Source organism: Treponema bryantii, from assembly GCF_900111035.1.
Lineage (GTDB): Bacteria > Spirochaetota > Spirochaetia > Treponematales > Treponemataceae > Treponema_D > Treponema_D bryantii_C.
The window spans coordinates 57,672-115,342 of sequence record NZ_FOFU01000008.1 but is presented as its reverse complement, the minus strand read 5'-3'; the positions used below and the strand labels follow the sequence as shown (position 1 = coordinate 115,342).

The window sequence follows — 57,671 nt, the reverse complement described above, 5'->3', positions numbered from 1 at the left end:
GCAGATAAGATATGCAATTTCCGGCCGTAGTTCTCCTTTGTTCAGATTCTTTTCAGTGAACTCGCGTTTAGAAATAAGCTCTCCACAGAAAGCAAAACCTTCACGGCGGATAGAAAACCAGACTTCATTAGTTGGAGAAAGACGGTCGAGTTTTAGTTTTGAATTCTGAAGCACATAATCTTCGGCGCGGCGGGTAAGATTTTTATCAACCTTAGCAAACTGATTTTCATTTTGAAAACGAACACGGAAGCTTCCTTTATTAACCAGAAAATAATTCTTAGCAGAACAGACAGAACCAACCAGAGAAGGAAAACTAAGTCCCTTCCCTTTCATTGTTTTAAGGACAAAGAATGTATTATTGAAGTAAATGATTTTTTCCAGTTCTCTTGAATCCCCGTCAAAACGATAATGCACAAGTCCATCATAAAGATTAAGTATTTTAAGATTCTTAAAGCGTTTTCCGAGATCCTGTTCCACAACACTTTGAAAACCGGTTATAAAAGAAGATATAAATTCCGCCATGAGAATAAATATATATTTTTTTATTATTTTGTAATAGTATACATTAAATTGTGATTCAAAAATACATACAGAAATCGTGGGACGCAGGCAAGAAAAAATGAGGGAGGACCCATCAGCGCAGGAGCTGGCAAGGCTCAGCTACAAGCGAATGATGGGGGGAGACCCTCATTTTTTTTGCCGTCGCTGGGACCCGCGATTTCTGTATGTATTTTTGTAGATTTCTATGCAGTTTTAGTTTTTATGAAGAACTGTGTTACTTACTAGACACACTATAAGAAAATAAATATAATATAAAGATACACGCTATATGTTTAAAAATGTGTTTTACAAACAAACACTAGGAGGATAATTGGCATACGTGAATAATAACAACAACAAAAGTAATGGGCAGAGAATCAACGAAATGATTCGCGTCCGCGAGGTTCGTCTTATCGATGACGAGGGAAATCAGTTAGGCATCGTTGCAACTTCAGAAGCCCTCAACATGGCTAAAGACAGAGACTTGGATCTTGTTGAAGTTTCACCTAATGCTAACCCACCTGTATGTAAAATACTTGATTATGGCAAATACAAGTTCGAACAGGAAAAAAAGCTCCGTGATTCCAAGAAGAACCAGAAAGTATTAAAGTTGAAGGAAATCCGCATGCAGCCAAAAATCGGCTCAGGAGATCTCGATACAAAAGCCAAACATATACAGGAATTTCTTGACGAGGGTGACAAGGTTAAGGTTACAATCCGTTTCCGTGGTCGTGAACTTGCCCACACTGAACTCGGCTATGATGTTCTGAATGAGGTGTTAAAGCGACTTACCTCGGCGTACAACATTGATAAGCCTGCCGCAATGGATGGTAGAAACATGTCAATGACAATCTCAGCAAAAGCCGCAAAATAAGGGGTTTAGAAATGCCTAAGATGAAGACAAAGAAGTCAGCAGCAAAGAGATACTCTCTTACTGGATCTGGCAAAGTTAAGCACAAGAAGCAGAACCTTCGTCATATTTTGACAAAACGTTCTCCTAAGAGAAAGAGAAATCTTCGCGCTGCAGGTTATGTAGCAGAAGCAGATGCAAAGAAAATCAGAAAGCAGATGCTTCCTTACGGTTAATAGGAGTTTAAGATGTCAAGAGCAATAGACGGAACAAAGAGAAAGAATCGCCGTGTAAAGATCCTCAAGCTTGCTAAGGGTTTCCGTGGCGACAGAAAATCAAACTACAAACCAGCTAAAGACGCTGTAACAAAAGCACTCGGTCACGCATATGTTGACCGCCGCGACAGAAAACATGAATTCCGCACTCTCTGGATTGCACGTATTAACGCTGCTGTTCGTGAAGAAGGAATGACATACTCACAGTTCATCAACGGAGTTAACAAGGCCGGAATTAAATTGAACCGCAAGGCTCTCTCTAACATGGCTATTGAAGACCCAGTTGCATTCAAGGCTGTTGTTGAAGCAGCTAAGAAAGCTGTACAGGCTTAAGGAAGTTTGTAAATGATTTCACTCGATCAGGTTTATCTTCTTGAACAAAAGGTTGAAAGTGCTGTTGCAAAAATCCAACAGCTACAGGCAGAAAACGATGCTCTGCGCAATAAATGTACCGAGCTCACAAATGCGCTTTCTGCGAAGTCGGAGCAGCTTTCTTCTTTTGAATCAGATCAGAGCCAGATCGAGAATGGAATCAAAAAGGCGCTTGACCGTCTTAATTCAATTGAGAACACAGTTTTAAAAACTGCAACTCAGATGAATCAGGGTGGTCAGGCTGCTAAACCTGCTGTACAGACTCTGGTTGAACCAAAACCAGTTGTACAGACGACCCCAGTCCCACAGGCAGAAACTCAAAAACCGGCAGTTGCTCCTGTTCAGAGCACACCAAGCTTCAGTACAATGGAAACTGTACCACAGTCTAATGAAGTACCAGTTATGCCGGAATCAACCCCAGAACAAGCACTTACTCAGAATTTTGTAGAAGAAACTTTCGAGAGTGAAGAAGAAATCGAAACTCCGGAAGATGACAATCACGACGGCTTAGGCTTTGATATTTTCTAAATGGGAAAATTAAAGATTGAAATGCTTGGAACTTCTTTTACAATCCAGGCAAATGAAGATAACGAATATCTCGAAAAGCTTTTAGGCTACTACAAAAGAATCACAGACGACGTAAATAAAATCGATTCAATCAAAAATCCTCTTCAAACTGCAATTCTTTCGGGCATTATGATTTGCGATGAGCTTTACAAAGAAAAGCAGGCAAAAGTTGCAATGGAAAACGGTGAATATGTTCCTGTTGAAAACGACATGGACACTCTTGAAATTGAACGCCGTACACAGAATATGATTGATAAAATCGACAAGGTACTCTAGCATTGGATAATCCTGAAAATAAAATCACTATCTGGGTAGATGCAGATTCCTGCCCTTCTCTCGTTAGAAATCACACTGTAAAAATGGGAAACAAACTCGGTCTACGTGTTGTTTTTGCAGCAAATAAAAAAATTGGCTGTGATGCTGCGGCCGGTACTTATGAAATGGCAGTTTGTAACAGCGGGAAAGACGCCGCTGATAATTATATTTTTGAAAACTGTAAATCTGGCGATCTCGTAATTACCAGAGATATTGTTTTTGCAGACCGTTTAGTTGAATGCGGAATTTGTACAATAAATGACAGAGGTACAGAGTTTACCCGTGAAATGATAAAAGAGCGCCTTTCAGTTAGTGATTTTGATAAGCAGCTTGCAGAAATCGGGCTTGTAAAACATTACCATGAAGGTTATGACAAAAAAAAGTTCGCGGCATTCGCGAACTCTTTTGATAAGGTTATACACAAACTGATTAGTCTTCAGGCTCGTCAGGGAAAGCCATCTGAATAGAACAGATTCGGTCTTTTACCTGCATAAAGGCAAGAACAACTTCAGGATCGAACTGAGTTCCAGAGTTATTCATAATCTCTGTGAACGCATCTTCAATTGTCCATGCTTCCTTATAACACCTTTTGTGACTCAAAGCATCAAATACATCTGCAACTGCAACAATTCGAGCAGAAAGCGGAATATCTTTTCCACTCAAAGGCTCTGTAATTGGAACAATTCCATCCTTAACAGAAAAATCACTTAACGAAATTCTTCCCGGATAACCAGAAGCACCACCATCCCAGCGGTCATGATGATGAAGCGCAACTTCCTGTGACATTATATCGAGAAGTGACTCTGGTGGTTCAAAAAGTTGAGCTCCAATACAGGTATGTCCCTTCATAATATTTCGCTCTTCATCTGTAAAACGAGGGAAAGCTTTTTTAAGGATTACATCAGAAATACCAACCTTTCCGACATCATGGAACTTGGCTGCAATTTTTAGATTATCGCGGTATCGGTGAATTTCTGCTTCAGGAATATTATGATTGAATGCCCAGCGGTCATAGATTTCAAGAGAATAAGAAGAAACACGTTCAATATGAGGATATGTTTCTTTTGGATCACGGAACTCTGCCATCTTAAGCATTCGCTTTACCATGTTTGCAGTAAGATAAGCATGCTGTAAAGCCTGAACTGCACTTGATGCAAAGTGTGCAATAAGCATTTCTGCATCCTGATCAAAAGTAATTATTTTTCCGTTTTCATCTTTGGCATTGATAATCTGAAGAATACCAAGAAGATTACCGTTAGCCATCTTTAACGGAATGGTATACATTGATTTTGTACGGTAATCAGTTGTAATATCTGTATTTTTATTGAATTTATATGGCTTAGATTCTGAAATTCTATAACAGTCTTTAATGTTTAATGGCTTACCAGAAAGAGCTACATAACCACAAATCTGTTTTTCGTTGATTGGAAATGAAAAACTTGTATAAGGAAGTTTTTCTCCAGGAGCAAGCTCCTTTAAGAAAGTATCATTATGTCCACATTTAATTTTAAGTTTGTCGCCTTCAACAACATAAATTGATCCGGCATCAGCATTTACAATTTTTCTTGTCTCAGTAAGTATACGTTCAAGAAGAACATCAACGTCCTGAATTTCTCCGAGTTCGCGCTCAATTTCTATAATGCGCTGCAATCTGTCTTCATGTTTCTTCTCAGCCATACAATCTATTATGAAGGATATTACAAAAAAATCAAGGCTTTATATTGTAGAATTAATAAGATTTTTCACAGACTTTTAGCACAGGATTTATTTTTTTTGATGATTGAAAAATATATCGGACCTGCACCATTCTGTTTATCAGGCATAATCATATAGCCATATTTAGTCTGTTCAAAACCAGGAAGAGTTATTTGAGCAAAATCTGAAATCTCAGAAAGATCGGGTGCAGGTGACATAAGAGCAAAAGCATCACCTTCCTTATTAAACTTTTTATAAAGCCGTTCTATCATACCGTCATTTTCTTCAGGACACAGTGCACAGGTTGAATATAAAAGAATTCCTTCCGGACTTAGCAGACGATAGGCAGAAGAAAGTAAAGACCATTGTTCTGTTGTAACAGTTTTTATTCGGGATGGTGACCATGAATTAAGATATTTTGGATCAGCAATTACATGACGTTCAGAAGAACACGGAGCATCAAGAAGAATTCGATCAAAACATTCGCTCTGTCTTGTACACCAGGTAGCTCCATCACTACAGGAAGTTTTTACACGTTCAGAAATAGAAGTCGGAAGACAGGTTTCTACAACAACAGAGAGACGATGCTTACGTTCAGGAGAACGTTCATTTGAAGAAAGGTTTGCATCCACTGGCATTCTTGAAGCAAGTACTAAAGTTTTTCCACCAGGAGCTGCACATAAATCAAGAATATCAGTTGCACCTTCCAGTGGAAGACACAAGGCAGCAAGTACAGAAGCACTGTCAAGAAAATATGACTTTTCAGCCCCAGTTACATGATACTCTACAGCACTTCCCTCTCCTGCGAAAGATTCCTTTATTGACTGCCAGCGTTCACCATAAAGGCCGGCATAATATTCTTCGAATCCGGCTTCACCAGAAAGCTTATTTTTAGCGGATTTCTGCTTCATCTATTAAACCTGCCTCAAGTTTATATTTAATGATTCGTAAAACTGCAGCATCAATTTTCTTTTCAAAATCATAATCTTCTTTTGCTTTTTTATAAAGTACAGCACCTGCACGTCCAAAACGCTTTTCCGAAGTCATAATACAATCGACACCAGCTTCTACGGCACGAACAGCAGCAACCTCAGGCGGATAACCATTGTCTGCCAAAGCACCCATAAAAATATCATCAGAAAAAATTAAACCATTATATCCAAACTCATTACGCAGAATATCTGTTACCCACACTTTAGAAAGACAGGCTGGAACACCAGGATCGATAGCTGAGGTTCGGGCATGTGACATAAGAACAACTGCAGGATTAAGTTTTACAAGCTCGCGGAAGGATTCAATGCTTTTCATTAACTCATCTTTTGAAAGAGTAATTTCCGGAAGTCCTGTATGAGGGTCTGTATTCGTATTTCCCGGGAAATGCTTTATTACAGTTGCAATTCCATTATTTTCGTAGGCATTAATACACGCAGTTCCATAACGGATAACTTTATTAAGGTCACCGAAGCTGCGGCCGTCCAGAAACTCCGCATTATCGTCAGTACACACTTCTACCACAGGCGCAAGATTCATATCAAAACCGAGATCTTTCATACCGGCCGCCTGCTCCGAATACAAACTATAAGTTCCGGCAACATCATAAGCAGCAGCTACCTGTTCATTAGATGGAAGTTTTGGATTCAGTTTCTTAAGACGAGTAACCCATCCACCTTCCTGATCAACACTCAGATAAGGCTGAATAATTGCGTAAGAATCACAATATTCACGAATTGATTTTATATAATCCTGCATCTGCTTACGATCTGGAGCAATATTATATGAAAAGAAAAGATAACCACCCGCAACCAGAGGAGTCTTATCACCATTTCCGGTCATTGCATCAACAGTTTCATACGAACGGAAACTTGTACAACCTTCAAGATTTTCAATGAACATCTGGGCAATTTTCTGTTCCAATGGCAGCTGTTTAACATATCGCTCAATTGCAGCAGCCCGTTCGTTTTTCTTCTGATTGATATAAGTCTGAGTAAGCGCCGCAGCCTGATGAGTTCGAAGCTCCTTTTTTGTCTGTTTATCTGTACAGGATGTAAGAAGAGTTAATAATATAACAACCCACCAAGTATGTTTCATATATTCTATTATATCAATTACTGTGTATTTATGGAATTCAGGGATTACAGAAAAAAAGTAGAGCATTTGTAAAATCTATTGTTATTTTATATAATAGAAATATATGAAACGTATTGCAGTAATTACAGGCGCCAGTTCCGGTTTAGGCGAAGAATTCACCCGTCAGGTTTGTGCAAATTATGATTATGACGAAATCTGGATTATCGCACGCCGTGAAGACAAACTCCGAACGCTTGCTGACAATCTGAATGCTACAAAGAATTTTACTACAGTCCATCCAGTAGTTCTGGACGTTGCAGGCAAAGAAGGTGTTGAACGTTTCAAAAAACTTCTTGAAAGTGAAGATGAAAAACTTCGCAAAGTTGAAAGTGGAATTGAAATTGGGCTTCTTATCAACAATGCTGGTTTTGGAACTTACGGACCTTTTGCAGAAACTTCAATCAATCGCCAGATGGATATGATTGAACTGAACTGTACAACTGTAACAGGTATCTGTGGTGTAGCACTTCCCTATCTGAAGAAAGATTCTGTAATTATAAATACAGCTTCCCTTGCAGCCTTTTTACCTCTTGGTAATTTTGCTGTTTACGGAGCAACAAAAGCATACGTTTTGAACTTTTCTGTTGCACTTGCTGCAGAATTGCATGACAAAGGAATTAAGGTTTGTGCTTTATGCCCTGGTTCTGTAAGTACTGAATTTGCAAACGTAGCCTCTAATGGAGCTCGTCCGGAAGTAAAAGGCGGCATTCCACCAAAGAAGGTAGTTGCACAGTGTCTTAAAAGAGCATTTAAGAATAAACGAATTTCTATGTTGCTTTTTAAGTGGCGCATAACAGCTTTTATGAGCAGATTTGTCAGCGGATATATTGGAGCCCGTTATACTTATCTTTATAACAAGCGGCCGCATAATCCGGATGCAGAGATGATAAAAAAAGATGAAGAGATTTCTGTCTCTGATTTTATTTAAGTAAATAACATGATGAACTTGTTTCGGAATGAAAAATATAATAAGGAATGATTATGAATAATATTACCAGCGCACTTTTTACAGATTTTTATGAACTGACAATGGCTCAGGGCTATTGGAAGGAGAACATGAATCAAAAAGTTGTTTTTGACATGTTCTTCCGTAGAAATCCTTTTAACGGCGGTTTCTCAATTCTTGCCGGAAACGAAACCCTTATGGATATTATCACAAACTTCCGCTTCAGCGAAGATGATATTAAGTATCTTGCAGAACAGAAGATTTTTGAACAGGGCTTCCTTGATTATCTTAAGGATTTCAAGTTCACAGGTGACCTTTATACAATGGATGAAGGAACTGTAATTTTCCCTCAGGAACCACTTGTTCGCATTCATGCAAATCTTATTGAAGCACAGATTCTCGAAGCTCTTGTTTTGAATCACGTAAACTTCCAGAGTCTTATTGCTACAAAAACAGCCCGCATCTGGCTTGCTTCTAAGAAAGCACCGATTATGGAATTCGGTCTTCGCCGTGCACAGGGACCTGATGGTGGCATGAGTGCTACCCGTGCTTCTTACATTGGTGGTGCCGCAGGAACTTCTAACACACTTGCCGGAAAAGAATACGGTATTCCTGTAATGGGAACTATGGCTCACTCATGGATTATGTCACACGGTTCGGAGCTTGAAGCATTCCGCGAATATGCTAAAATCTATCCGACTAATTCTGTATTCCTTATTGATACTTATGATACTTTGAAATCTGGTATTAAGAACGCTATCATCGCTGGTGGTGAACTTGTAGAAAAAGGCTATAACTTTGGTGTTCGCCTTGATTCAGGTGATATTTCATACCTCACACGTGAAGTTCGTAAAGAACTCGACCGTGCAGGTTACCCACAGGCAAAAATCAGCGTTTCAAATGAACTTACAGAAGAAATAATTACTACACTCGTTGCTGGTGGTGCTCCAATCAACAGCTGGGGTGTTGGAACTCATATGGTTACTGGTGGAAATGAATCTTCTTTCACTGGTGTTTATAAACTTGCTGCACGTAACGACAAGGCAACAGGAGAAATGGTTCCAGCAATGAAGTTCTCTGATAATCCTGCAAAAACTACAAACCCTGGTATTAAGAATGTTTACCGTCTTTATGATGAAAATGGTATGGCACTTGCAGATATTCTTTCTCTTGAAGATGAAACAATCGAAGCAGGAAAAGAGTACCGCTACTACCACCCTATGGTAGATTATCGCCAGTTCACATGTAAGGCGGCAAAGGTTGAACCACTTTTGAAAAAGCGTCTCGAAAATGGACAGCGCGTAACTCCACGTCTTCCAGACAGCGAACAGCTTAAGATCAGCCGCACAACAATGCAGAGCCAGCTCGAAGCTTTCGACGAGTCATACAAGAGAATACTGAATCCTCATATTTACAAGGTTTCTCTCACAGAGAAATTGATGGAATTGAAAAAGGATTTTATTGAACGCAACATACGATAAAAATGGTAGAGCTAAAAATTGCTTTCGCAATTTTCTTAACGCTCTGCTATTTAACACCAGCCGCCTACCGGGCGGCCTTACACAGGTAAATACAGCGGCTGGATATTGCGCAACGACGCAAACAGCCGCTCTTTTTTTGCCTGAGAGCCTTCGGTTAGTTCTTCGAGTTTGCGGCGTGCTTCCTTACGGTCAGAGTTATCCTGATAATTACAGGTACAAGTATAGCCTGCGTAGCCCTCCTCTTTTGCTTGTTCAATCAACCGTTCTTCACTTACATAACAAAGAGGCCGCACAACACTAACCGGAAACTTATCATACTTAAGCCGCGGCGGCATGGCAGCAAGCTCACCTTTATTAAGCATATTCATCAGCAGCGTTTCAAGAATATCATCCATGTGGTGCCCGAGTGCAATCTTGTTATACCCATTGTCCAGTGCATAACTCAAAAGCTCCGAACGTCGCTGAGTAGAACACCACCAGCAGCTCATCTTCTGCCCGGGTTTTACACGCTCAAGCACATTCACATTAAGCTTTTCAAAAGGAACGCCCCACTCTCGGAACTTCGCCATAATACCCTCAGGAAACTCCGGAGCAAAATCACTTTTTATAAACAACGCCTTATACTCAAACCCACACTCCGGTCTCTTAGCCCTGTTCGCAAAATATTTAATGAGTGCAGTAGAATCCTTCCCACCGCTGGCACCAATAAGAATGCGGTCGCCCTTTTCAATGAGATTATAATCGAAACATGCTTTGTCTATGAGACTTGAAAGTTTGGGGTGTTTTTTCATGATTAAATTATACATTAAAATAAATAATAAAAAAACGTAGATTTCAAACTTTCATTATTCAATTTTATCTAATATAATTATAAAAAAGGAGCGAAATAATGAAAAAAATTATTAGTTTAATTTTCGTTGGTTTTCTTGCTGCAGTTACCTGTTTTGCTGCATCGGTAAAAATTACTGCTGAGCCTGTTGTAATTTCTGATACAGTTTCGGTAAAAATTTCTTCACTTAAATACCCTGTAAACAAAGTTACTGTTGGGCAAAGTGTTTTTTCACCTCGTGATTCAAATAACTACACAATGGCTGAAGTGAATTTTGAAATTATTAACAGCAGTGAAGAAAAATTAGAAAATTATAATCTCAGTAAACTTAAGGGAATTGAACTTGGAACTGCAGATGAAAATAACGACATAGTTTTCAGTTCATTCGATATTCCTAAGAAGAATATGTATGAACCAAATGAAGTAACAATTGATGCAGGAAAATCCGTTAAAAAGACTGTTTACTTCATTTATCCTAAAAAAGGAAAACCAATCGCTTTCTTTAAGGATCGTAAATGCTTCCATAATTTTGTTACAGACAAAACTCCAGATAAAGATATCATTCTTCAGAATATTGCAAAGCATGAAGCTATTCCTCTTTTAATGACAATGGTTAATGCAAAGGCTCCAAAAGATGAAATCCTTAAATATATGGATGAAAATCACATTTCCTTTAATGACCAGGATTCAAAAGGTATTACAATCTTCACCTATTCAATCACTTCACATAACAATGAAATGTTTGATGCTTCATTAGATACTGCCGATTTAAATTCGAAAATCGTTTATGGCTGGGCAAATGTAAATCCGATCCAGCTTGCAATTATGTGCAATAACGAATATGCAATTTCAAAGCTGCTTGAAAAAGGAATTGAAATTGATAATGATAAGTCTGAATTTGGAGCAAATGTAATCAAACAGAATAATCTTCCTGCAGCCAAAATCCTTGCAAAATTTAATTATGATTTCAGCAAAATTTCAATCAGTGGCGGAGGTCCAAAGAGAACTGCAGTAGAATGGTGTCAATTGAAAGGATATTCCGAACTCGAAAAATTCCTTACTTCTTTAGGATACTAATAATTGATATACAATAAAAAAGAGCTCCGTTTATTCACGGAGCTCTTTTTTATTTAGTGTAGAACTAGAAACTTCCAGCTACGGCTACTGCACAAGCAACTGTACAACCGACCATAGGGTTGTTACCCATTCCCATGAATCCCATCATTTCAACGTGAGCTGGAACTGATGATGATCCTGCGAACTGAGCGTCTGAGTGCATACGACCGAGTGTATCTGTGAAGCCATATGATGCTGGACCTGCAGCCATGTTATCTGGGTGAAGTGTACGACCTGTACCACCACCAGAAGCTACAGAGAAGTATTTCTTACCAGCAAGGAGGCGCTCCTTCTTGTAAGTACCAGCAACAGGGTGCTGGAAACGAGTTGGGTTTGTAGAGTTTCCAGTAATAGAAACATCAACATCCTCGTGCCACATGATTGCAACACCTTCGCGTACATCGTCAGCACCGTAGCACTTTACGATAAGGCGGTCTGGGTTGTTTCCATATGGAACTTCTTTTACAACAGTAAGAGCCTTGTCAGTTCCTTCACCGTTGAAGTAGTCGAACTTTGTCTGAACGTATGTAAAGCCGTTGATACGAGAAATGATCTGTGCAGCGTCTTTTCCAAGACCGTTCAAGATAACGCGGAGCTTGTTCTTGCGAACCTTGTTAGCGTTAGCAGCGATCTTAATAGCACCTTCAGCAGCAGCGAAAGATTCGTGACCTGCGAGGAATGCGAAACACTGTGTCTCTTCACTCAAAAGACGAGCACCGAGGTTTCCGTGTCCAAGACCAACCTTGCGGTCATCAGCTACAGAACCTGGAAGACAGAATGCCTGGAGTCCCTTACCGATGTTAGCAGCAGCTGTAGAACCAGTTTTGTCACCAGTTTTTTCTGCTTCTTTGATTGCGATTGCAGATCCGAGTACATATGCCCATTTAGCATCCTCGAAACAAATCTGCTGTGTAGACTGACAGATTTCGTATGGATCGAAACCACGAGCCTTACAAAGGTCGCGAGCCTCGTTCAAACCAGCCTCACCTTCTTTAAAACCATATTCTTTAAGAGCCTTATTCACCTGAGGAATGCGGCCTTCAAAATCTTCAAATAATGCCATAATTCAATTTCCTCCTGTGACTATTCTTTACGTGGGTCGATAAGTTTTACCATACCCTGATCTGCAGTTACACGACCATAGTGTGTGCGTGCACCAGCGATAGCTTCTTCAGCTGGTTTTCCAGCCTTGAGAGCGTCCATAAGTTTACCAAAGTTGATACAGTTGTAACCAATAATCTGGTTGTCCTTGTCGATAGCACAAGTTTCAACGTATCCTTCTGTCATTTCGAGGTAGCGAGGACCTGTCTTGCGAGTAGCGAACATTGTACCTACCTGAGAGCGGAGGTTCTTTCCGAGGTCTTCAAGAGAAGCACCAACTTTAAGTCCGTCCTTAGAGTAAGCTGACTGTGAACGACCGTAAACGATCTGCATAAAGAGTTCGCGCATTGCTGTGTTGATAGCATCACAAACAAGGTCAGTATTCAAAGCTTCGAGAACTGTCTTACCAATGAGGATTTCAGAAGCCATAGCAGCTGAGTGAGTCATACCAGAACAACCGATAGTCTCAACCAATGCTTCTTCGATGATTCCGTTCTTTACGTTCAAAGAAAGTTTGCAGGCACCCTGCTGTGGTGCACACCAACCGATACCGTGTGTGAATCCGGAAATATCTTCAATTTTCTTTACCTGTACCCACTCGCCCTCTTCAGGGATTGGTGCAGGACCATGATATGCGCCTTTTGCCAAAGGACACATATGCTCCACTTCTGCAGTGTATGTCATAAAATGCTCCTGAGAAATAAAATAAATATATAGAATAAAATAACACTTTAGCACGGATTTTTCAATATAGCTTTTGTTTGCTTTATTCAAATAGTCATAATATAATAGAAGTAATTAATAATGTTGTCCAAAATATTATATTGAGGATAACACTTTGAAGACGAAGAAAAACATACGAAAATCCTTTCGGGAAAGATTTCTTATGCCTAAAGATCTTAAGAAAGGAATCATAGCAAAAAATCTTCACAGACTGGCTCAGCTGGAACAAATTTTATTCACTTTTGGTATAATAATGTGTATTGTTACGACAATACGCTATCACTCAAATCCGAAAGAGCATATTTTTGATTTCATTTATTATACCGGATATATTTTAAGCAGTATTCTTGTTCTGCTTGTAGCCATACAATCTACACATCACCCGGAATGGCCTATCTGGCGTCGTAATCAGCCTACATATCTTGCAATTTTTTTCCTTCTGCTGCTTAGTGTCTCACTGCTTTTCTACTCAACTACACCATTGAGTTCTTATACGGTTTATGTAAATGTCTGTATCATTGCAATTGTAATGCTTGCAGTTGAACCGCTTTTCTTTATCATATTATTGTCTACTTTTACAATAGTAATCTGTTTTGCTCTTTATTCTGTTGGCTCAGTTACTATGATACTAAACACGTGTCTTACAACAGTCATAATGAGTATTCTCAGCCTTTTTAAGTGGAATTCTCTAATCAAGGAATTTACTCTTGAAAAAGTACGTAATTCACATATTGAAACAATCGAAAAGGAAATTGAACTTGCAGCTTTTGTTCAGGAAAGTTTTTCAAAAAGAAAAATGCCAGACTTAATAAATTATGATATCTCTTATTACAGTAAAGCAATGGCTGGTGTTTCAGGAGATATGTATGATTTTTATACACAGGGTACTCTTCTTAAGGGAGTTGGTATTTTCGATGTTTCAGGTCACGGAATTTCTTCCGGACTTGTAACAATGCTTGTCCGAAATATTTTTCAGCAGGAATTTCATCAGAATTATAATAAACCACTCTCGGAAGTAATGGAAATAATTGATAAACGAATAAAAAATGAAAAGAGTAACATCGAAAACTACCTTACAGGTATTCTTCTGCGTATAAATGAAAATCAGATTGAAATAGTTAATGCCGGACACCCCTCTCCTATTCTGTACAGAAAAGCAAATAATGAATGCTTATTTTTTGATTCAGAACGAAAGTATTCCAGCAGTGTTGTCGGGCTGAATTCGATTGAACCTTTCTTTCAGGAAGCCAAGTTTGAAATGGAGTTTGGAGATGAAATTATTCTTTTTACTGATGGTGTTAAGGAAGCAATGAATTCAGAACATGATGAATATGGGAACACACGTTTACTTACATCCGTAAAAAACGCAGTTCAAAAACCTTTTGAAAATCAGATTCATTTAATGCTTTCTGATATGGGTATGTTCACAGAAAACGCATCGCAATCTGATGATATTACAATTGTAATAATCAGGAAAGTTTAAGAAAGTGTCAAGAAAGTTGATAAATCAGAAATTTCATTGTAAAATAGAAAGATAACCGGTGTATTATGAAGGATCGTTCTCCGACTTTATTCAGCAGATTAATCCGAAAACTCGAAGACAAATACAGAGCTCCAGAAGAGTGTAAGCTTGTAATGGCTGATAAGAATCTTATCACAATGTGGAAAGCCCAGACAATGCTTATTATCATGGGAGTTATTGGAATAATCTGTATTCTGATACTTCATAAGGGCGAATATCTTAATTATCTGCCACGATTTATTTATTTTCTAACATATATTGTTTTTGGAATTATATGCATCGTTTCTGCAGCAAGACTTAGAAAATTGAACTTTACACGTTCTACTGTAAAAATGATACCGACTTATTTTCTTTTCGTTTATTTAATGGCATTTCCAATGTACATCTTATATTTTGAGAATAATCTCTTCAATGCGATGATTGTTTTTGCCTGCGTTACAGTAAATTTCCCGGTCTTTTTTGATATCTCACCAGTAATTTTCTGTACAGCTGCTACTGCAGGCTCATTTGTCTTAATGCCACATATAATCAATAACTACAATATGTTTATTGTAATGGATTCAGTTATCTTTATTCTTATCCTTTACTTTCTTTCTTTCAAAAGATGGGGAACTGAAAAAGATAACTTCCTTCATCATAGAAGTGAACATGAATATAAGGAAAATATTGAAAACGAATTAAGACTTGCTCAGGTTGTACAGCAGAGCTTCTTTAAACATAATGAAACAATTTATGATGAATGGGCAATTTCCTATTATAACAAACCAATGGCTGGTGTTTCCGGAGACTTCCTCGATATATACAGTACTGGAAACAATCTTGATGGAATTGGAATTTTTGATGTATCAGGTCATGGTATTGCATCTGGGCTTGTAACAATGCTCGTAAAGAATATTATCTTCCAGGAATTTTATAATGGTAAAACTGATAAACTGAAATCAATCATTGACCGTATTAATATCCGTTATATAAAAGAAAAAGGAAATATTGAAAATTATCTTACAGGTATTCTTACCCGCTTTAACGGAGACAAAGTAGAATTCATAAATGCCGGACATTCAATGCCAATTTATTACAGCGCAAAAGATGATTCTGCTAATTATGTAGAAGATGATAATACAGCCTTTGGTGCAATTGGCCTTCCTGACATTCCGACAAACTTTATATCACACACTGTTGAAATGTCACGTGGTGATGAACTGATTTTCTTTACTGATGGAGCGACAGAAGCAACTAATGCACAGGGTGAAGATTTTGGTAAGGATAGACTCTTAAAATCGATTTTCAGAAATGCGGATAGACCGCTGACAACACAGGTAAACTGCATTGTCAGCGATATCCTTACTTTTATAGGCGATGAGCCTAGTAAAGATGATATTACGATTATTATTTTGAAGAAGAAATAATAATCAATTTCTTTTAGAACTTAAACGAAGCTCCAACTTTTATCAAACTTGTTGAAGGAATTGCACAGTCAATAAAAATATTGAAACGGTCAAAATCAAACTTCAAACCAAGATATGTAAGATCAAAGATAAAAAATGGATTATCAGCTTCTGGGACAAACATCAAACCTGCACTGGCAGAATGATAAATCTTAAAATAAGTCCATCCATACTGAGCAGTAAGTTTTGCCTGTAAAGAAAACAGATTCATACTTAAAAATTTTTCATAAGTCGTCATACCACCAACAGCGAAATGTTTATTAAAGAAATAATTATATCCTGCTGTTAAGCCAAATGCAGGTGCCTTAGCATATGATTCTGTAGGATTTTCTTCTTTGTTTTTAGCCACTGCATCTGCAAATCCCTGACCTAAAACTACAAAAAATCCTGAGAAAGCACCTATTAATGAAGTTGTTCCTCCAGACAGATATACTTCATTATGTCTAAAATCAACCTCATTTGAAACATTTGTATCAACTACATCATCAACATCCTGTGCAAAAACATTTACACAAAGAGATCCTAAAACTAAAAGAGCAATAATTAATTTTTTCATATTTATACCTCCTTATTATTCTGTTGGACGCTTCTTAAGGTTCTTGCTTTCTGCAATTGCCTGTCCTTCACCAACCTTCTGTTCCATCATAGCACGAACCTTCACTGGAAGTCCAAACAAAGTTATAAAGCCCTGAGCATCTTTATGGTTATAAAGTTCACCAGTTGTAAATGAAGCAATCTCTTCATTGTAGAGGCTGTACTTAGATCCAGAACCAGCTCCACGGATAGCACCCTTAATAAGTTTAACTTTTGCCCAACCAGTTACAGTTTCTTCTGTTTTATCAACAAATGCCATACATGCATCCATCAAAGTTGTGAACCACTTTCCGTCATAAATAAGCTCACCCATGCGGAGAGATACCTGCTGTTTGTAATGGTAAGTTTCGCGGTCAAGACAGATGTGATCCATCATTCTGTGTGCGAAGTAAAGGATTGCTCCACCCGGTGTTTCGTAAACACCACGGCTCTTCATACCTACACAGCGGTTTTCACAGATGTCAACAAGACCAACACCATTGCGTCCACCAATTACGTTGAGCTCGTTCAAAAGGTCGAGGGCGTTCATCTTTTTACCGTTAAGACCAACTGGAATACCCTTTTCGAAGTCGATTGTTACATACTCGCCTTCTTCCGGAGCTTCCTCTGGAACGCATGTATTCTTAAGCATGTGCTTGTAATTTGGCTCGTTTTCTGTCTTCTCGAGTTCAAGACCTTCGTGACTCAAGTGCCAGATGTTCTCATCGCGTGAGTAAGACTGATCCTTCTTCATAGGAACTTCGAGACCACGATCCTCGAGAAATTTGATTTCAGCTTCACGGCTATCCATATTCCATTTGTCATCGCGCCATGCAGCAATTACTTTAATATCTGGAGCAAAAGCTTTTATAGCAAGTTCGAAGCGAACCTGATCGTTTCCTTTACCAGTTGCACCGTGACAGATTGCTACAGCCTTTTCCTGACGTGCATATTCAACAAGAATCTTTCCAATAAGAGGACGTGCAGTTGAAGTTCCGAGTAGATATTCATCTTCGTAAACTGCATTTGCCTTGAGTGCTGGCCAGATGTATTCTTCAATATATTCCTGACGTGCATCTACAACATAACATGCAGCAGCTCCTGTTTTGAGAGCACGTGATTTAATTGCTTCCCAGTCATCGCCCTGTCCAACGTCAATACATACAGCGATTACGTCATAATCATAATTTTCTTTGAGCCATGGGATGATAACGGTTGTATCAAGACCACCGGAATAAGCAAGTATTACTTTATCTTTTGCCATAAAAAGCCTCCAAATTGCATAAATATACAGAAAATATACATCTTTATGCAAAATTATGCAAGAGATTTTACATAATTTACCGTACACTTAGCTCCCAGTCGTGATTCATAGGTCAAAAACGCGCAATATTGCGCTAGACGTTTTTTGGGGTATGGAAACCATAATAATGCCGCTCTCGCGGCATCCCCAAAAAAAGTCTTTTTGACCTATGCCTCACTCCTTCGCGCTAAAAATCACGTGATTTTTACAACTCAGAGATTTTTTGTTTAAAATTCTCTTCAGTAATTTGTATATTTATGCTATTTGCAGGCAGTTTCAAGGTGAAGGTGCCGTCGGGGTTTGATAAAATTTTGAGTTGGACTTTTAAGTGTTTTTCAGCATACGCTTTTATGAACTCTAGCGCAAGTTTCTGGCGGCGTTCTGAGCGGGATTTATTTTCTAGTGATTGCTGGAGTTCGGTCAGGTAGTCCGGAAGTTTTGACAGGAACTCTGAGATTTCTGGAAGCGGATTATAGGGGAATTTAGCATCGCAGATTTTTATGTACTCTGGGCCGCATTTTTGCATAATACTGGCTTTTATGTTGTTCTGGATGAAGAGACGGAGTTTTATTGTTGAAGTTAATGTAACTTCGAATGTGCAGTAGGAAGGAAAATATTCGTAGGAGATTTTTGCATCTGGATGAGAGGCAGTAAATGCTTCGAACTCGCTGCGGCAATCTGCCATGCGAAGAGGCTCGGCATTTGTGCGGACCATATTTTTATGCTGAAGATGTACAAAATGTTCTTTCCAGAAATCTGCTTCATTATCAATATATTTTTGTGATGACATAGAGTTTTTATTCTCCTGAACTATAGTTTATGGCAAAAAAGTACCAAAGTTTCCCGACAGACTTTCTATCCACCAGCGGGATTTTTCCCAGGCAAGCCGTGAATCTAAAATCCAAAGGATAGAAGCATTACCCAATCCTCGGCTACCGGCGGCTCCTCCAATTTTCGGAAATTCTCCTTCTCCGTCTGTAAAAATTATCATACCGGAATATCGGCTTTTATTTTCCATAAAATAATCAACAGGTGGCTGAAAATTTGTTCCACCTCGACCTGTAATTTCTGCCAGTTTTAGATTTTTTGAAAACTTTACTGGCGTAGTATTTTTTAGATTCACATCAAAAAATATTAAATCAATATTTTCTATAATCCTCAAAAAAAAGAAATTTTTGATTGCATGATAAAAACGTGCAAAACTTTCATCTGTAATTGACCCACTCACATCTACGGCTATTAAAATATCAGCTTTACGTTCATAACGACTTCCCATAGCAGAAAAACCATAACGCCGGCTCGGCTTCATACGGGTAAGGCGGCGGTTTGCACTTACAATATTTGCACGAAACTTTGTCAGAGCACGACGGTAATCAAAAGAAAAATCTACTTCGGATTGAAGTGTTCTCTGCAAATTGCCGCCAGTTTCACCCCAGCCTTGGTCTATTTCTGCTTTTTTGATTTTATCATTTATCTGATTCTGTGCGTTTTCATCTTCCTGCCATAACTCTGCACTTTGTGTAATTGCAGAAAGATCATAATCACTTAGTGCACCTTCACCACTCGCTTCTCCACCACCAGCAGAAGTCTCTCGAATTAAAAACAAAAGGCGCTTATACCATTGCTCAAAAGTAAGGTCGTCTAGAGTTTTCAAAAGTCCTGTAGCGCGGTCAATCTGAAGGTTTCTCTGGAAAAACCTTAATTCTTCTGTATCTGCCCAGCGTTTTTCAAGCGGAAAATCCAATGTAGAAAATCTCCATGCCTGGCTTTTCAAATAAATGACACCAGCAGTTTCAATTCCGCTTTGAGGTGTAAAATATTTTGAAATTATCACGTCACTTGCAAGCTGCATTGCTGTAGGATTTGACTTGTACGGCTGCCTTGCATAAGGATGCTTTAACAGGATTCTGTAAGCTTCAATTTTCAGAAAATCTGAAAGCTCAGCATCATTAAGGTCTTTGGTAAGAAGTTCTGAAAACTCAATGCAAAAATGTCCTGACCTCATAGGTACACTCAAAGAATCATTCAGAACAAAATGATGTGTTGTAACTACAGAGAATAATAGAGGCTCAGAAATAAACCATTGTTTAATTATCGAGTTCAGACGCTTTTCACAAGTCATTTTATATGTATCCGCAATAATCTATAATTCAGAACTTAAATCCAGAAGCTTGTGATAAAGAGAAGGTGTTTTCTCTAAAATATAATTTAAGGTTTCCGGATATCTATCTGCAGAAACAAGACTTGCAAAATGAGCCTGCAGTTCTTTTTTATCATTCAGGGATAACCAGTCAAAATATGCTGTCAGATTTTTTGCAACTTCATCATTAGTTTTATCACAAGTCTTTTCAAGCCATCGGAAAACTGCTTCATTCAATTGGGTAAAATCCGTAAAAGTCAACTCATTCAGTAACTTCTTATTTTCTTCAAAATCTCCTTCAAGGATTTTTGCAGCAGAAGGGATTTTTTTTGAATTTACAAAATTGAAAAAACTTGCCGCTGCTCTGTCTCCTATAATACCGGAAACAAGAGACAACTGGAGTTCTCCAAGTTCATTAAATTCCTCAATAATTTTTGAAGTTCTTTCCCAGCTGCGGCGATCTGGAGTACGCTCCAAATTGTCTTCAGAAAAAGCTTCATCACCATCAAGGAACTCCGGATTTTCATCAATAAAGGAAATTACTCTTGAATCGAGCTTTACTTCACGTGCCCAGTTAATCCAGTCTTCTACACTCGGAGCAAACTCATAAATATTAAAACGACTTACTAAAGCCGGATCCAGATCCGTCAACTGATATTCACTGCCACCATTTACTGCACTGATAATTCTACTACCATCCGGTAAACTCTTACCAGCAAGCTTACGGTTTAAAGTTAAATCCATAACAGTCTGCAAGACTTCAGGGCGGGCTCTGTTTAATTCATCCAGAAAAAGAACAACCGGCTGTCCGTCTGTCGGAAACCAGTATGGCAGCATAAACTCTGTACGACCGGTTGCCTCATCAAGATGAGGAAGTCCAATTAAATCGCCGGGATCACTCATTTGTCCCAAAAATAAAGTAACGACTTTTTCACGGCGAGCCGCAAAAAAGTCTTCTAAAATGCGAGATTTACCAATTCCGTGCCGCCCCACAAGCATAATATTTTGTGAGGCAGGCGTATTTTCCAAAATGAACTTAAGCTGAGTAGAGTCAATTTTCATAATGAAAAAAGTCTACTTTATTAAGCGGATATTATCAACAAAAAAGTGTGCATCTTTAGGATATGCTCCAGCAGTATTATTGTAGATTAAAACTCTTTTTACATCATAAAGTCGTTCTGTAAATTTTTCCATACTCAGAACAACATAATGTTCTCCTTTTGGTAATGCAAAAGAACCTAAATCACACCAGTTCCATCCACTAGTTGCCTGTATTGCAATATCTATATAGTAGGTAATATCTTCAGGATTATAAAAATCCATAACCATATACTTCGAACCTGACATATCATTTGTTCCATCATAGAACCAGATTCCAGCTTTTTTAGCATCTGGAGGCATTTCATCAATTGTCATTTCAAGAGAATGAGAACCTTCAGAAGCCCATTCTCTAGAGATATTAGCTCCGGATGCATAACAGAAATCACCATACTGATGCCAGTCAAAACCAGCCCAAATCCAGTAATTTCCTTTTTCAAATCCATCAAAAACGAAAGAAGCACCATCTGGAATATCGCCATCCACCTCCTGTGCAAAAATTCCAGTACAACTAAGCATTAATATTGTAAGAAATGTAATTATCTTTTTCATAAGAATCACCTCCAGACCTATTCTACCTTGAACTTATTCATTGCATCACGAAGTTTTGCAATACTTTCAACGTTCTTTTCTACGCATTCATGAGCTTTCTGTGAATAACTGCCGATTGCATCTGTTTTGTCGGTCATATTCTTTACATTATTATTTACAGAAGTTGTCATGCGGGCAATACGATCCATTTCAAAGGAAACCTGTTTACTACCTTCCATCATTTCGTCAGAGTCGTTCTTAACGTTATTTGTAATATCATTAATAGTTCTAATAAGATTAAGAATCTGAGCTCCACCTTCGTTCTGCTGTCTCATAGCTTCATCAATAATCAATTCCTGCTCACTTACAGTTTTTGTCAGAGAAAAGATGCTATTGAATTGATTCTGTACCTGATTTGTAGATTCAGTAACAGTCTTGATAAGATCCTGAACATCTTTCAGTTCATTCTGGATTCTAGATCCCTGCGAAGCAGATTCCTCAGCAAGTTTACGAATTTCACCGGCAACTACAGAGAATCCCTGTCCACTGTCTCCTGCATGTGCAGCCTCAATAGCAGCATTCATTGCAAGAAGGTTTGTCTGACTCGCAATATTTCTGATTACAGAAGATGCTTCCTGAAGATTCTTTGAACGATCCTGAATCTTAGAAGAAAGCTCAGCCATGTTATTAATAAGAGACTGACCAAGTTCAGAAGCCTGTTCCAGCATATTCATTGAAGAACGGTTGTTTTCAAGAATGTTTGTAACGTTGTTAATATTTGCCGTCATCTCTTCTATAGAGGCAGAAGATTCTGAAACACTTGCCGCCTGAGTATCAATATTTTCATTCAGTTTCTTAATGTTCTTTACAATCTGTTCTACTACAGAAAGAGCTTCCTCAACTCCAGCAGCATGATCCTGCATCTGCTCCTGAATTGACTGGATACTTGAGGTAATATCAATTACAGCCTGTGAAGTCTGACTCATAGAATCATTGAGTTCTGTACCAATTTGATCCATCTCTTCACTTGAAGCTTTTACATCTTTAATAGAAACAGAAAGTTTATCCATTGTTTTATTAAAGCTATCGCACATTGCACCAATTTCATTATTTTGATGTGCGTGAAGACGAACGGTCATATCTCCATCACCTTCACTAATATTTTGAAGGGCATCTACAGTAGTCTTAAGAGGTTTTGTAATACCTGTTACGACACCAAATACAATAATAATTACAAGAACAATCTGAAGCGCGAAAGCTGTAATAATAATCCAGATAGTAGTCCATGCGCTGCTATCAATTTCAGATACAGGTGTCAGAGAAACAAAAAACCAGGAATCACCAGTACGGTCTACCTGAGTTTTTACTATTGTAACAAACGTAGTCTGATGGTTAATATCCGTATTGAAACTAATTGGAGAATAATCAATACTACAATCCGAAATGTCATCTCCAGGTTGTGCACGGCTTCCATCAGGCTTTATATAGATTGGGTCAAAATATGATTTTAAATTATTATCAAGGAAGAACAAAGACTTTTGTCCTACAATCGAATGATCTGAAGAAGCGAGAACGGCACCAGAAGATGTAAAGAACTGACAGTTTGTCCCACGGAAAATAGAAGAGCCATCCATTAAGTTTTCCAGACCAGAAAGCACAATATCAATACCAGCAATACCGCTTCGCTGGCCAAGCGAGTTTTGAATCTGAGCAAAAACCTTTGTAGTCAAAACAGATTCCCCATCAAGTGTTGTATGTACAGGCTCACTAATAAAGGTGCTTCCTCTATTTGTAGCCTGTTCAATCTGAGCTTCGCTAAATTCAGAAACAATATCATTTTTGATACGACCATTTCTGTCACGAATATAATGAATCTTAAACTGTCCAGATGGATTGTCGTCAGAATCCTTACGTAAAATGTCTTTGTGGTCAAACATATTTGGCAACCAGTATGCCCACGCAGAATCAATTGTGGAAGATTTTACCATTGCACGTATTGCCTGTTCAGCAGCAGAATGCCTTTGCTTTTCAGGAATAGCCCAGGTACCACCTAAGAATCCGGCCAGAGCTTCTGCAGAATAAACAATTTCTGTCATCTTTCGCTCTAAAGTTACACCTCTAGATTCTGTAAGAGTGACGATATTCTTAGTAATCTGCTCTTTATTGCTCCTTAGAACAGTACGACCTATCATAAAAGTCATAACGATGGAAATAAGAATCATACCAATTCCCAGCCACAATACAAGACTTAATCTAATAGATGATTTTACCTTTGATTTACTCATGTGCTTCCTCTTTATTTTGATCGTCTTCCTTATGGAAGGCTTGCTTTTGTTCGTACATTATGTTATCTACATTTTCTACAGCCTGCTCCAGAGTTAGTTCTGAGTGAGCCGGTACTGAATAAGTTCCAACACTTGCAGAAAGATTATATGGCAAATGCATTACCGCAGTCTTAGATTCTAAACGTTTTTTTATCATAGAACAATAATCTTCGCCATTATAGTTTTTGCTGTTCCCTACAATAAGGAATTCATCACCTCCATAACGAATTGTAAGCCAGTTCTTTGGAACTGTTTCCATGGCCGCTGCTGCAACAGTTTTTACAGCCAGATCTCCATGCAGATGACCGAACTGGTCGTTAATATGCTTCATTTTATTTATATCAACAAAGAAAAGAACAGTTGTTAGACCATTCTTTTTGTTCTGTGCATAATATGGTTTTGCGAGTTTTTCAAGTCCCTGACGGTTAAGGGCACCAGAAAGAGCATCTTTAGTAGAAAGCTTAAGATACTGCTGACTCATCTGTCTGTACATATTCTTTTTACGGAATTGCTCAATACTTGTTCCAAGAGTTCTGGACCAGATATAACCATAACGATTATCAATCATAGAAAGATTATTTTTCGTAACAAAATATCCGTGAACATAAGAATGATGAAAAACCGGTAAAAATAAAAAAGTTGAACTTTCATCAGTTTTCATTTTTGCAGGAATAAGTTCGCGGGTATTTATCATCTCGCGAAGATATTTTTTATTATCCTGAACAGAACAGATAGCCTGAACCTGAGTTCCATAATTTAAATTTTGAGGAAGATTTTCCATAGAGTTTATAAGAACAGAAGTCCAGTCTGATTTCATGAAGATACAGAAATCTGAGCCTTCAAAATTGTGTGATTTTGTAAAGAAGTTTTCTACGTTGGTAAGCAGTGTAAATACATCTGCCGATTCAGCAAAAATCTCGCCTATTACTTCTATCTGAGTATCAAACTCTTCTTTTTTATTTGCATCATCAAGAATGCTGAGAGTAAAACGGCTCTGCTGTTTTGTGTTCATATAAGCACAGCCACAAGACTGACGCAGAACAGGAGTACTTCTCATCTTCAAAAGCTGAGAAGGATTTACTCCAAACTCAAGTCTGTTGATTACTTCTGCTCCAAGAAGTTCTGCATTGTTGTGAACAGTTGTAATAGAAGGCTGAGTACATTGGGTTTCGGTAATATCATCAAAGCCGATAATCTTAAGCTGTTCAGGTACATTGATTTTATTTTCAACACAGACCTTAAGAAGTCCAAGTGCAATTAAGTCATTTGCACAGGCAACTGCTTCAGGAAGCTTTCGTCCGGATTTTACATATTCTGAGAAGAAACGATATGAACAATGATAATCTGTAAATTGAATGGAAAAAATCTTATTCTGATCGAATTCAATATTATTATCTTTAAGAACCTGAGTATAAGCCCTATAGCGTTCACTGATATCAATAGAAGTTTCTTTACCGGCTATAAATGCAATATCCCGTACATTATGCATTGTTATAATGTGCTGAATTGCATCATACATTCCCGAGTAATTATCAATTCGAAGACAACAAATGCCTTCCATCTTTTTATTGATACATACAGCAGGTTTTCCTGATTTTAAGATTCTGAGGCGTTCTCGTTCGAGAACTCTGACATTACCAATTAAATCTGCAAGTACGACAATGCCGTCAAAATCTTCATAATGGATAAGATTAAAAATAGACGCACCAGTCCAGTTCGGGAAGCCGGAATATTCATCGTAGTTATACATGTTGAATACATAGATATCAATGTTTTTATCCTTTACAGCTCTCTGCATTCCAAGAATAAAATCTTTGAGAAAATATGTACTCCAGCCACAAGCTAGAACTGCGACTCGTCTCTTCATAGATTACTATTATATCATGATTTACGAGACTACGCAAAAAAATGTTACTATAAAATATTCAGCTGCTAACAATAAATAACCATGGTTATTTATTCTTGTCCTGAATTATGAGGCGGCGAAGAGCTTCAACTCCGACTGTAATTGCAAGTTCTGTGTCGTGTGCCTGTTTATTTGGAAGTCCTTTTTTAGCACGTTCCTGGTTTGCAACTACGAGGAAGCATGAACCTACGCGGACACGAAGGAACTGGCCGGCAATAAATAAAGCCGCACTTTCCATTTCACTTGCGAGACAGCCCATACGAAGCCATGCCTGCCATTTGTTTTCGAGCTCATAGCTTACAGGCATAACTTCCGGTTCGTGTTGACCGAAAAAAGAATCCTTACACTGAACAACACCTGTGTGATGTGGAGCTTTAAGTTCTGTAGCTGCTGCTACGAGTGCGTTTACACAGTCCAGGTTTGCAACAGCTGGATATTCAATAGGAGCGAACTCGCGGCTGGTGCCTTCCATACGAACAGCGCCTGTAGCAATTACAATGTCGCCGCCCATTACGTCTTCCTGCATACCGCCGCAGGTACCTACGCGGATAAAGGTGTGGGCACCGCATTTAGCAAGCTCGTCTATGGCTATTGCAGCAGAAGGTCCGCCGATACCTGTTGAGGTAACGCTTACAGGAACACCTTCGAGAGTACCTGTGTAGGTTGTGTATTCACGAACGTCTGCAACAAGCTTCGGATTATCAAAGTGTGCAGCAATTTTTTCGCAGCGCTTCGGGTCGCCAGGCATGATAACGTATTTGCCGATATCCTGTGGTCCAACGCCTGTGTGATACTGTTTTCCTGAACCTTCTGTGTAGTCTACCATATACTGTCTCCTATATACGTCATTGCGAGGAGCGCAGCGACGTGGCAATCTATTTTAGGGATTGCTTCGCCTTCGGCTCGCAATGACGATTTATTTCATCTTTTATGACGGTTAATTAATTCTTGTAGAAATTAATCAAGCATCCGGCAAGGATGATTTTTCTTTCATCATCTGTAAGGTCGCCGGTTGAAAGCTCGAACTCGTTTACTTTACCGTCGGCTTTAACTGCATATGCCTTACAGCTTGGAAGTTTTTCGCTTACCATCTTCTTTACATCCGGAATAAATACATAGTCGCCGTTTGCAAATGGAAGATTCTTGTCGCCATCCTTGTAGAGGAATGGGAGCATACCCCAGTTGATGAGGTTTGAACGGTAACGCTTTGTAGCATATTCGTTAGCGATGTTTGCCCAGCCACCAAGAACCTTCTGGCAGCTTGCAGCCTGTTCACGTGCAGAACCGTCACCTGGTTTTACAGCAAAGATTGATGAACCAAGGCCAGCGGCTTCAGCACGTGCACCAAAACCAGCAGAGAACTTATCGAGTGCGCTAGCCGCAGTCTTTACCTCAGCCTTAACCTCTTCAGCTCCATCACGAACAGCCTTTGCACGGCCAACGTAAGCTGGATCGCGGCGGCTAAGTGTAAACTCAGCAAGTCCAAGTGGATTTGAACGGAATGATGAAGTTTCTCCAGATGGAATAAGTTCATCTGTTGTTGTTACAGGATCGTGAATCTCAGAAACAATCTTGATGAGAAGGTCATCAGAAAGTGGCTTCATGCTTGGCCAGTCCTTAATGTTTGGACCAAACTGAATCTCAACTTCAGGATGAGCAACACCCTTAGAATCATATACGCGTTTTTCGTAAATTGCTTTATCGAAGAAATATTTCTTTCCGCTGAACTCTGTATCAAATTCTGTAGCAGCTGTAAGGAAGCCTTTGTTTGCTGCAGTTGCTGCGATAGAGCGTGCATCCATAAGAGCAACAGAAGAAAGCTGTCCGTTCTGAATCTTAGAACCTTCGCGGTTAGGGAAGTTTCTTGTAGAGTGACGGATAGAGAATGCACCGTTAGCAGGAGTATCACCAGCACCAAAACATGGACCACAGAAGGCAGTCTTTACAACAGCACCGGCATCAATCAAAGCACCGAATGCACCGTTCTTCATAAGCTCCATGTAAACTGGCATAGAAGCTGGATATACGCTCAATACGAACTTGCCGTTTCCGCTGTCCTTGCCTTTAAGAATATCAGCTGCAGCACAGATATTTTCGAATCCACCACCTGCACAACCAGCGATGATACCCTGATCAACATAAAGCTTGCCGTCAATAATCTTGTTATGAAGATTGAAATCTACCTTATCACCGAAGCTTACCTTTGCACGCTTTTCTGCATCAGTAAGAACATCATCAAGATTCTTATTAACTTCTTCGATTGTATAAGCACAAGATGGGTGGAATGGCATAGCAATCATAGGGCGGATTTCGCTCAAATCAATTTCGATTGCAGCGTCGTAATAAGCACCAGCCCCTGGCTTAAGTTCCTTATAAGCACCAACACGGCCGTGAATTGCATACCACTCTTCTACTTTACCATCAGTTTCCCAGATAGAAGAAAGACAGGTTGTTTCTGTAGTCATTACATCAACGCCGATACGGAAATCAGCAGAAAGATTTGCAACACCTGGTCCAATGAATTCCATTACCTTGTTCTTCACAAAGCCGCTTGCAAATACTTCTTTAATGATTGCAAGAGCAACGTCCTGAGGACCAACTCCAGGAACAGGAGCTCCTGTAAGATAAATTGCAACAACGCCAGGATAGTTTACATCATAAGTTTTTCCGAGGAGCTGCTTTGCGAGCTCTCCACCACCCTCACCAATTGCCATAGTACCGAGGGCACCGTAACGTGTGTGGCTGTCTGAACCAAGAATCATTGCACCACATTCAGCAAGCATTTCGCGAGCATACTGGTGAATAACAGCCTGGTGTGGAGGAACATAAACTCCACCGTATTTCTGTGCACATGTCAAACCGAACATGTGGTCATCATCATTGATTGTACCACCAACAGCACAAAGTGAGTTGTGGCAGTTTGTCAAAACATAAGGGATAGGGAACTTTTCAAGTCCAGATGCACGTGCAGTCTGGATAATTCCAACGTAAGTAATATCGTGTGAAGTAATTTTGTCAAACTTGATTTTAAGTTTGCTTTCGTCTCCGCTTGTGTTGTGTTTCTGCAGAATTGAATATGCAATTGTCTTTTTTGCGCCGTCTGCAGATGCGGCTGCGTCACGGAGTACACCGTTTTCATAGATTACGCCAGAATTGTGGAGTTTCATTTTTGTTCCTCTTTATAGAAATATAGAGGAAAGAATACCATATTTAGGCCTATTTGTGAAGATTACGAGATTCTGATATTTGTCAGAACACACTGATCGCCGGTCAGAGCAACATAAATATCAGGAATATCTTCCTGCAGAATAGTTACACTTCGAATCTGAATACCGGCATTTTCTGTAATTACAGTAATGCGGCGGCTTTCACGGTGAATACTAACCTTACAGTCCATACCAGCTTTATTAACTTTTTTCCAGGTTTCCCAGTCTTCAAAATCATCAGTTTTATTGATAATCATATTGTTTGTGGCATGACCATCTGATTCCCAATGCTCACCATCAAGACGAATAAGCGCAAACTCTTTATAGCCGGGCCCGCGAACCTGCTTATCAGCAGAATAATAAAGAACAATATAGGGACAATGCCAGATAAGACGAGCAGTAGGCAGACTCATTGTATGGAAACTGATAGACATACGTTCTGTAACAATCACACCCTCAGTGAAAGCTGAACACCAGTCATCAATCTGAATACTTGGAATATTTCCCTCTGGACCTGAAATATAATTCAGTTCAGGAGCAATCCGCGGAATATAATCTGCCGGAACAACGTTTTCAGATTTATGAACTTCAACATCTGATATTGTACAGTGAAGACCTGTAAGTCCAAGATAGCAGTAATGAGAACAGTCCGGCAGTGCCATAATAAATCTTACAGTGCTAAGCGGACTTGAAAGCTTGAGCATCATATGATCTTTTACACGAACAGCTTCAATATCATAATCAATACCTTTTTTATATTCTTCTACAAAATCTACCGCGCCAGATGCATTCTTTTCAAACTCAACCTTGATGTCACGGGCTGCAACACATTCGGTTTTACCGTCAAAGCGGATAGTTCCATATTCCAGATAAAGCAGATCTTTACGCTTGGATTCTGTTTCATGAATACGTGAATCCAGAGAATCAAAAACAACAAAAGAAGGAACAGAATCAAGACCCGCATTCTCTTCATCACAAACATAATGAAGACGCATTTTAGTAATACTTTCATTAAGTAAAATGCCTTCAGATTTATCTTCACGGTACTCTCGGCAGTGCAGAATATTCTTACCGGAAAGCTCAGTAACTTCCTCGTGCTCCTTCATTGAATATTCAGTATCAAGATCAATAAGATGAATCATGATTTTTGCAAAAACCGGGTCAAATTGAGTTCCAGTGCCCTTCACTATTTCTTCACGAACTTTCTGCTGAGGAATCGGATCACGGTAACTACGTTTGGAAGTCATTGCATCGTAGGAATCAGCTACAGAAATAATGCGGGCAATTTCAGGAATATCTTCTCCCTTAAGTCCTTCAGGATAACCACGTCCGTCATAACGTTCATGGTGAGACTTTGCCGCAATAGAAAGATACGGAGACTTTGTAATGCTTGAAAGAATCTGTTTTCCAATTACAGGGTGTTTTTTTATTTCCGCAAACTCATCTTCCGAAAGTTTTCCCGTTTTATTTATAATGCTCACAGGAACACCAATTTTTCCTACATCATGAAGAAGGCCCGCATAATATATATCTATACAATACTTTTCATCTTTACCTGCTGCTTCTGCAATTTTCCGAGCATATTCTGCAACACGCATGGAATGTCCGTGAGTATATACATCTTTAGCATCTATAGCATTTGCAAGAGCCATTGCAGTCTGATTGAACAGAGTCATGATATTATTCTGTTCATCCTTAAGATACTGAACTTCAAGACGGTTTACCTGATTAACCCGCTTATTCATATCAACAAGTACAAAGATATAAAGCAGAGCAGCCATTCCAACACTGGCAATATTCTGAAAGGAAATACCGTAAAAAAACAGCTGTAGTAAGGTTGCACAGGCTGGAATCAGAGAGAAAAACAAAAGCGGTATACGTATATTACGGGCAATCCTTTTGTAATACTGAAGAATCATCGAAAGCTGCAGCAGAATCATTATAACCGGACCAGCATAACTCATTAAAAAGCCGGTTCCACGATGATAACGGTTCATTTCATCAAAAGTATAATAAAGCCCTGAAACAGTTCCCAGAATAAGGAAAATAATGCTTACGCCAAAAATAACTTCCGCAATCTTTAACCTGCGCGGAATTGTTTTAAATCCACCCTCATTTGTAAATAAATCACACAAATAAAGTGTAAAGGCATGAAGGATACAAATAGAAAAAAGATAAACAGAAAAGTTTGAAATGCGGACCATCCACCAGCCTAATGTTGAAGGATCGCCACGGAACAAATAGGCAAAACGGTCCATAAACAGAAGCAGAGCCGCATAAACTTCAAGAAGAGTCAGCGCACGCCTTCTCTTTTTGGGCATAGAACTTGTAAAAAAACTCAGAATAGCAAGAACAGTACAGGTTCCGCACAAAAATAGCATAATCGAAAGCTGGTGCTGCCGTAAAAACTCCATCGCCGATTCTCTCCTGTCAATAATAATTATACTTCATAAATTTCAAAATTGCTAATCAATATTTTATTCATATTTGAATTATAGTTAAAAATGCACTATCATAATATTTATGACATTAAAGGATTTAGCAATTGGAGATTCTGCACGGGTTACAAAAACCGGCGGAAACGGAGAGCTTCGTCAGCACTTTCTTGATATGGGTGTAATTCCAGGCACCATCATAACAAAAATAAAGCTAGCGCCTATGGGCGACCCTATAGAATTTGATGTAAACGGTTATGAACTGACCATGCGTCTTGCAGATGCAGAAAAAATCGAAATTGAAACCGAAAATCTTTCAGAAACTGATAACAAACATAAAACTACAACAACTTCAGCAAATGCAGCTGTAAAAACCCTGCACCCTGGTCTTGGTGAAGACGGAAAATTCCACGCTAAAGGAGACGGAGATCCTCTTCCAGATGATACTCTCCTCACCTACGCTCTTGTGGGAAATCAAAACTCCGGAAAGACAACTCTTTTTAATCAGCTTACAGGCTCAAATCAGCATGTAGGAAACTTTCCAGGAGTTACAGTAGACCGAAAAGACGGCGCAATCAGAGGACAGCCGAATACCCTTGTAACAGATCTTCCGGGCATTTATTCAATGTCTCCATATACAAGCGAAGAAATCATTTCACGAAATTTCGTTCTTAATGAAAAACCACGTGGAATTATAAATATTGTAGATGCCACAAATATCGAGCGCAATCTCTACCTTACAATGCAGCTGCTTGAAATGGATGTGCCAATGGTAATTGCCCTTAATATGATGGACGAAATTACCGGCAACGGCGGCTCAGTCGATGTCAACAAAATGGAAGAGCTGCTTGGGGTTCCAGTTGTTCCTATTTCTGCTGCTAAAAATCAGGGTGTTGATGAGCTTATAAAACACGCCGTACACGTAGCACACTTTCAGGAAAAGCCTCTTCGCCAGGATTTTTGTGATGAAAATGATTCCGGTGGTGCCGTACACCGTGCCCTCCACGCAGTTATTCACCTTATTCAGGACCATGCAGTAAAAGCCGGCATTCCGGTTCGTTTTGCAGCCAGTAAACTTCTCGAAGGTGATAAGAGAATTTTATATGCACTCGACCTCGATGTTAATGAAAAAGAAATTCTCGAGCATATTTCTCTTCAGATGGAAGCTGAACGAGGTTTGGACCGCAGCGCTGCAATAGCAGATATGCGCTACTCCTATATTAAAAACGTCTGCAGACAAACTGTACATAAACCTCATGAAAGCAAAGAAAGAATCCGCTCACAAAAAATAGATACACTGCTCACAGGAAAATACACAGCCATTCCTTTCTTTATTCTGATTATGGGATTAGTATTCTTCCTTACATTTAATGTAATAGGAGCCTTTTTACAGGGACTTCTGGAAAGTGGAATAGAAGCACTTACAGGACTTGTTGATTCAGGCCTTACAGCAATGGGCACAAACGAAGTACTCCATGCACTTATAATAGATGGAATTTTTACAGGTGTTGGAAGCGTTCTTTCATTCCTCCCGATTATCGTAACCTTATTCTTCTTTTTATCTATGCTGGAAGATTCAGGTTATATTGCGCGAGTTGCCTTTGTGATGGATACCCTGCTGCGTAAAATTGGACTTTCAGGAAGAAGCATTGTTCCTCTTTTAATTGGCTTTGGCTGTACTGTTCCGGCTGTAATGTCTACACGCATACTTCCAAGTGAACGTGACCGTAAAATGACAATTCTTCTGACTCCCTTTATGAGCTGCACTGCAAAACTTCCAATTTACGCCTTTTTCACAGCAGCGTTTTTCCCAAAGCACGGTGGTTTTGTCATGACAGGACTTTATATTCTTGGAATTATTTTAGGCATTCTGAATGCACTATTATATAGAAAGACTTTATTTAAGGGCGAACCAGTTCCTTTTGTGATGGAACTTCCAAATTACCGCCTCCCAAGTCCTAAGAGTGTATGTCAGCTTCTTTGGGAAAAAGCAAAAGATTTTCTTGAGCGTGCGTTTACAGTAATCTTCATTGCAACTATTGTAATCTGGTTCTTACAGAGCTTTGATTTACATTTGACTTTTGTTGAAGATTCATCACAAAGTATACTTGCAAAGATTTCCGGCCTTATTGAACCACTTTTCCGTCCACTTGGGCTTGGCGACTGGAGAATCTGTACTTCACTGATTTCCGGAGTTATGGCAAAGGAAAGCGTTGTTTCTACACTTGAGATTTTGTTTGCAGGAGGTGTTGCCTCTGCACTTACACCATTATCTGCAGCAAGTCTTCTTGTATTCAGCCTTTTGTATTGCCCTTGTATTGCCGCAGTAGCTTCTGTAAAGAGAGAATTAGGTGCAAAATGGGCTTTTGCAATGGCTTTCTGGCAGTGTACAGTTGCCTGGCTTTGTGCATTCGCAGTTTATATGATTGGCGGCCTATTTTAGTCTTGATTTATATATTGTTATCGCACATAATTGATGTATTATATTTTATAGGAGCTTAGTATGAGCAAATACTCAGGAACAAAAACAGAACAGAATCTTTTGGCTGCCTTTGCAGGTGAATCTCAGGCACGCAACAAATACACATATTTTTCTGCAGTAGCGGAAAAAGAAGGACTTTCTAAAGTAGCTGAAATCTTCAAAAAAACTGCAAGCAATGAAGAGCAGCATGCAAAGATGTGGCTTACAGAACTCGGCGGTATAAACAGTACAGCTGAAAATCTTAAAGCTGCAGCAGACGGCGAAAACTATGAATGGACCGACATGTATGTTGGTTTTGCTAAAACTGCTGAAGAAGAAGGTTTTGCAGAGCTCGCTGCTAAATTCCGTGCAGTTGCTGCAATTGAAAAACGCCACGAAGACAGATATCGCTCACTTATTAAAGATGAAGATTCAAAAGCAGAATTTGCAAAGAGTTCTGTAAAGGTTTGGGAATGTCTTAAGTGTGGTCATATTGTAACAGGACCAAACGCACCAGAATACTGCCCTACCTGCGGTGAATACAACCAGTATTTTGAAGTTCGTGAAGACAACTACGACCTCATTCTTACATGGGGACGCTAATTTTTTTTAGACTTCCGTAGAAAGCCCGAGCCTGCGCTCGGGCTTTTTCATTGCAACACACATATTTTTTCTATATAATAACCGCATTATGGCAAAGATTCAGATGAAAAATGCAATCGCCGAACTTGATGGCGATGAAATGACACGTGTTTTGTGGAAGGTTATCAAGGATGAACTCCTGTTGCCTTATATTGATTTGAAGACAGAATATTTTGATCTCGGACTTAAGAGCCGCGATGATTCTGATGACAAAATTACCTATGCTGCTGCAGAAGCAATTAAACGTCTTCATGTAGGTGTTAAGTGTGCAACAATCACATCTAACCAGGCACGCGTTGAAGAATATAAACTGAAACAGCTTACTCCAAGTCCAAACGGAATTATCCGTGCAGAACTTGACGGTACAGTATTCCGTGAGCCAATCTTTGTAAGCAATATCCACGGTACTGTAAGTTGCTGGAAAAAGCCAATTGTTCTTGGTCGTCATGCTTATGGTGATGTTTACAAGAACTGCGAAATTAAATGTCCTACTGCCGGTAAAGCAGAACTTGTTTTCACTGGTGTTGATGGAAAAGAAATCCGCAAGACAATTATGGATATGAAGGGACCTGGAATTATTCAGGGAATCCACAATCTTGATAACTCAATCGAAAGCTTTGCACGCTGCTGTTTTACTTATGCCCTTGACCGCAAGATTAGCGTTTGGTTTGGTGCAAAAGATACAATTTCTAAGACTTATGATGGAAACTTTAAGGCAATTTTCCAGCGTGTATTTGATGAAGAATATAAAGCTAAGTTTGATGCTGCTGGAATTGAATATTTCTATACTTTGATTGATGATGCAGTTGCTCGTGTTATGAGAAGCGAAGGCGGATTCATGTGGGCAACAAAGAACTATGATGGTGATGTTATGTCTGATATGATTGCATCAGCTTGTGGTTCTCTTGCTATGATGACTTCTGTACTCGTAAGCCCAGATGGAAACTTCGAATACGAAGCAAGCCACGGAACTGTTCAGAAGCACTACTACCGCTACCTCAAGGGTGAAAAGACTTCTACAAACCCTGTAGCTACAATCTTTGCATGGACAGGAGCTCTTGCTAAGCGTGGTGAACTCGATGGAACTCCAGAGCTTGTTGAGTTTGCAAAACGTCTTGAAAAAGCTACCCTTCAGACAATTGAAGAAGGCTATATGACAGGCGATATTGCACGCATTGCAGAACCAGCTGCTAAAGAAGTCCTCGATTCATGGCAGTTTATCAGTGCTATTAGAAGTAGACTGTAATCGGCAAGAAGCACGAATGTGCTTCCTGTTAAGCAGGCGCAAGCCTGCGCCGAGTATATTACAGCAATAAAAGAAAGACTCTAGTCTATTTTTTCATTCTCTGGTTCAACCGGGGATTTTTTTTCCGGGGCTTCTGATGAAGCCTCAGGATTCATTTCTTCTACCACAGCCTTCTTCTTTTTACTTTTACGAACCTTCTTTGGCTTATCCTTCGGCCAGATTTTTATATACGGATATTCATTAGGAACACGCTTAGTATAGCGAACTCCCAAATCAAAATGATAATTATAAGCCGCATCAAACTTCTGAATAAGTTTGTTTGAACCAAGATTTGCATTATCGTAAGAAATATAATTTCTGTTTACAATAGTCCAGCGTGGTAAGAGCGGTAACTCAAAACCAAGCTCACCACCAATTCCCAGATAATTCATGTGGTATTCATCAGTTAATTGATACATATAATGCATACCAACAGCACAGTTAATATAAACATACTTGAACTGCTTAAAGGTTTTCTGAGCTCCAAAGAATCCATCAAAAGCATAATTGATAATATTATGAGTTTTCTGCTTCATTCCATTGAAAGCCTGATAAAACGGATAGTAAGCGCTGACATCAAGTTCAAAATCAACAATAGGAAGACCTAATGTCTGTACTGAAAAATATGCACCAGCCATCATATTTTCACGAACAAAATTTGAACGGTTATCCATCTTTTCAATTCTGGTAACCTGAGCATAGCTTACACCTTCATCAAAGATGATTTTGCAGTTCTTGAACATATCAAGACTCAAATCGAGTGAAAAAAGTGCTGAAGCAATCAAAAATATAAAAGGCAATAAGATTATTTTTTTCATAATTATTTCCAGTATTCCTTAGTTATATGCTAGCGGGCAGTATGATAAAGAGTCAGCATTTTTGTATTACCATTTGCTGTCCAGGTCAAATAAAGCATTGCACCGCGGATATCCCATTCAGTATTTCGTATATATGAAGTATCACCCTGAATATTAAAAATCAGAACATTATCAACAGTAGACCAGTTACCTTCATAATGAGTTATGGAATTATCCGTCTCTTTTATTGCAGCAGAAAAAGTTCCGTCATCAACAAACTGGATCTTATTTCCATCATTATCTGCCCAGGTTCCATAAAGCGGACTTGGAAGATAGCAGGAAGCAAAAAGCATTGTGATTACTAATACCATTGACATTAAAACAGCAGAAATTATTTTCTTATTATTTTTCATATTCATTTTTCTAAATCTCCTATTCTTCACCTATTGTCCAGCTTATATCGCTTTCAGCAAGAATTGTATTTCCATTTTTATCTTTTGTGCAGACTATATATGCTCCACCACCTGCTCCACCCCCCTTTATCTGGAGTTTATTATATTTCGCATAACCTGGATACATTCCAGAAACATCAGCCGTATTAGTTCCACTCATTGAACCATTACCACTCATATTTGCAGTTGTATTTGTATCTCCAGTGAGAAGGAAGTATATACCCAATTCTGGATTATTGTTCACATAATAATCTGCATACTTTTCATAATGCATTTTTATTTCTGCACCAAGACCTGCAACTTCTGCATTATAAGTAAGTTTTCCACATATATCTCCATTTGCAGAATCAGAACCTAATTTTTGCATATCATCACTCTTATGCATTAGAGTAAGTTTTGCCTGAGAACGCTTTACAGTTTTGTTGTACTCACGGAACCACTGATCCCGTGTAAGTGCACCATATCCACGCGAATCCAAAGTCTGCTCATTTGCTTTTTTACCCTGCATCAAAACATTCAAAGATACGACCTTGTAATAGTATAAAGTACCAGGACGTGCAGATTCATTTTCATCAATAAAACTCAAAGCATCTGTAATTGGATTATCTGTAATTTTTCTGAATGATGAATCAGGTTTTGTCGAACGATATACATAATAACCGTAAGGATTTTCCCCATCAGGCTTAGCCCAGGTAATTTTTACAGGGTATACTCCGTTGTTGTTTGGAGTAAAACTATTTAACCCACCATCATCTTTGAGGCCATCAGTTTTTGTTGCTGTAACATTTACAGGAGCTGATGGATTTGGAGCGATGATGGCTCCGTAATCACTTTCCAGATTTGTACCTAAAGTATCATTGATTGTTGTAATTCTGTAGAATGGCTTTTTATCAACTGTCAAATTATAATAACCGTCTTCTCCAAGAATGATATCTGTTTCTGGCTGAATATCATGAACCATAAGCTGTGGCACACCATCCAATGTATCAATTGAATAAATATTGTACATGTAATCTACTTCTTCGTAGCCAACTGCAGGAGTCCATCGAATAACAGACTTTGAAGCATCATCCGAATCTGCAACCTCACAATTTGAAGGAGGACTGAGCAGCCAGCCGACAGCTTCACCAGATTCGCCAGGACCTGTTTTACTGAAGGCAGATTTTACGATCTCTTTCGAATCTGCAGTGTTCGTAGCAATTGTCTGTACATAGTAATAATATTTTATTCCAGGCTTAAGAAGAGATTCATCTGTAACATCGCCTGTTGTAATATTATTTCGAACAAGAGTGTAAATTGAATCAATTGAACTGGTACGATAAAGAGCATATTTTATGCTGTAAGTTTTACTACCATCTGTATGAGAATCAGTTGCAGTCCAGGTAATATTCAAAGACTTTTTAGAAACACCTGATCCGTCAGTAACCGCAACATCTAATGGTGCTCCAGGTGCACCTTCTTCTGAAGAATATCCCAACGCAAGACCTGTAAATGCTGATTGTGAGCCATCAGAAAGAACTGCACGTACCTTGTAATAGAACTCAACTCCCTTTTCTTTAGACGAAAGCTGATTCTTATATGAAAGTATATTACCAGTAACTGAATCAAGGTATTCCATTCCAAGCCCATTTTCTTTTTCACCGCGGTAAATTTCATATTTATTTACCTTTGGAACTGCAGTCCATGAAACCTGAATATAATCCGGATTTTCGCCCTTTGCAGCTTCTATAGAAGATGGAGGACAAAGAAGCCATCCGCAGGATGTAACGGAAGTTTCTGTAAATTCACTTGATTCAAGACCTTTTGGAATATTTTCTGCACATACACGATAGTAATAGCGATATGAATATTCCGGATTTGAATTTGATGGATTAGAAAGGATTTTATCTACAAATGTATTCGAATATACATACTTATTGAGAACCTTAAAATCTCCATCCTCAGGATTTGTATATAATCCAGTTGTATAATCAGGTGCAATTATTGCACGCTCAATTCGATAAGAATTAGCATAAGGAACATCATCCCAGTGAATTTTTATTTCATTACTGTAACTTCCCTGAGAAACCAGTAACTGTGTTGGAGGATTAAGAGAAGTAATCGGTTTTTCCTGATATAAAAGATCACCAAGATTAATTCTTGGCTTTTCTGTATCCATTTTCACCTGTTCTTCAAACCAGGTATAGCAGCTGGTAAACAGGAGCGATGTACATAATATTGTAAAAACTTTAAATAACTTTTTCATTGATTTCTCCTATTCTGTCCACCAACCGTAAGTTGGGTCCTGATAATAAACAGCATCTTCATACCAAAGTCTGAATGGAACATATACACGACAATCTTCTTTAGTATTAAATGCGATATTTGTATTTTGAAGTTTCAATGTACCTTCTAGACTCTTAAATTCATTTCTAACTTTTAGCCAATTGTATTCATATTCAATATTTAAATAAAACTTTATTTGTCTTTGATAAGAAGATGGCATTTCATCATTAGTTTTACTTACATTTATTGTAACTTCAGAGAAACTTAAAGGATATGAACCAGCAATAGCAGATTCTCTAAAGCATTCCCCGTTTGCATTAATCTGTAATGAAGCTGCATTCTTTCCAGATGGCATTTCAAGTTTTGGTGCATAATTAATAAATTTATAGAAATATTTCGTTCCAGTCTTTCCTTCATGATAAGCCTGAATTTTGCCACCTAAGCCTGCATCACTCATCTCTTTCGGATCATTTGCATAGTTATCAAATTTTAATTCCCCTATTTGTGTCATACCATCTGCAAATATAAGCATCACCATTTTTGCAAATTCATAATCAGTAATATTTCTGTATGCATATTTGGAGTCATCATCACCAATAACTGTTGAAAAATCTCCACGAACTAGTTCAATAGAATAATAATGCTTTACGTCTCGAAGAACCTGTAAAGGTCCTTTTGTAATAGGGTAATCTTTTGTAAAAGGATTATCTTTTGTATCACCAATCAAATTTGCAGGTTCTATAATTACTGTTGTATCATTAGAACCTTTTTTTACCTTTGTATTTTCAGCACCAGAACTCTTTACAAAATGTAATTTTTCATCTAATTCAGCAACCTGAATCCAATCATTAGAAATGTTATAATTCTTTATTCTAAGATAGGCCTTATCAGGACCAATTGAACGCTGATCATAATTCCATGCTGTTAGAGTAATAGTTTCAGAAAAATCATTTGCATCTTCTGGAGCCTCGTTTGGTGTAAACTTTTGAGCAAGCAAATACCCCTTATTAAACTTTTCAGCTTTAATCTTTTCGCCATCAATTATTCTTGTATAATCGTAATTGGTATCTACTGAAGAAAGACCTATTTCAGAATCCTTTATTAAAGATTCAGGCACATTTCCATCAATAATTGGGGTTTCCTGCCTATATGCAACAAGATATTCGTATGCTGCAGTTACATTATCAGGCTTAAAGGAAGCAGTCATTTTTCCATTAATTACTTCTGTTGAAGATACATTTTTTTCAAATACTTGCCATGAATTAAGTTCACTTCCTGCAACTCTATAATATATTGAGAATGATGATACAGGATTATACGGTGCATCCCATTCAAGTACCTGAGTATCTGCACTCTCAGATTTTTTGGCATGAATATTTAAGCCATAACCTATAGTTGCACCAAATTCTTCAGCAACATTTTGATAACTATTTCCATCAAATGAAACATTTCTTCCTGCAAGATTAAAATCATCTGAAGAACCGTCATGTTTTACAGGTATTACTGTATAACCATATGGAATACCCCAGGCAATATAGCTTTGGTTTACTTCATAAGGATTAGTATTTGTAGCTGCTTCTTTATATGTATCAGTAAGCTTATAAGAACCTTGTACAATATTTACAGAAGCTCTTATACCATCAGCAGCTTCACTATTAATTGTTAGAGTGTTATTAACTGCGTCATAATAATATACATCCGGATTAGACAAATTATCTTCAGAAATCAGTTCAGGATGCTGTGTCGCAGTCTTATAAGTAATTCGGCGGATAATATAACCATCTGCTCCATCTACCGGATTCCACTTTACATCAATAATGTTAGCCTGATTTGGAAGCACAGTAACATTTGTAAGTGCCGGTCCAACTGTACATACATCGATAGTACTCTCAGTTGCATCAACAGTATTCTGTGAAGTTACTGTAAATTTAATGTTCTTACCAGAAATTAAAGCATCATCATATCCTGCAGGTTTAGTGATTACACAAGTATATCTTAACTCATCATCAGAACCGGTTGTTTTTATTTCATAGTTTGCATCAACACCTTCTGCTGATTCAATAACAAGTTCTTCAGATTCACCTTCATACTTTGCAGAAATCTTATAACCTGCAGTTGCTTTCTGTACAGCAGGCCATTCGACAAGGAGCTTATCATAGGCATACTCAGTAATAACAGGTTCTGCAGTTCCCAAAGTTTCATAAATCTTATCAGTTGTATCATCATTTGGACGGAAACGTTCTGAAAGTCCCATAGAAGCTTCGAGAGAATAAATACGTCTGTCACCAGAAGTTACGCCTTCTTTATGATTATAATTAAAGATTTCACCTTCTATGACATTTTCAAATAAACTTTCAGGAAGTTCCAGACTTTCTTCTGCTTGAGCAATTCCATCAATAACATTTCGCCAGTGAATTGTATAATTGTAACTTGAATTATACCTAAATGAGAGAACAAATTTATCACTATAGCCATCAGCAAGGGTAAATCCTTCTACAACCGGTACTACATTTGCATCTGCCGAAACAAGATATTTACCAGAGGCATCAATTGCATAATATGCACTGCTTCCATCAGCACTATCGGCAGGGCATACATAAAGTGTATACTTGTAATAACCTGCATCAACAGATGGATTTTCAAAAACATCTTTATGAGCATTTAATTCAGTAAGATCTGTAAATGAAATGTCTTCAATTTTTACAGGAGTTGTAACATCGCTGAAATCATATTTTTCTCGTTTAATAATATATTTATAAGACTTACCAAATGTTTCAAAAGAAACATTAAAACAGAAAGCAATCTTTTCAAAAGCTAACTGGTCTTCGCTCTTAGTATATTCAGAAGCAATAGAAAACGCTGGAACACTAACAAGCCAGCCATCAACAGCTTCTGTTTTACTTGATTCGGCTGTAATTGTTTTACCCGGAGTATCATTTGTTACAGACTTCAGATAATAAGTATACTTTTTACCGTGAACAGCGTCTTTATCTTCCCATGAAACAGTATCACCAGGAATATAGTCATCTGCGCTATTAAATGTATATGTATAAACAGAGGCACCATAATCTGAATCAGACTGAGTTGCAAGTTTTCTGTAAATTTCAAAATTCAATGCATGAAGTGAAAATCCACTAACACCAGAATTATCACGGTACCAGACTTTCTCTGGAAGTTCCCAGCTGAGGATAATTGAATCTGTTGTTTCACCCTGAGATACATTAAAATTCTTTGGAGCATCCGGAATAACCCGATGCGCAGTCTCTGCTGAAGTTTTTTCACTGCATTCTTTTGCTGTGGAATCGGCTTTTACAACTTCAACTTCAAAAAGATATTCTGTTGTTGAGGCGAGACCGTCAATATTCACTTCGCGAAGATTTCCTTCTGCTTCAAGTGATTTGAACTTTATAGTCTGGTTAGTAACATTGTATACGTTGATATTGTAAGAAACCGAATTTTCATAGGTTTCGTCTGAACAGTTATCCATCCACCAGCTAAGTTTTACGGCATTACCCTCTTCTGAAGGTTCAATAGCTGTAATGATAGGAACTGCGAGTGTAGAACCGCAGACAACGATACTTTTAGATGAAACAGTTCCGTAGTAGTTTACGGCACTTACACAATAATATTTAGTTATACCGGATTCTTCCTCAATAAGGATTTCAGTTTCTGTTCCTTTTGTTTCTGATACCTTAGAAAAAGTACTAAATGGGTTTTCTGCAGCAAAAATCTGATATTGAACAGCATTCTCTACTGCTTCCCAGGAAATTGTTACAGCCTTGCTTTCTCCATGACTGGCTGTAATTTTAGATGGCGGAAGAATAAAATCCGAATAATCTGCTGCAGTCTTATGTTCGTTATAATCAAGAGAAGGTTCATCTACCAGATCATAACGGCAGCCAATAATAAAAAGTGGCAACAGCATCATTGCTGCTAAAGCCACCTTCCGAAAAGATGTGATATTTTTCATGTATATAATTATACGTTATTTTATGATTTAGGGGAACACATGCAATATGACCTTCGTCATAGGCTTTCAGTTTATGTTGACTTTATGGCAATCCACTCTTAAAATTAAATAATATAGAAGAAAAGATAAGCAAAATGAAACGTATAATTGGAAAAAATCTCATAATATCACTAAGCATACTCTTTATTACCATTGCCATAGCAGTAATTATTTCTGTAACACTAATTCATTCAAAGACACTGAATAACTCTTTAACAAAAAAGAATATAAAGAATAGCGATAAGTTGATTCTCGGATTTTCACAGATTGGCTCAGAAAGTTCATGGAGAACCCGTAACACACAGTCTATTTTTGAAGCGGCGGCAGACAATGACATTCAGATTCTTTTTGATGATGCCCAGCAGAAACAGGAAAATCAGCTTAAAGCAATAAGGTCATTTATAGTTTATCAGGTAGATGTTATAGCCTTTGTTCCGATTGTTGAAGATGGCTGGGATAATGTACTTCAGGAAGCAAAGGATGCAGGTATTCCGGTTATTCTTGTAGACCGCCAGATTAACGCTGATCCAAGTTTATATGCAGGCTTTCTTGGGGAAAACGGTGTTGAAGAAGGCCGCAGAGCTGCACGCTATCTTGTAAATAAATGCAAAAACAGAAGCGGAGATATCAATATTTTTGAAATCAGTGGTACAGAAAATTCTTCTATTGTAGAAGATCGTGCCAGAGGATTCCGTGAAATAATAAGTACAAATTCTAAATTCAAAATCATTCATTCAGAAAACGGAGACTTTTTGCGTTCCCGTGGTAAGGAAATTGGTGATATACTCCTTGCCAGCAATGTTCTGGAAAACGGAAATACCACAAATACAATTTATTACAACAAGCAGAAAATCGATGTAATTTTTTCTCATAATGATTCAATGACGCTCGGATTCCTTGATTCTATGGAAGCACACAAAATAAATCCAAAAGGAAAAGGAACAATCATTATAAGCATTGATGGCGAGCAGGAATGTATTGATGCCATGATTGCGGGAAAAATTAACTGTGTTGTTGAATGTAATCCAAACCACGGACAAATGCTTATGGCCCTTGTAAAGCAAATTGCAAGAGGCGAACCTATTCCGCGCATAACTTACAATTACGAAACTGTATTTACAGAAGACGATAATTTTTCAAAATATGATCCGCGCGGATACTGACAGGTAAAAAATGAAAAACACAAGTCTTAGACGAACACTGCTTAAAACCTATATCTCGCTGCTTTTTATTGCCTTCATTCCAACGATTTATTCTTCTGTAGTCACACAGATTCATATCCGGCAGTACAGCCAGATTATCTCGAATGTAGGCACAGCAAATAATATCAATTCTACTGTAAAAAATGACATTCCTGCAGAACTTTGGAATATCATCAGCGGTAAGCAGGCCATTCAGGACGGCAACCAGTATCACATGCTTGATGAAGTTTATGCAAAACTTTCCCTTATGCTGATGATAAATAAAAATGCTGAGAGCCGTGGAAAACTCGAAGTTGCAAACAGAACAACAGCCACACTTCGCCGCAATATCGACATGCTGATTTCTCAGATGAAAAAAGGAAGTACCGTTACTCAGAATGAAGCCACCCTTGATGAAATCCGAACAATTACTTCCCTCTTTTCTGATATTATGCAGGATTTTATTGTAACGGAAATTGAATCTGCAAATAAAACTAACCAGTCGCTTCGAAATACTTCAATTATTCTTGCAGCACTTCAGATTATCATCACAATCATAGCAATCATAATTTCGATAAACGGATTTATAAAAGTTTCTGATGCCATTGAAAAACCGATTTCAGACATGGAAAATCTGTCTACAAAGGTTGCTCACGGAGATCTTACCGCACGAATAGACATTCCTCATGTAGATGAACTTGATACTCTGGCTGCAAACCTTAACACCATGACCAGCCAGATTGATGTACTGATTAAAAAAAATATGGAAGAACAGAAGAACTTCCAGAAAGCAGAAATGAAGGCTCTTCAGGCACAGATTACCCCACACTTTTTATACAACACATTTGATACAATTGTCTGGCTTGCCGAGGAAGAAAAAACTGATGAGGTTGTGCGAATTACAAAAGCCTTCTCACAGTTCCTTCGCATTTCATTAAGCCGCGGACATGAATGGATTACAATTTCGCAGGAGCTGGATCACATTCAAAACTATCTGACAATTCAGAAAATCAGATATGCAGATATTTTGAATTATACCATTGATGCAGATGAAGACCTGATGGATATTAAGATGATTAAACTTGTTCTTCAGCCTCTTATTGAAAATGCGATTTATCACGGAATTAAAAACAAGCGTGGCCGTGGAGAACTCAAGGTAAGCGTACACTACTCTGATGAAACTAAAAACTTCATTAGATTTGTCGTAGAAGATAATGGCGCCGGTTTTACAGAAGAAAGACTTGGCCAGGTACGAAATGAGCTGAGAACCGGCGCGGTGGATTCTGAAAAACTAAGTTCTGTATACGGACTTTATAATGTAAATAAAAAACTGAAGTTATATTACGGAGATCAGACTGATGGTTTGATTATTGAATCAGAAGCTGGAAAAGGAAGTAAAATTTCTTTTACAATACCGTCGAATAGGAGTTAAAAATGTATAGTGTATTTGCTGTTGATGATGAGCCTATTGTACTCGAAGGAATTCGTTCCAAAATTGATTGGGAAGGAAGCGGTTTTTCTTTTGCCGGTGAAGCAACTGATGGAGAAATTGCACTCTCAATGATTCAGGAAATAAAACCTGACATTCTTATTACTGACATTAAAATGCCTTTTATGGACGGACTACAGCTCGCAGAAACAATAAAAAAAATTCAGCCATGGATTAAAATTATAATCCTTTCTGGTCATGATGAATTTGATTATGCAAAAAAAGCCATCTCAATTGGAATTGAAGATTATCTTCTCAAACCTTTTACCCCAGATGAACTTATTGCTAGCCTGAATAAAACTGCCGCTCAGATTGATAAGGAACGCAAACAGCTCTCTGATATTTCAAAACTTAGAGAAGAACTGAAATCAAGTGAAACTCTTATCAAAAAGGAATTCCTTAATAATCTTGTTCATGGTGCAATTGAAGCAAATACAATCATGACAAAATGCAGTGAACTTGGAATTAACCTTATTTCCCGCTATTACAAGGTTTTAATAAGCAAAATTGAAAGTCAGAGCAATAATATTCAGAATCAGCAGGAAGCCTGTTCTCTTTTGAATTCATACTCAACTGCATGGGAACAGGCTGTATCATTCTTCCATCATTCAAATCTTCTAGTCTGTATCTTTAAGGGTACATCACAACAGGAACTTGATGAAAATATTTTCCATGCTGCAGAAACTATTGGACATATTGCAACTAAAAATGAGGACTGTACGGTTCTTACAGCAATTGGAAAAACAGTTGAACACCTTTCTCAATTAAATATTTCTTATGAAGACGCAAAACATATTCTTGAACTAGGCGGCACACCAGAAAAAACTTCTGAAAAGCAGAACCGTATTATCAGTTCCGATGACCTCCAGAGCGGAAGCCTGGACCTTCTGGATCTTAAAGAAAACGATCCTCTTGTTGACCGCCTTAAATACGCAAGCAAAAATGATATCTCTGTCATAATCGAAGAATCTATGACTCTTATCAGAAATAACCCTGGCCAGTTCAGTGTATTTGCGTCATATCTTCTTGTTGATTTGATTTTTGCTGTTTCTAAGCTTGTCGAAAAACTCGGCGGAGACATAAAACAACTTAATCCGGAAATTCTTCAGCGAAACTATGTTGATAATGCAGTTTCAGATGAAGAGCGATTTAAGCAGACCATTGAAAAAGTCCTCACCTTTGCGCTTAATTTCCGCGACTCAAAAATGACAGGAAAATACGGCGATGTAATTCTGAAGGCCAAAAAATTCATTGAAGAAAATTATGCAGACCAGAATACAACTCTTACTACAGTTGCAGAAGCAGTTTGTCTTAGCCCTAACCACTTCAGTACAATTTTCTCTCAGGAATGTAAAACTACCTTTATTGAATATCTAACGAACGTTCGTATGGAAAATGCAAAGCGACTCATGCGCGAAACAGATATGAAGGGTTATGATATTGCCTATGAATGCGGATTTTCTGATCCGCACTACTTCAGCTATATCTTCAAAAAAAATACGGGGCTTTCGCCCCGTGAATATAAGCTGAGTGTTGAGCGTTAACCAGCCATATTACCCAGCTTCTTCTTTCTCTGTGAGAGAATTACACTCTGCAGAAGAATGAAGAATGCAAGCATAAGACCTGTTGTAATACTCTGCCAGTATGGCTCACGCAAACCAGAAGCTACTACGATGTTATTGATTGTCTTAAGAGACATAACACCAAACAGAGTTCCTACTACACTTCCTACACCACCGCTAAGCAGTGTTCCTCCGATAATCGAAGAAGCAATTGCCTGCATTTCTGCAGCTGTAGCATTTGAAGCATTTCCGGCACCTGTATGTAAGAGGTAACAGAAGCCCGCAATTCCTGCAAGCACACCACAAAGAATATATGCAAGGAACTGAGTTCTTCTTACATTGATACCAAGCATAAGCGCACTTTCGTTGTTTCCACCAACTGCATAGAGATTTCGTCCAAAGCGAGTCCATTTAAGAACAGCCCAGAGAATCAGAACAACAAGAAGCGCAATTACAACACCAACTTCGATATAGGCTGGAATCCAGTTTCCGTTTCTCGCATAATGACCTAGGAATGGAACATCAATTTCGAAATCCATTAAATCTGTAAAGAGTTCATTTGAAGCACTTCTAGGAACTTTACTTACAATAGTTGTCATACCGCGTGTAAAGAACATTCCGGCTAGAGTTACAATAAATGGCTGGATTTTAAGGTATGAAACGAGGTATCCCTGAACAAGCCCCATTGCAAGACCAATTCCAAGAGAAAGCAGAATTGAACTTAGAATTCCACCATTATGATCTTCCATTACAACGACACAAACCATTGTAATAAGAGAAATAGATCCACCAACCGAAATATCAATTCCACCGGTAATCATTACGATTGTAAGACCACAAGCCGCAACAATCAGATATGAGTTGTTATTAAACAGATCGAGGAACTGCTGAGGATTTAAGAATCCGCCGCCCCAGATAATCATTGCAAGAAGATACATTCCGACAAATGTACAGATTGTAATTGTAAGAAGTAAAGCTGTATTTGAGAGTGGTTGTTTATTTTTCATAATTATTTAGCCTCCTTCTTTGCTACAATCTTATCTTTGAGCTGTCCAATCCAACTCTTAACAACTGGAGAACCTGCAACAACAATTAAAATAATTACGATTGCTTTATAAGCTTTTACCGCTGTAGAAGAAACCTTCATAGCATACAGGGTAATTGTGAGTGCCTGAATAATATAAGCACCAAGGATAGATCCTGAAAGCTTAAACTTTCCACCGCCAAGTGAGTTACCACCAATAGCAACTGCAAGAATGGCATCCATTTCAATATCAAGAAGGATTGTTTCGTGGTTGATAACTCCGATTCGGCAAACATTCATTGCACCGGCCATTGTTACACAGATACCAAGGATTACAAAAACAACCATCTTCATCATTACAGGATTTATACCGTTTAATCTTGCAGCACGTTCATTTATACCTACAGCCTGAATATAAAGACTGAGTGTAGTCTTTTTCAGAAGCAGATTTATCAACACTATGAAAATTACGACTACTATAATTGGAGTCGGAATTGCAATGTGTGGAATAAAGTTTCCGATATAGGTAATGATTGGTGCCTCAACATTTGGTGTTGCACCTCCGTTAATCCAGTATGCTACAGGACGACCTGCTGTAAACAGAATCAAAGATGCAATCATCGGCTGAATATTGAACTTTGCAATCAGTAAGCCGTTGAACAGACAGAAGATAACAGCAACAACACATGCAATAATAAGTCCTGCAAATATTGTTCCACCATTTATTCCCCATGCTTTGAGGATTTTTACGAATACTGAACCTGCAATAGCAGCAGATGCACCAATGGAAATATCCTGTCCTTTAGCAGCTGAAGTTACAAGTGTCATTCCAATTGAAAGAATAACAAGCTCAGAAGCTCCGTTCAGAATACTGATTAAGTTACCTGAAAGAACTGTATTTCCAAGATTATTCTTCATTATATCAATAGAGAAGAAACCTGGATCCCGGATAAGGTTGAATACAACCAGTACAATTAATGCAACCAGCGGAATTGCCAGCTGTGATGCAAAAAGTTTCTTTATTTGATTTAAAACTTTATTAGCCATTTTGTGCCTTACCTCCCGCAATAGTCTGCATAATTACATCCTGACGCAAAAGATCATCCTTAAGCTCACCTACAATCTTGCGGTCACGCATAACGATAAGTCTCTGACATACAGAAAGCATCTCTTCAATCTCCGAAGAAATAAAGGTAACACTTACACCTTCTTCTGCAAGTTTAAGCACAAGCTTCTGAATTTCAATTTTTGTACCTACGTCAATACCACGAGTTGGTTCATCAAGAATCAGATATTGTGGATGAGTCAAAAGCCAGCGGGCAAGAATAACTTTCTGCTGATTACCACCCGAAAGTGACTTAATAGGAGTTTCTTTAGATGCAGTTTTGATTTCGAGCATTTCAATAAACTCATCTGCAAGCTTTTCCTGCTCTGCTCTAGAAATAGGTTTTGTAAAGCCGTTAAGAACCTGAAGAGCAAGAATAATATTTTCACGAACTGAAAGATCCTGAATAATTCCGTCTCCCTTGCGGTCTTCCGGAAGATATCCGATTCCAGCTTTCATTGCATCCTTAGGCTGATTGATTTTTATATCGCGGCCATTTACCTTTACCTTACCACCGGTTACACGGTCTGCAGCAAAGATTGCACGAACACTTTCACTTCGGCCAGAACCAAGAAGTCCTGTAAAGCCGTTAACCTCCCCCTTATTAATAAGGAAGTCAAACGGCCGAACACCTTCAGAACTTGCAAGGCCTTCTGCCTCATAAACAACCTCTCCGGCTCCTGTGTAAGGACGTTTCTGATTTTTGAGGTTTGTCATGTCTTCCATATCTTTACCGAGCATGGCAGAAATCAGTTTTACTCTTGGCAAATCTGCAATTGTATATTCACCAACAAGTTCACCGTTTCGAAGAACAGTAATCTTATCACAAACTTCATAAACCTGTTCAAGGAAGTGAGTAATAAAGATGATTCCTACTCCACGCTTCTTAAGATCACGCATAAGTGTAAACAAAAGTTCAACTTCGCGGTCATCAAGAGAAGAAGTTGGTTCGTCAAGAATCAGAACCTTACAATCCATATCAACAGCACGTGCAATTGCTACCATCTGCTGAATGGCAATAGAACAGGTACCAAGCTGCTGAGTAGCTTTTGCCGGAATGTTTAATTTTTCAAGAAGTTCTGTAGCTTTCTTTTCCTGGGCACGGTGATTAACAAATTTGTAGTTACCGCGTCCTATATACATATTCTCTGCCACCGTAAGATTAGGACAGAGAGTTATTTCCTGATATACTGTAGCAATACCCAGATTCTGGGCATCCTGAGGAGAACGAATTGTAACAGGACCTTCTATTCCTGCAATTCTGATTTCTCCGGAGTCTTTTTCATATACACCGGTCAGAACCTTTACCAGAGTTGATTTTCCGGCACCGTTCTCTCCCATAAGCGCGTGAATTTCGCCTTCACGCAGAGTAAAGTCAACATTTTGAAGAGCCTTTACTCCAGGGAATTCTTTATAAATTCCACGTGCACTTAAAACTATTTTTTCTTCCATAAATAATCCCACGTTTTAAAAAAAACGGCGTAAAATATGGATTACACACTTTACGCCGTATCAAACTCTTTACAAGTAATGTTTGATATTAGTCACCAAGACCGTACTTATCGATATCAGCCTTTGTGATTGTCTTAGCATCGAATCCCTTTTCTTCATTGATGATTTTCTTTGAAGGAACTTTGCCAGTCTTAATCATGTTTTCGATTACTGTAGCCTGGAATGGAGAACACTGTCCGTCATAGTTCCAGTTTCCAGCGAGCAATTCGCGGAGAGCCCACTTGTTGCAGTCGAATCCCATTACAATTACATCACCCTTTACACCGTGTGTAATACCAGCAGCATCGAGAGCAGCAACAGCACCCTTAGCCATATCGTCGTTTTCAGCATAGATTACGTTGAACTTTTCTTTTGAGTTGATAACTGATTCAACAATCTTCTTTGCTTCATCAGCACTCCAGTTACCTGTCTGCTGAACAACTTTCTTCATTGTTCCTGCAGCAAATTCCTTGTCCAAAGCACCTGTACGTCCGAGCTGAGCGTCAGATCCCATTACACCCTGAATATGAATTACATTGTATTCCTTAAGTTTCTGATTCTTGAGCCATGCAACAGCTGTTTCACCTTCTTTAGCCATATCTGAAACTACAGCAGCTTCATAAAGATTGTCTTTTGCTGAAACCATGCGGTCGAACAAGAATACTTTGATACCTGCTTTCTGTGCAGCTTTAAGAGTTTTATCCCAACCATCTGTAGCAGCAGCTGAAAGAAGAATATAGTCTACGCCGTCTGTAATAAACTGTGCAGCAGCATTCAACTGCTCTTCATTCTTCAAGCTGTAGAAAGTCTTTACATCATAACCTTTAGCTGCAGTAAATACAGTTTCCATGTCTTTTACGTTAGCAGCGCGGTATCCTGATTCTGAAGGTGGGTTGTTAATGATACCAATCTTAATTTTTCCATCACCAGCTTTTGCCTTCTTTTTTGGAGCGGCAAACAATGATGCAACACACATAAGTGCTACAGCAACAATAACGCTTTTTTTCATCTAATTTTTCCTCCTATAGATGCTTTTTTCTTATAGAATCATAGTAAGCCCGGAATTTGGATTTTTGAATGAAGAATTTTAAGAATTTTATTTGAAAATTTTAGGATTTTTTTTGATTTTTTTCAGATGAAAGGATAAACGGAGGAAATTTTATTAAAAAAAGTTAGATTTTTTACGAAAAACAGTGTAAAAAAAAACACAGTCGGCAAGCATAGCTTGCCTCTGTGGCATTTTTTCGATGAACCTAAAGCAACCCTTTCGGCTTGCTTTTTAACGGTTCTTCGATTTTAGCCATTATGACAAATACGAGTCTGACACTCTTTGTAGATAGCTGCTGTCTGAGCAACAACATCAGCAGGAACTTCCTTAATGTTAGGATCTCCAGCCAGGTTGTTAGCCTTGAGCCAGTCACGTACAAACTGCTTGTCGTAGCTTGCAGGACTTCCGCCTACTTCATACTTAGAAGCATCCCAGAAGCGTGAGCTGTCTGGAGTAAGAACTTCATCACCAAGAACAAGTTCGCCGTTCTCATCAAGACCAAACTCAAACTTAGTATCAGCAATAATAATTCCGTTTGCCTTAGCGTGCTCGTAGCACTTCTTGTAAATAGCAAGAGCAGCCTGTTCGATTTTTGTTCCAAGTTCTTCACCAAGATCATCCTTCATGTACTGAAGAGTAACGTTGATGTCATGACCTTCAGCAGCCTTAGTAGAAGGAGTTACGATTGGCTCGTCGAGCTTTTCAGCCTCTTTGTATTCCTTATCAAACTTGTGACCAAGGAATGGCTCGCCCTTCTTGTAAGCTTCGTACATAGAACCGAACATATATCCGCGAACAATTACTTCATAAGGAATCATCTTAAGTTTCTTTACGAGAATTGTACGGCCTTCAAATTCCGGCTTCTGAAATTCAGCAGGCATGTCTTTGAGATCACTTGAAATCATGTGATTCTTAACAATGTCTTTTGTGTAGTCGAACCAGAAGTTAGCAAGAGCGTTGAGCACCTTACCCTTGTCTGTAATCATTGTTGGCAGAATAACATCAAAAGCAGAAATTCTGTCAGTTGTAACAATTACCATGCGTCCATCTTCAAGGTCATAAACCTCGCGAACCTTACCGGAAATAATTTTTTTCATTTTTTTCCTCTTATAAATCTATTTACTCAGCAAACCGCCGAATTGAATGCCAAATCGTGAACAAAGCACATTATACTGATTTTCTTCCTCAGTGTCACGAAAACCGGTGATAAACAAGGAGGGAGAAGACGACCCCTTAGGGAGCGGCCCTGCGTCAGCAGGGTAAAAACAGTCCGATGGACTGTTTTTAGCGAGTCTCGGCGAAGGCTGTGCCTGAGCCGCCGCGAGCACTTGTAAAGAATGTCTCACAACACCATCAACCGAATCAACAACCTTAATATCCGGCTCACAAGCCGCTTCAAAGACATCAGTAAAATTCAAAAAATGAGTACAGCCAAGAATTACCGCATCACAGTCTTCCTTACGGAAGAAATCAACCGCAGGCTTAATAGCCGCAAGACATTCTTCGCGGCTGGCAGTAAATGCATTATGTTCAATAAAAGAAACAAGTTCACCGTCACCGCGGGTAACAAGTACACAGTCACTGGCAAATTTTTCTTTGAGTTCTAAATTATAAGGATTTTCACAGGTAGCCTTTGTAGCAAGCAGACCAATGCGGCGCTTTTTAGAAACACTTGCCGCAAGTTTAATAGCAGGAACAGTTCCTACAAACTGAATATCAGAATACTTTGCACGCAGTTCATCCAGAGCATTTACACTCATAGTATTACAGGCAACAACAATCACCTTAGGAGCAAACTGAGTGCGGATTTTTCCAACAAGCTCAAGCACACATTCTACAACCTGCTCATGAGATTTTTCTCCATATGGAAAGTTCTCAGTATCTGCAACATACACACACGAAGATTCAGGCTTCTTTTCCAGAAGCTTCATCATATATGGAATCCCACCCACGCCACTGTCTATAAACACAAAGTCAGTCATAATTATCCAGTTTAAATTCCTCACAGAGGGCACAGAACAAAAGTCTATTTATTCGCTCGATAAATCTCGCTCTGTGCCTTTTTTTCGATGAACCTAAACAAACCGCTAAAGCGCTTTGTTTTTAACGGTTCTTCGATTTTAGGCATTTGTGAGAAACTATTTAAAAAGGGCATCAAAAGCAGATCTTGCTGCATCAGATTTTGATGTAACCTCACCTTTTGTGATTTTTGTTGATGCACGGAAATAATCACAGAAATTACCGCGTTCCTTATCGCTTACAAACTCAGCAGAACTTTCACGGCAGTCGTTATGGGCTCCACTTTCGTAAAACTCACACGCCTTACATACATGTAAATCAGCATGACAGAGCGGACATTCATCCCCACGAACAGGCTTTTCAACAGAAATTTCTTTATGGCATTTCCAGCAAATCATAATTATATAGTATCATTTTTTACAACTTTCTACTATAATAAAATTATGTTCACGCAGAATAAGTGCCTCGTACATTACTGCCGAAACCTCGCAATTTCAACCTTCGATGAAGATGGCAATCTCACCGATGACAAAAACTACTGTCTGGACCACATTCCAGACCCGGGAAAGTTTAAGGCAGATATTTACAAATACATTTCTGAACATGATAAAATTGTTGGCCTAAATGTCTGCGGACTTCTTTTTTCTAACATTGATATTTCCAATAAAAAGTTTTACGGCTGTACCTTTACAAACTGTACATTTAATAATATCAGTTCAAGTAATGTAGTGTTCCGCATGTGTATTTTTGATTTTGCAATTTTCAACGACTGCAGTTTTATCAAAAGTAATTCACTCTTTACATCTTTTTCAGGTGCAACCTTTACACATACACTCTTCACATCCAGTGATATCATTCAGAGCAATTTCAACGGAATCAAAGCCTATCAGTCTTCATTTGATGACTCAGACCTTTTTAATTCCCGCTTTATTGCCTCTACCCTTATAGATACATCTTTCAGAAACTGTAACTTAAAGAAATCTCTTTTTTATGATTCAAAAAGAACAAACGTTTCTTTCAAGATGTCTAATACCCGAGAAGCTCTTTTCACTCCAGAAGGAAAAGCTCTTTCAGAAAATGACATGTCATTTGGAAACTCAATTGTAGATGGAGGCAGCTTATGAAAGTTTACTTCCATCTGAATATAGGCGGATTTTCTAACTGCTACATTGTTGTAAATGAAAAGACCTCTGAGGCAATCATAATTGACCCTGGTAAAATTACAGAAGAAATAATTTCACGTATCGAAGATAACCATCTTAAGCTTGTAGCAGTTTTGATTACCCACAACCACGGCTCACATGCAGGCGGACTTCACACTCTCAGAAAAATCTATTCACCTAAAATTCTTGCTGCCGACTGGGAAGTTGCCGGTGAAGAAACAACTGTAATATCCGGCGACGGTACACTTCGTCTTGCAAAGATGATTGTAAAATACATGTCCGTTCCGGGACACACATCAGACTCAGTTGTTTATCAGATTGGAAACATTCTTTTTACAGGGGACATTCTTTCGGCTGGTGAAATCGGAAGTACAAACTCAAGTTACTCTGAATATATCTTAAAATCAAATATCGAAAAAAAGATTTTCTCTCAGCAGGATAATGTGATTCTTATGCCAGGTCACGGCCCACCGACAACCCTCGGAGCTGTAAAGGCTTTTACTGCAGACTTCAAGAAAATGATCCAGAGTCCGCAGAATGACCGTGTCAGAAATTAACGGTTAACCAGTGCTATATTTCCACACACGATTCCGTACTTATCAAATACAAAATCATTTAATGCGTTGGCCGCGTCTTCAAAACCGCGGCCTTCTGTTTTTCTGACATAGGAAGCAAGTTCTGGTGTAAAATCAATTACAGTTCCCCGGTTAGCAAGATGCACAAAGTATTTAGAAACCCCAGAAAGCTTCTGCTGCATTATATAGGCCATAAATTCGTTATGCATAAGATATTCATCATTAATGTCATAACCAAGACTTGGCTGAGATTTAAAGTAGTCTATAAGGAATTCGAGCGAAGTTGGATCAAAAGTATAATAAACAGCAGAAACAAAATTTCGGAATTCAGCATCACGGAAGAAGATTGTATGCCAGCCTTCATGAGCAAGGAGATTTGTACGGCTCCAGAGCGGAGTTTCACGGGAAATTGAAACAAGACCGCCCTCATTTGCCTTAACATAAAGACCATCACTTTCAAAAAGCTTATTGTGAATAAGAATACGTTTTAAAAGAAGCTCTTCTTCGTTTAACTGAAAACCAATTTCCGTAGCCTTATTGAAAAAGCGGGCCATACTTTCTGCACTGTAATCATGAGCATTGTAGCCGTGCATGTCACCGAGTTCATCATTTGTAAGCAGCCGGCCTTTATAGCCCTGCTTCTCAACGAAAAAGGCCATACGTCTGAAAAGTTTATCCTGAACTTCGTAATTACGTGTATCAAAGAAAAGAATCTGAGGGAATCTGTCCCACTCAAACAGTTCATAATCTGCAGTGCGCCACTGAGAAGTTTTATAATTCAAAATTAAGCCGGGATCAGTTCTAACAGGATCAAGAACTTCGTCTCCTGCAATACCGGTTCCACGCATAATAAGAGATTCAACACATTCTGAATTATCTGTAAATTCAACACGGGAAAAAGGAGTATTAAGAGCGCCCGTTGGAATTATAAGTTCACGTGCAGCTTCAACATTATTCAGATAGAGCTTTTCACCACCAACATTCATCTGAACTCTAACAGAGTGTTCACGTGTAGTTTTATTTTCCAGATTATCAGAAAGCAATACTCTAAACTCCGGCATAGACTGTTTATTATTGCTCTGAACAGGGAATACCATTGAACTGCCCGAAAAATCAAAACTTTTGTTTGTAAAATCAATTACACCACCGTTGCAGGCAAAGCCGACAAATGGAATTTCAGCTTTATAATCAAAACCAATTTCTGCAGGAACAACAATTGCAGCAATTACACGACAACGAACAGTTGAATAAACAAAGAATCCTTCCGGTGTAAATTTTTCTATATTATCATTTTTCTGAACAGCAAAAGATACATCAAAAAGTTCCGGAGCATTCTTTTCATCTGCCTGAATCTGAATACGTCTTGTATCCGGATACTTTTTCTTTATAAACTTGCCTTCAATAGTAAAATCATCTTTACCAAGAAAACCATATCGAAGAACAGTCTGGTTGTCTGAATCCATAAGTTCCTTCTGTTTTCTTGTAGGCATCATCTGAAGACAGATTGTTAATGCAACAGAGCCCTGTTCATTATATGTTTTATAGAAATATTCTTTCTGAGCTTTTGTAAATTTAAAATTCGCATAGCCGTCATTCACAGTTCCCTTAGTAGCTGCTGAATCAAGAGAATAAAGATTTGTAGTTACACCGCCCGGGCCAACGAGCTTTACTGCAGATTTATTT

The 57,671-nt window shown here is 38.5% G+C and carries 49 protein-coding genes (2 of these 49 cut by a window edge); 19 read left to right on the top strand and 30 right to left on the bottom strand.

The features are described from left to right. Positions 1-522, bottom strand: the 5' portion of a protein-coding gene (locus tag BMY21_RS12455; protein ID WP_074644696.1) for a methyltransferase. It extends 474 nt beyond the left edge of the window; only the first 522 of its 996 coding nucleotides appear in the window; it begins with the start codon at positions 520-522; the stop codon falls past the left edge of the window. Positions 523-871: 349 nt separating this feature from the next. Here BMY21_RS12455 and infC point away from each other — a divergent pair, with 349 nt between their 5' ends. The 6 genes from infC to BMY21_RS12425 are packed head-to-tail and all read left to right on the top strand — an operon-like array spanning position 872 to position 3,386. Then, complete coding sequence (gene infC / locus BMY21_RS12450; RefSeq protein WP_074644694.1) at positions 872-1,414, top strand: translation initiation factor IF-3; 543 nt, start codon at positions 872-874, stop codon at positions 1,412-1,414. Between the two features lie 11 nt (positions 1,415-1,425). Next, the gene (rpmI, locus tag BMY21_RS12445) at positions 1,426-1,626 is read left to right on the top strand and encodes a 50S ribosomal protein L35 (protein WP_022933235.1); all 201 of its coding nucleotides are present in this window, start codon (positions 1,426-1,428) and stop codon (positions 1,624-1,626) included. A gap of 12 nt (positions 1,627-1,638) precedes the next feature. After that, on the top strand, positions 1,639-1,998 hold the full coding sequence (gene rplT / locus BMY21_RS12440; RefSeq protein WP_022933236.1) for a 50S ribosomal protein L20: 360 nt from the start codon (positions 1,639-1,641) through the stop codon (positions 1,996-1,998). A 12-nt stretch (positions 1,999-2,010) separates the two neighbouring features. Beyond that, positions 2,011-2,565 (top strand): cell division protein ZapB, encoded by a 555-nt coding sequence (zapB, locus tag BMY21_RS12435; protein ID WP_074644693.1) that lies wholly within the window; start codon positions 2,011-2,013, stop codon positions 2,563-2,565. Continuing rightward, positions 2,566-2,880: a cell division protein ZapA gene (locus BMY21_RS12430; protein WP_074644691.1), complete on the top strand. Its 315-nt coding sequence runs from the start codon at positions 2,566-2,568 to the stop codon at positions 2,878-2,880. A gap of 2 nt (positions 2,881-2,882) precedes the next feature. Next, a complete protein-coding gene (locus BMY21_RS12425; RefSeq protein WP_083379862.1) occupies positions 2,883-3,386 on the top strand; it encodes a DUF188 domain-containing protein in 504 nt (167 codons plus the stop codon). On the opposite strand, the gene BMY21_RS12420 is transcribed toward BMY21_RS12425, so the two are convergent. The 3 genes from BMY21_RS12420 to BMY21_RS12410 all read right to left on the bottom strand — a co-directional run bounded on the left by BMY21_RS12420 (position 3,349) and on the right by BMY21_RS12410 (position 6,702). Beyond that, positions 3,349-4,596, bottom strand: a complete 1,248-nt coding sequence (locus BMY21_RS12420; RefSeq protein ID WP_074644690.1) for an HD domain-containing phosphohydrolase — start codon at positions 4,594-4,596, stop codon at positions 3,349-3,351. The genes BMY21_RS12425 and BMY21_RS12420 overlap by 38 nt on opposite strands. Positions 4,597-4,661: 65 nt before the next feature. Further along, positions 4,662-5,525 carry an RsmB/NOP family class I SAM-dependent RNA methyltransferase gene (locus BMY21_RS12415; RefSeq protein WP_074644689.1) on the bottom strand — a complete coding sequence of 288 codons (864 nt, stop codon included), beginning with the start codon at positions 5,523-5,525 and terminating at the stop codon, positions 4,662-4,664. After that, positions 5,506-6,702: a glycoside hydrolase family 3 N-terminal domain-containing protein gene (locus BMY21_RS12410; protein WP_074644734.1), complete on the bottom strand. Its 1,197-nt coding sequence runs from the start codon at positions 6,700-6,702 to the stop codon at positions 5,506-5,508. Before BMY21_RS12410 ends, BMY21_RS12415 begins: the two co-directional genes overlap by 20 nt. Positions 6,703-6,805: 103 nt before the next feature. On the opposite strand from BMY21_RS12410, the gene BMY21_RS12405 reads away from it, so the two are divergent. Together BMY21_RS12405 and BMY21_RS12400 are read left to right on the top strand one after the other, a co-directional pair. Then, the gene (locus tag BMY21_RS12405; RefSeq protein ID WP_074644687.1) at positions 6,806-7,669 is read left to right on the top strand and encodes an SDR family NAD(P)-dependent oxidoreductase; all 864 of its coding nucleotides are present in this window, start codon (positions 6,806-6,808) and stop codon (positions 7,667-7,669) included. Positions 7,670-7,716: 47 nt separating this feature from the next. Beyond that, complete coding sequence (locus BMY21_RS12400) at positions 7,717-9,168, top strand: nicotinate phosphoribosyltransferase (protein WP_143064230.1); 1,452 nt, start codon at positions 7,717-7,719, stop codon at positions 9,166-9,168. Between the two features lie 77 nt (positions 9,169-9,245). Here the strand turns inward: BMY21_RS12400 and BMY21_RS12395 are convergent, their stop codons facing one another. Beyond that, positions 9,246-9,959 carry a tRNA 2-thiocytidine biosynthesis TtcA family protein gene (locus BMY21_RS12395; protein WP_074644732.1) on the bottom strand — a complete coding sequence of 238 codons (714 nt, stop codon included), beginning with the start codon at positions 9,957-9,959 and terminating at the stop codon, positions 9,246-9,248. A 98-nt stretch (positions 9,960-10,057) separates the two neighbouring features. On the opposite strand from BMY21_RS12395, the gene BMY21_RS12390 reads away from it, so the two are divergent. Beyond that, a complete protein-coding gene (locus BMY21_RS12390; RefSeq protein WP_074644683.1) occupies positions 10,058-11,074 on the top strand; it encodes an ankyrin repeat domain-containing protein in 1,017 nt (338 codons plus the stop codon). 64 nt (positions 11,075-11,138) lie between these two features. On the opposite strand, the gene BMY21_RS12385 is transcribed toward BMY21_RS12390, so the two are convergent. Both BMY21_RS12385 and BMY21_RS12380 read right to left on the bottom strand, forming a co-directional pair. Continuing rightward, on the bottom strand, positions 11,139-12,176 hold the full coding sequence (locus tag BMY21_RS12385) for a GGGtGRT protein (protein WP_074644682.1): 1,038 nt from the start codon (positions 12,174-12,176) through the stop codon (positions 11,139-11,141). Between the two features lie 20 nt (positions 12,177-12,196). After that, the gene (locus BMY21_RS12380; RefSeq protein WP_009103019.1) at positions 12,197-12,898 is read right to left on the bottom strand and encodes an iron-sulfur cluster assembly scaffold protein; all 702 of its coding nucleotides are present in this window, start codon (positions 12,896-12,898) and stop codon (positions 12,197-12,199) included. 202 nt (positions 12,899-13,100) lie between these two features. Here BMY21_RS12380 and BMY21_RS12375 point away from each other — a divergent pair, with 202 nt between their 5' ends. Both BMY21_RS12375 and BMY21_RS12370 read left to right on the top strand, forming a co-directional pair. Further along, entirely contained in the window at positions 13,101-14,420 is a 1,320-nt protein-coding gene (locus BMY21_RS12375; RefSeq protein WP_074644680.1) for a PP2C family protein-serine/threonine phosphatase, read from the top strand. 65 nt (positions 14,421-14,485) lie between these two features. Further along, positions 14,486-15,865 carry a PP2C family protein-serine/threonine phosphatase gene (locus BMY21_RS12370; RefSeq protein ID WP_074644679.1) on the top strand — a complete coding sequence of 460 codons (1,380 nt, stop codon included), beginning with the start codon at positions 14,486-14,488 and terminating at the stop codon, positions 15,863-15,865. Positions 15,866-15,878: 13 nt separating this feature from the next. On the opposite strand, the gene BMY21_RS12365 is transcribed toward BMY21_RS12370, so the two are convergent. The 11 genes from BMY21_RS12365 to BMY21_RS12315 form a co-directional block, all read right to left on the bottom strand. Next, a complete protein-coding gene (locus tag BMY21_RS12365; protein WP_074644677.1) occupies positions 15,879-16,460 on the bottom strand; it encodes a hypothetical protein in 582 nt (193 codons plus the stop codon). A gap of 15 nt (positions 16,461-16,475) precedes the next feature. Further along, a complete protein-coding gene (locus BMY21_RS12360) occupies positions 16,476-17,741 on the bottom strand; it encodes an argininosuccinate synthase (RefSeq protein ID WP_074644676.1) in 1,266 nt (421 codons plus the stop codon). Between the two features lie 244 nt (positions 17,742-17,985). Beyond that, positions 17,986-18,570 carry a DUF2972 domain-containing protein gene (locus BMY21_RS12355; RefSeq protein ID WP_074644674.1) on the bottom strand — a complete coding sequence of 195 codons (585 nt, stop codon included), beginning with the start codon at positions 18,568-18,570 and terminating at the stop codon, positions 17,986-17,988. 27 nt (positions 18,571-18,597) lie between these two features. Next, positions 18,598-19,902 carry a VWA-like domain-containing protein gene (locus tag BMY21_RS12350; protein WP_083379861.1) on the bottom strand — a complete coding sequence of 435 codons (1,305 nt, stop codon included), beginning with the start codon at positions 19,900-19,902 and terminating at the stop codon, positions 18,598-18,600. Positions 19,903-19,923: 21 nt separating this feature from the next. After that, entirely contained in the window at positions 19,924-20,982 is a 1,059-nt protein-coding gene (locus BMY21_RS12345) for an AAA family ATPase (RefSeq protein WP_074644671.1), read from the bottom strand. A 12-nt stretch (positions 20,983-20,994) separates the two neighbouring features. After that, positions 20,995-21,570 carry a hypothetical protein gene (locus BMY21_RS12340; RefSeq protein ID WP_074644670.1) on the bottom strand — a complete coding sequence of 192 codons (576 nt, stop codon included), beginning with the start codon at positions 21,568-21,570 and terminating at the stop codon, positions 20,995-20,997. A 17-nt stretch (positions 21,571-21,587) separates the two neighbouring features. Next, entirely contained in the window at positions 21,588-23,834 is a 2,247-nt protein-coding gene (locus tag BMY21_RS12335) for a methyl-accepting chemotaxis protein (RefSeq protein ID WP_074644668.1), read from the bottom strand. After that, positions 23,827-25,740, bottom strand: a complete 1,914-nt coding sequence (locus tag BMY21_RS12330) for a diguanylate cyclase (RefSeq protein WP_074644666.1) — start codon at positions 25,738-25,740, stop codon at positions 23,827-23,829. The genes BMY21_RS12335 and BMY21_RS12330 overlap by 8 nt, the downstream gene beginning before the upstream one ends. A gap of 85 nt (positions 25,741-25,825) precedes the next feature. Continuing rightward, positions 25,826-26,605 carry a uridine phosphorylase gene (gene udp / locus BMY21_RS12325; RefSeq protein WP_074644665.1) on the bottom strand — a complete coding sequence of 260 codons (780 nt, stop codon included), beginning with the start codon at positions 26,603-26,605 and terminating at the stop codon, positions 25,826-25,828. A gap of 115 nt (positions 26,606-26,720) precedes the next feature. After that, positions 26,721-28,946 carry a hydratase gene (locus tag BMY21_RS12320; protein WP_074644663.1) on the bottom strand — a complete coding sequence of 742 codons (2,226 nt, stop codon included), beginning with the start codon at positions 28,944-28,946 and terminating at the stop codon, positions 26,721-26,723. Between the two features lie 62 nt (positions 28,947-29,008). Continuing rightward, positions 29,009-31,399, bottom strand: coding sequence for an HD domain-containing phosphohydrolase (locus tag BMY21_RS12315; RefSeq protein ID WP_074644661.1), 2,391 nt, complete (start codon positions 31,397-31,399; stop codon positions 29,009-29,011). Between the two features lie 109 nt (positions 31,400-31,508). Here BMY21_RS12315 and feoB point away from each other — a divergent pair, with 109 nt between their 5' ends. The 3 genes from feoB to BMY21_RS12300 all read left to right on the top strand — a co-directional run bounded on the left by feoB (position 31,509) and on the right by BMY21_RS12300 (position 35,769). Beyond that, on the top strand, positions 31,509-33,863 hold the full coding sequence (gene feoB, locus BMY21_RS12310; RefSeq protein ID WP_074644659.1) for a ferrous iron transport protein B: 2,355 nt from the start codon (positions 31,509-31,511) through the stop codon (positions 33,861-33,863). 60 nt (positions 33,864-33,923) lie between these two features. Then, on the top strand, positions 33,924-34,484 hold the full coding sequence (gene rbr, locus BMY21_RS12305) for a rubrerythrin (protein WP_074644658.1): 561 nt from the start codon (positions 33,924-33,926) through the stop codon (positions 34,482-34,484). Positions 34,485-34,572: 88 nt separating this feature from the next. Further along, on the top strand, positions 34,573-35,769 hold the full coding sequence (locus BMY21_RS12300) for an NADP-dependent isocitrate dehydrogenase (RefSeq protein WP_074644656.1): 1,197 nt from the start codon (positions 34,573-34,575) through the stop codon (positions 35,767-35,769). An 80-nt stretch (positions 35,770-35,849) separates the two neighbouring features. Here BMY21_RS12300 and BMY21_RS12295 read toward each other — a convergent pair whose 3' ends face one another. From BMY21_RS12295 to BMY21_RS12280, 4 genes are read right to left on the bottom strand one after another with little or no spacing between them, the layout of a single operon-like run. Next, positions 35,850-36,626 carry a hypothetical protein gene (locus BMY21_RS12295; protein ID WP_074644654.1) on the bottom strand — a complete coding sequence of 259 codons (777 nt, stop codon included), beginning with the start codon at positions 36,624-36,626 and terminating at the stop codon, positions 35,850-35,852. 29 nt (positions 36,627-36,655) lie between these two features. Further along, positions 36,656-37,024, bottom strand: a complete 369-nt coding sequence (locus BMY21_RS12290) for a hypothetical protein (protein ID WP_074644653.1) — start codon at positions 37,022-37,024, stop codon at positions 36,656-36,658. A gap of 13 nt (positions 37,025-37,037) precedes the next feature. Next, on the bottom strand, positions 37,038-39,302 hold the full coding sequence (locus BMY21_RS12285; RefSeq protein WP_074644651.1) for a fibronectin type III domain-containing protein: 2,265 nt from the start codon (positions 39,300-39,302) through the stop codon (positions 37,038-37,040). Between the two features lie 9 nt (positions 39,303-39,311). Next, complete coding sequence (locus BMY21_RS12280; RefSeq protein WP_143064229.1) at positions 39,312-43,292, bottom strand: fibronectin type III domain-containing protein; 3,981 nt, start codon at positions 43,290-43,292, stop codon at positions 39,312-39,314. Positions 43,293-43,426: 134 nt separating this feature from the next. Here BMY21_RS12280 and BMY21_RS12275 point away from each other — a divergent pair, with 134 nt between their 5' ends. From BMY21_RS12275 to BMY21_RS12265, 3 genes are read left to right on the top strand one after another with little or no spacing between them, the layout of a single operon-like run. Further along, positions 43,427-44,494, top strand: a complete 1,068-nt coding sequence (locus BMY21_RS12275) for an ABC transporter substrate-binding protein (RefSeq protein WP_074644647.1) — start codon at positions 43,427-43,429, stop codon at positions 44,492-44,494. Between the two features lie 10 nt (positions 44,495-44,504). Next, the gene (locus BMY21_RS12270; protein WP_074644645.1) at positions 44,505-45,944 is read left to right on the top strand and encodes a sensor histidine kinase; all 1,440 of its coding nucleotides are present in this window, start codon (positions 44,505-44,507) and stop codon (positions 45,942-45,944) included. Positions 45,945-45,946: 2 nt separating this feature from the next. Next, positions 45,947-47,545, top strand: a complete 1,599-nt coding sequence (locus tag BMY21_RS12265; RefSeq protein WP_074644643.1) for a response regulator — start codon at positions 45,947-45,949, stop codon at positions 47,543-47,545. Here the strand turns inward: BMY21_RS12265 and BMY21_RS12260 are convergent. From BMY21_RS12260 to BMY21_RS12230, 7 genes are all read right to left on the bottom strand, one after another. After that, positions 47,542-48,570, bottom strand: coding sequence for an ABC transporter permease (locus tag BMY21_RS12260; RefSeq protein WP_074644641.1), 1,029 nt, complete (start codon positions 48,568-48,570; stop codon positions 47,542-47,544). The two genes, BMY21_RS12265 and BMY21_RS12260, sit on opposite strands and share 4 nt — an antisense overlap. 2 nt (positions 48,571-48,572) lie before the next feature. Next, positions 48,573-49,634 carry an ABC transporter permease gene (locus tag BMY21_RS12255; protein ID WP_074644639.1) on the bottom strand — a complete coding sequence of 354 codons (1,062 nt, stop codon included), beginning with the start codon at positions 49,632-49,634 and terminating at the stop codon, positions 48,573-48,575. Next, entirely contained in the window at positions 49,627-51,144 is a 1,518-nt protein-coding gene (locus tag BMY21_RS12250) for a sugar ABC transporter ATP-binding protein (protein WP_074644638.1), read from the bottom strand. The genes BMY21_RS12255 and BMY21_RS12250 overlap by 8 nt, the downstream gene beginning before the upstream one ends. An 88-nt stretch (positions 51,145-51,232) precedes the next feature. Next, positions 51,233-52,192 carry a substrate-binding domain-containing protein gene (locus tag BMY21_RS12245; protein WP_074644636.1) on the bottom strand — a complete coding sequence of 320 codons (960 nt, stop codon included), beginning with the start codon at positions 52,190-52,192 and terminating at the stop codon, positions 51,233-51,235. A 287-nt stretch (positions 52,193-52,479) separates the two neighbouring features. After that, positions 52,480-53,328, bottom strand: a complete 849-nt coding sequence (locus BMY21_RS12240) for a phosphoribosylaminoimidazolesuccinocarboxamide synthase (protein ID WP_074644635.1) — start codon at positions 53,326-53,328, stop codon at positions 52,480-52,482. Between the two features lie 18 nt (positions 53,329-53,346). Next, positions 53,347-54,213 (bottom strand): glutamate racemase, encoded by an 867-nt coding sequence (murI, locus tag BMY21_RS12235; protein WP_074644633.1) that lies wholly within the window; start codon positions 54,211-54,213, stop codon positions 53,347-53,349. A gap of 156 nt (positions 54,214-54,369) precedes the next feature. Beyond that, complete coding sequence (locus BMY21_RS12230) at positions 54,370-54,648, bottom strand: hypothetical protein (protein WP_074644632.1); 279 nt, start codon at positions 54,646-54,648, stop codon at positions 54,370-54,372. A gap of 45 nt (positions 54,649-54,693) precedes the next feature. Here BMY21_RS12230 and BMY21_RS12225 point away from each other — a divergent pair, with 45 nt between their 5' ends. Together BMY21_RS12225 and BMY21_RS12220 are read left to right on the top strand one after the other, a co-directional pair. Continuing rightward, positions 54,694-55,374, top strand: a complete 681-nt coding sequence (locus BMY21_RS12225; protein ID WP_074644730.1) for a pentapeptide repeat-containing protein — start codon at positions 54,694-54,696, stop codon at positions 55,372-55,374. Next, a complete protein-coding gene (locus BMY21_RS12220; protein WP_074644630.1) occupies positions 55,371-55,970 on the top strand; it encodes an MBL fold metallo-hydrolase in 600 nt (199 codons plus the stop codon). The genes BMY21_RS12225 and BMY21_RS12220 overlap by 4 nt, the downstream gene beginning before the upstream one ends. On the opposite strand, the gene BMY21_RS12215 is transcribed toward BMY21_RS12220, so the two are convergent. Continuing rightward, on the bottom strand, positions 55,967-57,671 hold the 3' portion of the coding sequence (locus tag BMY21_RS12215) for a hypothetical protein (RefSeq protein WP_074644628.1). 113 nt of this gene lie beyond the right edge of the window; only the last 1,705 of its 1,818 coding nucleotides appear in the window; its start codon lies beyond the right edge, outside the window; its stop codon occupies positions 55,967-55,969. The genes BMY21_RS12220 and BMY21_RS12215 overlap by 4 nt on opposite strands.

Excerpts from the sequence above, each read along its gene's own strand:
- BMY21_RS12255 (WP_074644639.1), bottom strand. The coding sequence starts at position 49,634 with ATGGCTAATAAAGTTTTAAATCAAATAAAGAAACTTTTTGCATCACAG.
- BMY21_RS12225 (WP_074644730.1), top strand. The coding sequence starts at position 54,694 with ATGTTCACGCAGAATAAGTGCCTCGTACATTACTGCCGAAACCTCGCA.
- BMY21_RS12375 (WP_074644680.1), top strand. The coding sequence starts at position 13,101 with ATGCCTAAAGATCTTAAGAAAGGAATCATAGCAAAAAATCTTCACAGA.
- BMY21_RS12270 (WP_074644645.1), top strand. The coding sequence starts at position 44,505 with ATGAAAAACACAAGTCTTAGACGAACACTGCTTAAAACCTATATCTCG.
- BMY21_RS12390 (WP_074644683.1), top strand. The coding sequence starts at position 10,058 with ATGAAAAAAATTATTAGTTTAATTTTCGTTGGTTTTCTTGCTGCAGTT.
- BMY21_RS12230 (WP_074644632.1), bottom strand. The coding sequence starts at position 54,648 with ATGATTTGCTGGAAATGCCATAAAGAAATTTCTGTTGAAAAGCCTGTT.
- BMY21_RS12360 (WP_074644676.1), bottom strand. The coding sequence starts at position 17,741 with ATGGCAAAAGATAAAGTAATACTTGCTTATTCCGGTGGTCTTGATACA.
- BMY21_RS12250 (WP_074644638.1), bottom strand. The coding sequence starts at position 51,144 with ATGGAAGAAAAAATAGTTTTAAGTGCACGTGGAATTTATAAAGAATTC.
- BMY21_RS12220 (WP_074644630.1), top strand. The coding sequence starts at position 55,371 with ATGAAAGTTTACTTCCATCTGAATATAGGCGGATTTTCTAACTGCTAC.
- BMY21_RS12370 (WP_074644679.1), top strand. The coding sequence starts at position 14,486 with ATGAAGGATCGTTCTCCGACTTTATTCAGCAGATTAATCCGAAAACTC.
- BMY21_RS12295 (WP_074644654.1), bottom strand. The coding sequence starts at position 36,626 with ATGAAAAAAATAATCTTATTGCCTTTTATATTTTTGATTGCTTCAGCA.
- BMY21_RS12300 (WP_074644656.1), top strand. The coding sequence starts at position 34,573 with ATGGCAAAGATTCAGATGAAAAATGCAATCGCCGAACTTGATGGCGAT.
- BMY21_RS12355 (WP_074644674.1), bottom strand. The coding sequence starts at position 18,570 with ATGTCATCACAAAAATATATTGATAATGAAGCAGATTTCTGGAAAGAA.
- zapB (WP_074644693.1), top strand. The coding sequence starts at position 2,011 with ATGATTTCACTCGATCAGGTTTATCTTCTTGAACAAAAGGTTGAAAGT.
- BMY21_RS12385 (WP_074644682.1), bottom strand. The coding sequence starts at position 12,176 with ATGGCATTATTTGAAGATTTTGAAGGCCGCATTCCTCAGGTGAATAAG.
- BMY21_RS12240 (WP_074644635.1), bottom strand. The coding sequence starts at position 53,328 with ATGAAAAAAATTATTTCCGGTAAGGTTCGCGAGGTTTATGACCTTGAA.
- BMY21_RS12245 (WP_074644636.1), bottom strand. The coding sequence starts at position 52,192 with ATGAAAAAAAGCGTTATTGTTGCTGTAGCACTTATGTGTGTTGCATCA.
- BMY21_RS12345 (WP_074644671.1), bottom strand. The coding sequence starts at position 20,982 with ATGAAAATTGACTCTACTCAGCTTAAGTTCATTTTGGAAAATACGCCT.
- BMY21_RS12400 (WP_143064230.1), top strand. The coding sequence starts at position 7,717 with ATGATTATGAATAATATTACCAGCGCACTTTTTACAGATTTTTATGAA.
- BMY21_RS12350 (WP_083379861.1), bottom strand. The coding sequence starts at position 19,902 with ATGACTTGTGAAAAGCGTCTGAACTCGATAATTAAACAATGGTTTATT.
- BMY21_RS12395 (WP_074644732.1), bottom strand. The coding sequence starts at position 9,959 with ATGAAAAAACACCCCAAACTTTCAAGTCTCATAGACAAAGCATGTTTC.
- feoB (WP_074644659.1), top strand. The coding sequence starts at position 31,509 with ATGACATTAAAGGATTTAGCAATTGGAGATTCTGCACGGGTTACAAAA.
- BMY21_RS12415 (WP_074644689.1), bottom strand. The coding sequence starts at position 5,525 with ATGAAGCAGAAATCCGCTAAAAATAAGCTTTCTGGTGAAGCCGGATTC.
- BMY21_RS12430 (WP_074644691.1), top strand. The coding sequence starts at position 2,566 with ATGGGAAAATTAAAGATTGAAATGCTTGGAACTTCTTTTACAATCCAG.
- BMY21_RS12260 (WP_074644641.1), bottom strand. The coding sequence starts at position 48,570 with ATGAAAAATAAACAACCACTCTCAAATACAGCTTTACTTCTTACAATT.
- udp (WP_074644665.1), bottom strand. The coding sequence starts at position 26,605 with ATGGTAGACTACACAGAAGGTTCAGGAAAACAGTATCACACAGGCGTT.
- BMY21_RS12320 (WP_074644663.1), bottom strand. The coding sequence starts at position 28,946 with ATGAAACTCCACAATTCTGGCGTAATCTATGAAAACGGTGTACTCCGT.
- BMY21_RS12290 (WP_074644653.1), bottom strand. The coding sequence starts at position 37,024 with ATGAATATGAAAAATAATAAGAAAATAATTTCTGCTGTTTTAATGTCA.
- BMY21_RS12405 (WP_074644687.1), top strand. The coding sequence starts at position 6,806 with ATGAAACGTATTGCAGTAATTACAGGCGCCAGTTCCGGTTTAGGCGAA.
- BMY21_RS12335 (WP_074644668.1), bottom strand. The coding sequence starts at position 23,834 with ATGAGTAAATCAAAGGTAAAATCATCTATTAGATTAAGTCTTGTATTG.
- BMY21_RS12330 (WP_074644666.1), bottom strand. The coding sequence starts at position 25,740 with ATGAAGAGACGAGTCGCAGTTCTAGCTTGTGGCTGGAGTACATATTTT.
- BMY21_RS12285 (WP_074644651.1), bottom strand. The coding sequence starts at position 39,302 with ATGAAAAAGTTATTTAAAGTTTTTACAATATTATGTACATCGCTCCTG.
- BMY21_RS12420 (WP_074644690.1), bottom strand. The coding sequence starts at position 4,596 with ATGGCTGAGAAGAAACATGAAGACAGATTGCAGCGCATTATAGAAATT.
- BMY21_RS12280 (WP_143064229.1), bottom strand. The coding sequence starts at position 43,292 with ATGAAAAATATCACATCTTTTCGGAAGGTGGCTTTAGCAGCAATGATG.
- BMY21_RS12380 (WP_009103019.1), bottom strand. The coding sequence starts at position 12,898 with ATGACATACACTGCAGAAGTGGAGCATATGTGTCCTTTGGCAAAAGGC.
- BMY21_RS12315 (WP_074644661.1), bottom strand. The coding sequence starts at position 31,399 with ATGGAGTTTTTACGGCAGCACCAGCTTTCGATTATGCTATTTTTGTGC.
- rbr (WP_074644658.1), top strand. The coding sequence starts at position 33,924 with ATGAGCAAATACTCAGGAACAAAAACAGAACAGAATCTTTTGGCTGCC.
- BMY21_RS12265 (WP_074644643.1), top strand. The coding sequence starts at position 45,947 with ATGTATAGTGTATTTGCTGTTGATGATGAGCCTATTGTACTCGAAGGA.
- rpmI (WP_022933235.1), top strand. The coding sequence starts at position 1,426 with ATGCCTAAGATGAAGACAAAGAAGTCAGCAGCAAAGAGATACTCTCTT.
- BMY21_RS12340 (WP_074644670.1), bottom strand. The coding sequence starts at position 21,570 with ATGAAAAAGATAATTACATTTCTTACAATATTAATGCTTAGTTGTACT.
- rplT (WP_022933236.1), top strand. The coding sequence starts at position 1,639 with ATGTCAAGAGCAATAGACGGAACAAAGAGAAAGAATCGCCGTGTAAAG.
- BMY21_RS12275 (WP_074644647.1), top strand. The coding sequence starts at position 43,427 with ATGAAACGTATAATTGGAAAAAATCTCATAATATCACTAAGCATACTC.
- BMY21_RS12410 (WP_074644734.1), bottom strand. The coding sequence starts at position 6,702 with ATGAAACATACTTGGTGGGTTGTTATATTATTAACTCTTCTTACATCC.
- BMY21_RS12365 (WP_074644677.1), bottom strand. The coding sequence starts at position 16,460 with ATGAAAAAATTAATTATTGCTCTTTTAGTTTTAGGATCTCTTTGTGTA.
- murI (WP_074644633.1), bottom strand. The coding sequence starts at position 54,213 with ATGACTGACTTTGTGTTTATAGACAGTGGCGTGGGTGGGATTCCATAT.